The organism is Streptomyces sp. NPDC016469 (assembly GCF_040632905.1).
In the GTDB taxonomy this organism is placed as follows: domain Bacteria; phylum Actinomycetota; class Actinomycetes; order Streptomycetales; family Streptomycetaceae; genus Streptomyces.
Window position 1 is genome coordinate 1 of record NZ_JBEYCQ010000036.1, and the last position, 40,936, is coordinate 40,936.

Annotated in this window: 47 protein-coding genes and 1 pseudogene; 23 read left to right on the forward strand and 25 right to left on the reverse strand. The window is 71.2% G+C overall.

What is annotated here, in order from left to right:
* Together ABZ565_RS30295 and ABZ565_RS30300 are read right to left on the reverse strand one after the other, a co-directional pair.
* A pseudogene (locus ABZ565_RS30295) lies at nucleotides 1-253 on the reverse strand (aminofutalosine synthase MqnE); the annotation flags it as partial.
* A gap of 46 nt (nucleotides 254-299) precedes the next feature.
* Entirely contained in the window at nucleotides 300-755 is a 456-nt protein-coding gene (locus ABZ565_RS30300; protein ID WP_361033830.1) for an Lrp/AsnC family transcriptional regulator, read from the reverse strand.
* A 132-nt stretch (nucleotides 756-887) separates the two neighbouring features.
* Between ABZ565_RS30300 and ABZ565_RS30305 the strand changes: the two genes are divergently transcribed.
* Complete coding sequence (locus ABZ565_RS30305) at nucleotides 888-1,025, forward strand: hypothetical protein (RefSeq protein ID WP_361033833.1); 138 nt, start codon at nucleotides 888-890, stop codon at nucleotides 1,023-1,025.
* Between the two features lie 22 nt (nucleotides 1,026-1,047).
* Here ABZ565_RS30305 and ABZ565_RS30310 read toward each other — a convergent pair whose 3' ends face one another.
* The 6 genes from ABZ565_RS30310 to ABZ565_RS30335 are packed head-to-tail and all read right to left on the reverse strand — an operon-like array spanning nucleotide 1,048 to nucleotide 6,524.
* Nucleotides 1,048-1,713, reverse strand: coding sequence for a UbiX family flavin prenyltransferase (locus ABZ565_RS30310; protein WP_361033836.1), 666 nt, complete (start codon nucleotides 1,711-1,713; stop codon nucleotides 1,048-1,050).
* Nucleotides 1,714-1,755: 42 nt separating this feature from the next.
* Nucleotides 1,756-2,673 (reverse strand): menaquinone biosynthesis prenyltransferase MqnP, encoded by a 918-nt coding sequence (mqnP, locus tag ABZ565_RS30315; RefSeq protein ID WP_361033839.1) that lies wholly within the window; start codon nucleotides 2,671-2,673, stop codon nucleotides 1,756-1,758.
* A complete protein-coding gene (locus ABZ565_RS30320) occupies nucleotides 2,670-4,127 on the reverse strand; it encodes a menaquinone biosynthesis decarboxylase (RefSeq protein ID WP_361033842.1) in 1,458 nt (485 codons plus the stop codon). The genes mqnP and ABZ565_RS30320 overlap by 4 nt, the downstream gene beginning before the upstream one ends.
* A 50-nt stretch (nucleotides 4,128-4,177) precedes the next feature.
* Nucleotides 4,178-5,425, reverse strand: coding sequence for a transposase (locus ABZ565_RS30325; protein WP_361033845.1), 1,248 nt, complete (start codon nucleotides 5,423-5,425; stop codon nucleotides 4,178-4,180).
* Entirely contained in the window at nucleotides 5,409-5,753 is a 345-nt protein-coding gene (locus ABZ565_RS30330; RefSeq protein ID WP_361033848.1) for a hypothetical protein, read from the reverse strand. The genes ABZ565_RS30325 and ABZ565_RS30330 overlap by 17 nt, the downstream gene beginning before the upstream one ends.
* Before the next feature lie 36 nt (nucleotides 5,754-5,789).
* Nucleotides 5,790-6,524, reverse strand: a complete 735-nt coding sequence (locus tag ABZ565_RS30335) for a GntR family transcriptional regulator (RefSeq protein ID WP_361033851.1) — start codon at nucleotides 6,522-6,524, stop codon at nucleotides 5,790-5,792.
* An 89-nt stretch (nucleotides 6,525-6,613) separates the two neighbouring features.
* On the opposite strand from ABZ565_RS30335, the gene ABZ565_RS30340 reads away from it, so the two are divergent.
* A complete protein-coding gene (locus ABZ565_RS30340; RefSeq protein WP_361033854.1) occupies nucleotides 6,614-7,423 on the forward strand; it encodes a methyltransferase domain-containing protein in 810 nt (269 codons plus the stop codon).
* Nucleotides 7,424-7,496: 73 nt separating this feature from the next.
* Nucleotides 7,497-7,883, forward strand: a complete 387-nt coding sequence (locus ABZ565_RS30345) for a PLD nuclease N-terminal domain-containing protein (protein WP_361033857.1) — start codon at nucleotides 7,497-7,499, stop codon at nucleotides 7,881-7,883.
* On the opposite strand, the gene ABZ565_RS30350 is transcribed toward ABZ565_RS30345, so the two are convergent.
* From ABZ565_RS30350 to hemL, 8 genes are all read right to left on the reverse strand, one after another.
* Nucleotides 7,880-8,782, reverse strand: coding sequence for an aminoglycoside phosphotransferase family protein (locus tag ABZ565_RS30350; protein ID WP_361033859.1), 903 nt, complete (start codon nucleotides 8,780-8,782; stop codon nucleotides 7,880-7,882). The two genes, ABZ565_RS30345 and ABZ565_RS30350, sit on opposite strands and share 4 nt — an antisense overlap.
* A gap of 74 nt (nucleotides 8,783-8,856) precedes the next feature.
* Entirely contained in the window at nucleotides 8,857-9,945 is a 1,089-nt protein-coding gene (gene ccsB, locus ABZ565_RS30355; RefSeq protein WP_361033862.1) for a c-type cytochrome biogenesis protein CcsB, read from the reverse strand.
* On the reverse strand, nucleotides 9,942-11,663 hold the full coding sequence (locus ABZ565_RS30360; protein WP_361033865.1) for a cytochrome c biogenesis protein ResB: 1,722 nt from the start codon (nucleotides 11,661-11,663) through the stop codon (nucleotides 9,942-9,944). Before ABZ565_RS30360 ends, ccsB begins: the two co-directional genes overlap by 4 nt.
* A gap of 6 nt (nucleotides 11,664-11,669) precedes the next feature.
* The gene (locus tag ABZ565_RS30365) at nucleotides 11,670-12,431 is read right to left on the reverse strand and encodes a cytochrome c biogenesis protein CcdA (protein ID WP_361033868.1); all 762 of its coding nucleotides are present in this window, start codon (nucleotides 12,429-12,431) and stop codon (nucleotides 11,670-11,672) included.
* A gap of 4 nt (nucleotides 12,432-12,435) precedes the next feature.
* Complete coding sequence (locus ABZ565_RS30370) at nucleotides 12,436-13,044, reverse strand: TlpA disulfide reductase family protein (RefSeq protein ID WP_361033871.1); 609 nt, start codon at nucleotides 13,042-13,044, stop codon at nucleotides 12,436-12,438.
* A gap of 67 nt (nucleotides 13,045-13,111) precedes the next feature.
* Entirely contained in the window at nucleotides 13,112-14,383 is a 1,272-nt protein-coding gene (locus ABZ565_RS30375; protein ID WP_361033874.1) for a hypothetical protein, read from the reverse strand.
* Between the two features lie 163 nt (nucleotides 14,384-14,546).
* The gene (locus tag ABZ565_RS30380) at nucleotides 14,547-15,236 is read right to left on the reverse strand and encodes a histidine phosphatase family protein (RefSeq protein WP_361033878.1); all 690 of its coding nucleotides are present in this window, start codon (nucleotides 15,234-15,236) and stop codon (nucleotides 14,547-14,549) included.
* Nucleotides 15,233-16,549: a glutamate-1-semialdehyde 2,1-aminomutase gene (hemL, locus tag ABZ565_RS30385; protein ID WP_361033881.1), complete on the reverse strand. Its 1,317-nt coding sequence runs from the start codon at nucleotides 16,547-16,549 to the stop codon at nucleotides 15,233-15,235. Before hemL ends, ABZ565_RS30380 begins: the two co-directional genes overlap by 4 nt.
* Nucleotides 16,550-16,679: 130 nt before the next feature.
* Between hemL and ABZ565_RS30390 the strand changes: the two genes are divergently transcribed.
* Nucleotides 16,680-17,276, forward strand: a complete 597-nt coding sequence (locus tag ABZ565_RS30390) for a hypothetical protein (protein WP_073865012.1) — start codon at nucleotides 16,680-16,682, stop codon at nucleotides 17,274-17,276.
* 25 nt (nucleotides 17,277-17,301) lie between these two features.
* Here the strand turns inward: ABZ565_RS30390 and ABZ565_RS30395 are convergent, their stop codons facing one another.
* The gene (locus tag ABZ565_RS30395; RefSeq protein WP_361033884.1) at nucleotides 17,302-17,901 is read right to left on the reverse strand and encodes a short chain dehydrogenase; all 600 of its coding nucleotides are present in this window, start codon (nucleotides 17,899-17,901) and stop codon (nucleotides 17,302-17,304) included.
* Nucleotides 17,902-18,020: 119 nt separating this feature from the next.
* Between ABZ565_RS30395 and ABZ565_RS30400 the strand changes: the two genes are divergently transcribed.
* From ABZ565_RS30400 to ABZ565_RS30425, 6 genes are all read left to right on the forward strand, one after another.
* A complete protein-coding gene (locus ABZ565_RS30400) occupies nucleotides 18,021-18,890 on the forward strand; it encodes a LysR family transcriptional regulator (protein WP_361033886.1) in 870 nt (289 codons plus the stop codon).
* Nucleotides 18,891-19,037: 147 nt separating this feature from the next.
* On the forward strand, nucleotides 19,038-19,196 hold the full coding sequence (locus ABZ565_RS30405; protein WP_361033888.1) for a hypothetical protein: 159 nt from the start codon (nucleotides 19,038-19,040) through the stop codon (nucleotides 19,194-19,196).
* Nucleotides 19,197-19,207: 11 nt separating this feature from the next.
* Nucleotides 19,208-20,029, forward strand: a complete 822-nt coding sequence (locus ABZ565_RS30410) for a helix-turn-helix domain-containing protein (RefSeq protein ID WP_361033891.1) — start codon at nucleotides 19,208-19,210, stop codon at nucleotides 20,027-20,029.
* Nucleotides 20,030-20,145: 116 nt separating this feature from the next.
* Entirely contained in the window at nucleotides 20,146-20,685 is a 540-nt protein-coding gene (locus ABZ565_RS30415; protein WP_361033894.1) for a GNAT family N-acetyltransferase, read from the forward strand.
* 107 nt (nucleotides 20,686-20,792) lie between these two features.
* Nucleotides 20,793-21,632 (forward strand): NAD(P)H-binding protein, encoded by an 840-nt coding sequence (locus tag ABZ565_RS30420; RefSeq protein WP_361033897.1) that lies wholly within the window; start codon nucleotides 20,793-20,795, stop codon nucleotides 21,630-21,632.
* Between the two features lie 42 nt (nucleotides 21,633-21,674).
* Nucleotides 21,675-22,409 carry a Mut7-C RNAse domain-containing protein gene (locus ABZ565_RS30425; protein WP_361033900.1) on the forward strand — a complete coding sequence of 245 codons (735 nt, stop codon included), beginning with the start codon at nucleotides 21,675-21,677 and terminating at the stop codon, nucleotides 22,407-22,409.
* 13 nt (nucleotides 22,410-22,422) lie between these two features.
* Here ABZ565_RS30425 and ABZ565_RS30430 read toward each other — a convergent pair whose 3' ends face one another.
* A complete protein-coding gene (locus tag ABZ565_RS30430; RefSeq protein ID WP_361033903.1) occupies nucleotides 22,423-22,905 on the reverse strand; it encodes a MarR family transcriptional regulator in 483 nt (160 codons plus the stop codon).
* 113 nt (nucleotides 22,906-23,018) lie between these two features.
* Between ABZ565_RS30430 and ABZ565_RS30435 the strand changes: the two genes are divergently transcribed.
* From ABZ565_RS30435 to ABZ565_RS30445, 3 genes are all read left to right on the forward strand, one after another.
* The gene (locus ABZ565_RS30435) at nucleotides 23,019-23,354 is read left to right on the forward strand and encodes a YnfA family protein (RefSeq protein ID WP_361033906.1); all 336 of its coding nucleotides are present in this window, start codon (nucleotides 23,019-23,021) and stop codon (nucleotides 23,352-23,354) included.
* A 69-nt stretch (nucleotides 23,355-23,423) separates the two neighbouring features.
* Entirely contained in the window at nucleotides 23,424-24,182 is a 759-nt protein-coding gene (locus ABZ565_RS30440) for an SDR family NAD(P)-dependent oxidoreductase (RefSeq protein ID WP_361033909.1), read from the forward strand.
* Between the two features lie 159 nt (nucleotides 24,183-24,341).
* Nucleotides 24,342-25,202 carry a hypothetical protein gene (locus ABZ565_RS30445; RefSeq protein WP_361033912.1) on the forward strand — a complete coding sequence of 287 codons (861 nt, stop codon included), beginning with the start codon at nucleotides 24,342-24,344 and terminating at the stop codon, nucleotides 25,200-25,202.
* Nucleotides 25,203-25,243: 41 nt separating this feature from the next.
* On the opposite strand, the gene ABZ565_RS30450 is transcribed toward ABZ565_RS30445, so the two are convergent.
* A complete protein-coding gene (locus tag ABZ565_RS30450) occupies nucleotides 25,244-26,437 on the reverse strand; it encodes an RtcB family protein (protein ID WP_361033915.1) in 1,194 nt (397 codons plus the stop codon).
* 171 nt (nucleotides 26,438-26,608) lie between these two features.
* Between ABZ565_RS30450 and ABZ565_RS30455 the strand changes: the two genes are divergently transcribed.
* The 3 genes from ABZ565_RS30455 to ABZ565_RS30465 all read left to right on the forward strand — a co-directional run bounded on the left by ABZ565_RS30455 (nucleotide 26,609) and on the right by ABZ565_RS30465 (nucleotide 29,881).
* Entirely contained in the window at nucleotides 26,609-27,436 is an 828-nt protein-coding gene (locus tag ABZ565_RS30455; protein WP_361033918.1) for a DUF3558 domain-containing protein, read from the forward strand.
* Between the two features lie 179 nt (nucleotides 27,437-27,615).
* The gene (locus ABZ565_RS30460) at nucleotides 27,616-28,467 is read left to right on the forward strand and encodes a DUF3558 domain-containing protein (protein ID WP_361033921.1); all 852 of its coding nucleotides are present in this window, start codon (nucleotides 27,616-27,618) and stop codon (nucleotides 28,465-28,467) included.
* A gap of 127 nt (nucleotides 28,468-28,594) precedes the next feature.
* Nucleotides 28,595-29,881 carry a DUF2637 domain-containing protein gene (locus tag ABZ565_RS30465; protein WP_361034014.1) on the forward strand — a complete coding sequence of 429 codons (1,287 nt, stop codon included), beginning with the start codon at nucleotides 28,595-28,597 and terminating at the stop codon, nucleotides 29,879-29,881.
* 65 nt (nucleotides 29,882-29,946) lie between these two features.
* On the opposite strand, the gene lysS is transcribed toward ABZ565_RS30465, so the two are convergent.
* Complete coding sequence (gene lysS / locus ABZ565_RS30470) at nucleotides 29,947-31,707, reverse strand: lysine--tRNA ligase (RefSeq protein WP_361033924.1); 1,761 nt, start codon at nucleotides 31,705-31,707, stop codon at nucleotides 29,947-29,949.
* Nucleotides 31,708-31,979: 272 nt separating this feature from the next.
* Nucleotides 31,980-32,408, reverse strand: coding sequence for a hypothetical protein (locus ABZ565_RS30475; RefSeq protein ID WP_361033927.1), 429 nt, complete (start codon nucleotides 32,406-32,408; stop codon nucleotides 31,980-31,982).
* A 233-nt stretch (nucleotides 32,409-32,641) separates the two neighbouring features.
* Here ABZ565_RS30475 and ABZ565_RS30480 point away from each other — a divergent pair, with 233 nt between their 5' ends.
* Nucleotides 32,642-33,013 (forward strand): ATP-binding protein, encoded by a 372-nt coding sequence (locus ABZ565_RS30480; RefSeq protein WP_361034017.1) that lies wholly within the window; start codon nucleotides 32,642-32,644, stop codon nucleotides 33,011-33,013.
* 10 nt (nucleotides 33,014-33,023) lie between these two features.
* Here ABZ565_RS30480 and ABZ565_RS30485 read toward each other — a convergent pair whose 3' ends face one another.
* On the reverse strand, nucleotides 33,024-34,250 hold the full coding sequence (locus ABZ565_RS30485) for a phospholipase D-like domain-containing protein (RefSeq protein WP_361033930.1): 1,227 nt from the start codon (nucleotides 34,248-34,250) through the stop codon (nucleotides 33,024-33,026).
* On the opposite strand from ABZ565_RS30485, the gene ABZ565_RS30490 reads away from it, so the two are divergent.
* Both ABZ565_RS30490 and ABZ565_RS30495 read left to right on the forward strand, forming a co-directional pair.
* Entirely contained in the window at nucleotides 34,249-34,470 is a 222-nt protein-coding gene (locus ABZ565_RS30490; RefSeq protein ID WP_361033933.1) for a DUF397 domain-containing protein, read from the forward strand. The two genes, ABZ565_RS30485 and ABZ565_RS30490, sit on opposite strands and share 2 nt — an antisense overlap.
* A 149-nt stretch (nucleotides 34,471-34,619) precedes the next feature.
* A complete protein-coding gene (locus tag ABZ565_RS30495) occupies nucleotides 34,620-35,876 on the forward strand; it encodes a choice-of-anchor A family protein (RefSeq protein ID WP_361033936.1) in 1,257 nt (418 codons plus the stop codon).
* Between the two features lie 42 nt (nucleotides 35,877-35,918).
* Here the strand turns inward: ABZ565_RS30495 and ABZ565_RS30500 are convergent, their stop codons facing one another.
* Nucleotides 35,919-37,247, reverse strand: a complete 1,329-nt coding sequence (locus ABZ565_RS30500) for a helix-turn-helix transcriptional regulator (protein WP_361033939.1) — start codon at nucleotides 37,245-37,247, stop codon at nucleotides 35,919-35,921.
* Between the two features lie 347 nt (nucleotides 37,248-37,594).
* Between ABZ565_RS30500 and ABZ565_RS30505 the strand changes: the two genes are divergently transcribed.
* Nucleotides 37,595-38,305 (forward strand): DUF4232 domain-containing protein, encoded by a 711-nt coding sequence (locus tag ABZ565_RS30505; RefSeq protein ID WP_361033942.1) that lies wholly within the window; start codon nucleotides 37,595-37,597, stop codon nucleotides 38,303-38,305.
* On the opposite strand, the gene ABZ565_RS30510 is transcribed toward ABZ565_RS30505, so the two are convergent.
* On the reverse strand, nucleotides 38,299-38,712 hold the full coding sequence (locus tag ABZ565_RS30510) for a DUF3224 domain-containing protein (RefSeq protein WP_361033945.1): 414 nt from the start codon (nucleotides 38,710-38,712) through the stop codon (nucleotides 38,299-38,301). The two genes, ABZ565_RS30505 and ABZ565_RS30510, sit on opposite strands and share 7 nt — an antisense overlap.
* Nucleotides 38,713-38,781: 69 nt before the next feature.
* Between ABZ565_RS30510 and ABZ565_RS30515 the strand changes: the two genes are divergently transcribed.
* Complete coding sequence (locus tag ABZ565_RS30515) at nucleotides 38,782-39,591, forward strand: HEAT repeat domain-containing protein (protein WP_361033948.1); 810 nt, start codon at nucleotides 38,782-38,784, stop codon at nucleotides 39,589-39,591.
* A 48-nt stretch (nucleotides 39,592-39,639) separates the two neighbouring features.
* Complete coding sequence (locus tag ABZ565_RS30520; RefSeq protein ID WP_361033951.1) at nucleotides 39,640-39,987, forward strand: hypothetical protein; 348 nt, start codon at nucleotides 39,640-39,642, stop codon at nucleotides 39,985-39,987.
* Here ABZ565_RS30520 and ABZ565_RS30525 read toward each other — a convergent pair.
* Nucleotides 39,962-40,390: an ATP-binding protein gene (locus tag ABZ565_RS30525; protein WP_361033954.1), complete on the reverse strand. Its 429-nt coding sequence runs from the start codon at nucleotides 40,388-40,390 to the stop codon at nucleotides 39,962-39,964. The genes ABZ565_RS30520 and ABZ565_RS30525 overlap by 26 nt on opposite strands.
* 152 nt (nucleotides 40,391-40,542) lie before the next feature.
* On the opposite strand from ABZ565_RS30525, the gene ABZ565_RS30530 reads away from it, so the two are divergent.
* Nucleotides 40,543-40,936, forward strand: a 394-nt coding sequence (locus tag ABZ565_RS30530; protein WP_361033957.1) for a Scr1 family TA system antitoxin-like transcriptional regulator, incomplete at its 3' end; no start/stop codon positions are given.

Here is a 40,936-nt window from a genome sequence, read left to right on the forward strand (position 1 = left end):
ACGCGTCCTTCTCCCCCGGCTTGCGCTGGAAGGAGCAGTACGCGCACGAGGCGGTGCACACGTTGGTCATGTTGAGGTGGCGGTTGACGTTGAAGTGGACGACGTCACCGTTCTTGCGCGTCCGCACCTGGTGGGCCAGCCCGCCGAGCCACGCCAGGTCGTCGGACTCGTAGAGCGAGATCCCGTCCTCGCGGGTCAGCCGCTCACCGGCTTCGACCTTCTGCTCCAGTTCGCGCTTGAGTCCCGCGTCCACCAGTGCTCCTCAATTCCTCGCCGTACCGAACTCCGCCACCGTACGCCTAGCGCTCCTCGGGGAGGTCTCCGACCCGGTTCTCCCACTTGGTGGAGAGCACGATGGTGGTACGGGTGCGCGAGACGCCCTTGGTGGAGCTGAGGCGGCTGATCGTCTTCTCCAGGCCGTCCACGTCGCCCACGCGGACCTTGAGCATGTACGAGTCGTCGCCCGCGATGAACCAGGCGTCCTCGATCTCCGCGAGGTCCTTCAGCCGGTGCGCCACGTCCTCGTGGTCGGCGGCGTCGGAGAGCGAGATGCCGATGAGGGCCGTGACCCCGAGGCCGAGCGAGGCCGCGTCGACGGTGGCGCGGTAGCCCGTGATGACACCGGCGGATTCCAGCCGGTTGATGCGGTCCGTGACGCTGGGCCCGGAGAGCCCGACGAGCCGCCCGAGCTCGGCGTACGAGGCCCTGCCGTTCTCCCGGAGGGCCTGGATGAGCTGCCTGTCCACCGCGTCCATATGACTGAAACCTTCCATTGTTCAGCAGTACCGCAAGTCTACGTGTAGAATCTAAGGCGCGCAGGCATTGGAGCCTGCAAATCTTCTCGCACAACCAAAAATCGCTTACGAATCTTCAGGAGTGACGTCACCGTGTACACGATCGAGATGGCCTACGCCCGGATGCGCGAGCTTCAGGACCTGGCCAACCGCTCGCGTGCCCACCACCCCGCCGCCGCCCTCCGGGCCGACCGCGCCCGCGGTCCCCGGCGCGCGCCCAAGAAGCGCTGACCCCCGCCGGATCACCCGGCGGTCAGCCCGGGGAGCCGCCACCCAGCTCCCCCTCCCAACGGCGGTACAGCCCGTGCGGCACACCCGCCGCGTCCAGCACCCGCCCCGCGACGAAGTCCACCAGATCCTGGATGTGCGTCGCCCCCGCGTAGAAGCCCGGCGAGGCGGGCAGCACGACCGCGCCCGCCTCGTCCAGGGCCACCAGCTGCTTCAGCGTCTGCCCGCTCAACGGCGTCTCCCGGACCGCGACGACCAGCTTCCGCCGCTCCTTGAGCGTCACGCTCGCCGCCCGCTGCAACAGGTCCTTCGACAGCCCGAGCGCGACCCCCGCCACGCACGCCGTCGAGGCCGGGACGATCAGCATCCCCTTCGCCGGGTACGACCCCGAGGACGGCCCCGCGGCCAGGTCACCGGCCGCCCAGTGGCGTACGCCCGACAGGTCCACGTCGAAGGTCTCCGGCTTCCCGTCCGCGCCGCGCGCCAGCCAGGCCGCCAGGTCCTCGCGCCAGTGCGCGTCCCGGTAGGCGATCCCGGTCTCGTCCAGGAGCGTCAGCCGCGAGGCCCGGCTCACGACCAGGTCCACGCTCTCCCCCGCCGCCAGCAGCCCACGCAGCACCGCGGCGGCGAAAGGGGTGCCCGAAGCGCCGGAAACCCCGACAATCCAAGGCATTCGCTGCTGCTGGCTCACTGAAGACCGGGAATCCACACCCCCGAGCCTATCCGGCACCGCTCACACCGTGAGCCCGCGCACCACCAGATCCAGCAGCGCGCACACGAAGAGCGCGATCCCGATGAAGCCGTTGACCGAGAAGAACGCCCGGTTCAGCCGCGACAGGTCGTGCGGGCGCACCACCCGGTGCTCGTACACGAAGGCCACCGCGACGATCACCATGCCGATCCAATAGAACGCCTGCGCGTCCGTGGCCAGGCCGAACCAGACCAGCAGGCCCGTCGTCACCACGTGGCACACCCGCGCGCCCCAGAGCGCGGCCGGGATGCCGAAGCGCGCCGGGAAGGACAGCACCCCGTGCGCCCGGTCGGCCTGCACGTCCTGGCAGGCGAAGATCAGGTCGAAGCCGCCGATCCAGATGCCGACGGCGAGCCCCAGGATGACCGCGTCCCCCGACCAGCTGCCGGTCACCGCGAGCCAGGCCCCGACCGGGCCCATCGCCTGGGCGAACCCCAGGATGGCGTGCGGGAAGTTCGTGAACCGCTTGCCGTACGGGTAGACCACCATCGGGATCACCGCGACCGGCGCCAGCGCCAGGCAGAGCGGGTTCAGCAGGGCGGCGGCCCCGAGGAACACGACGACGGCGACGAGCGCCCCCGTCCACGCCGACTTCACCGACACCGCACCGGTCACCAGCTCACGGCCCGCCGTGCGCGGATTGCGGGCGTCGATCTCGCGGTCGATGATCCGGTTCGCGGCCATCGCGAACGTCCGCAGCCCGACCATCGCGACCGTGACCAGCAGCAGCGTGCCCCACTGGATCTCCCCGCCGTCGAGGAACATCGCGGTCAGGGCGGCGATGTACGCGAAGGGCAGCGCGAAGACGGAGTGCTCGATCATCACGAGCCGCAGGAAGGCCTTCACCCTGCTGTTCGGTTGTGCGGGCCCCGATCCCAGGGTCGCTTCGGCTGCGCTCACAGTCCGTATTCCTTCCATCGGCGGTCCACCAGGGCCGCCGTCTCCGGGTCCGGCTCGACCATGTCCGGCCAGCCCCCGTCCCGCGTGTACCCCTCCTCGGGCCACTTCCGCGTCGCGTCGATGCCCGCCTTGCCGCCCCAGAACTGCTGGTACGAGGCGTGGTCGAGGTGGTCGACGGGGCCCTCGGTGACCACCAGGTCGCGGGCGTAGTCGGTGTTGCCGAGCGCCCGCCAGGACACCTCGTGCAGGTCGTGGACGTCGCAGTCGGAGTCCACGACGACGATCAGCTTCGTCAGCGACATCATGTGCGCGCCCCAGATCGCGCTCATCACCTTCTGCGCGTGCTTCGGGTACTTCTTGTCGATCGAGACGATCGCGCAGTTGTGGAAGCCGCCGGACTCCGGCAGGTGGTAGTCCACGATGTCCGGAACGATGATCTTGAGCAGCGGCAGGAAGAAGCGTTCGGTGGCCCGCCCCAGCGGCCCGTCCTCGGTCGGCGGCCGGCCCACCACGATGGACTGGAGCAGCGGCCGCTTGCGCATGGTCACGCAGTCGATCGTCAGTGCGGGGAACGGTTCCTGCGGGGTGTAGAACCCGGTGTGGTCGCCGAACGGCCCCTCGGGGAGCGTCTTGCCGGGCTCCAGCCACCCTTCGATGACGACCTCGGCGTTGGCCGGGACCTGGAGCGGCACGGTCTTGCAGTCGACCATCTCGATCCGCTTGCCCTGGAGGAACCCGGCGAACAGGTACTCGTCGATGTCCTCGGGCAGCGGCGCGGTGGAGGCGTACGTGACGGCGGGCGGGGCGCCGAACGCGATGGCGACCGGCAGCCGCTCCCCGCGCCGGGCGGCGACCTGGTAGTGGTTGCGGCTGTCCTTGTGGATCTGCCAGTGCATCCCGATGGTGCGCCGGTCGTGGCGCTGGAGCCGGTAGAGCCCGAGGTTGCGGATGCCGGTCTCGGGGTGCTTGGTGTGGGTGAGCCCCAGGTTGAAGAAGGAGCCGCCGTCCTTGGGCCAGGTGAACAGCGCGGGCAGCCGGTCCAGGTCCACGTCGTCGCCGGTGAGGACGACCTCCTGGACGGGCGCGTTCTCGCCCTTCACCTTCTTCGGCGGCACGTGCACCATCGACCCGAGCTTCCCGAAGGCTTCCCGCACCCCGACGAACCCGTGCGGCAGCTCGGGCCTGAGCAGCCCGCCGATCTTGTCGCTGATCTCGCCGTAGGACTTCAGCCCGAGCGCCTTGAGCAGCCGCTTGTCGGTGCCGAAGACGTTCATGGCCAGGGGCATCGAGGACCCCTTGACGTTCTCGAAGAGCAGCGCGGGCCCGCCGGCCTTGTTCACCCGGTCGACGATCTCACCGACCTCCAGAAACGGGTCGACCTCGGCCTTGATGCGCTTGAGCTCGCCCTCGCGCTCCAGAGCCCGGAGGAGGGATCGAAGATCGTCGTAAGCCATGAGGACAAGTTTGACATCCTCCCCGGCGGCGGCCGCCAGGGCTCCCCGCATCAGCCATCGACCGACGCGACGGCACGCCGGAAGACCGACGGCCCGGTTGACGCTTCACGGCCCGGGCCGACGCCTGGAGGGCTCCACGTCCTGTAACCGCCATGCCCGGCGGCCAGAGTGTTCTTCGCCCCGACCACATCCGCGTGCTCGGCGTGGGAGCAAGCTGTGCACACGAACTCCGCTTGGCTCTTGCGGGAGGCCGCGTCGACACGCTTGCACACCGGGCACGTCTGGGACGTGTAGGCGGGGTTGATCTTTCTGATGCGGGTGCCGGTGGTCCGGGCGGCGCTACGGAGCGCCGTTTCCAGTCCGTACCAGCCCTTGTCGAGAATGACCCGGTTAAGGCCGCTCTTCTGCGCGACCATTCTTCCTGGCTTCTCCACGCTTCCCTTGGCGGAGGCGGTCATGCCGCGTGTGTTCAGGTCCTCGATCACAACGAGGGCGTTTCCGTTCACCAGCGCACGTGCCGTCTGCGCGTGGAAGTCCCGACGGCGACGGGCAACCCGCCCCTTGATCGCGGCCATGGCCGCCTTGACCCGCTCTCGACGCCGAGACCCCTTGCGTGCCCGTGCGAGCCGCCGCTGAAGGCGTACGTATCGCTGGGCCTCGCCGGGTGACGTGAAGCGACGGGCGAAGAATCCGCGTCCCGACACCGGATCGGCGTCCGAGGTGACAGCGGCCGTCTTCACACCTCGGTCGACGCCGACGCGGCCACGCTCCAGGGAGACGGTCCGTTCCTCCTCCGGAGTATCGACGAGGAACGATACGTACCAGTGCCGCCCTTCGCGACGCAGTGTCAGCGAGCGGACGACGCCACCCAGCGCCCGTGACAGGCGGAACCGGACCCAACCGAGTTTGGGGAGCTTCACACGCGCCCACTTCCGCGAAAGCTGCTGCACTCGCAAGTTCCGGCCTTCAGGAAACCGCATCGACGGCTGCCAGCTCGCCTTCGACTTCCACCGCACGGCCCACGTGCCGTGCACGCGGCACGCCTTGTCCAAGTCCATCAGCAGTTGCTGAAGTACGTGTCCGGGCGGCTCGCGAAGCCACGCGAACTGCTCGTCGCGCTTCGCCTCGACCAGTTGTCGGGCCTGCTCCTGGTACGAGATCCAGGCGCCTCGCCGCCTGTATGCCTGGCGCTGCTCCAGCGCCGTGTTCCAGACGGCCCGGCAGACTCCGCCGTAGCCTTCAGCGGCGGCGATCTGCTCCGCCGTCAGTTCCGCCCGGTATTTACGCCCCGCAAACACGGTCGGGCTCCGCTTCCTGTCCCACTCCCCCGCCACACCGCAGCCGCATCCCCCTGCTTTCCGAAACGCGCAGCGCGTCCGTCAGGCACTCGGCCAGCCTCGCGGCAGCGAAACGCAGCTCTGCGACTGTGGACCCGGCGGCGGTGATGATCGGCTTGGCGCAGTCGAGGACTTCCGCGCCCATGCTGAGCTGCACGGCCTCCATCTCGTCCGCGACGCGCGACACGTAGCCGTGGCCGTCGGTCTGCAGGTAGCAGGGCCCACCGTCGGGCCGGGTCCACGGGAGTAACCGGGCGTGGAGGAAATCGGTGTGATCCGAAGTGCTCATGAGCCGAGATTGGACCGGTTGACCGGTCCAATCAAGCTAATCGCCGTCACTTCCACCCATCGGGTAGCTCTCCACCTGCTCCCAGAGGTGAGCCGGTGTCACGCCCTCCTCGCACACGAGGACACGGCCGTCGCCGTCGCTCGCCACGTGCAGGACGACCGCAAGCGCGGCCGGTACGTCGAGCCCGAGGCTTGCGGCCTCCGTCTCGGAAGCGAGCCGCACCGAGGTCACGTCCATTCCACGAGCCGGGGACCTGCCAGTCGTCCGCGCCACATAGTGCGTGGTCCCTTCCGGGATCGGCCCCCTCTGTGCCAGCTTCGGGCAGACGTCCGCCACCTCCTCCGGGAACCAGGCCGTGACCAGCGACAGCGGCGAGCCGTCGTCGAGGAGCATGAGCCGATCCCGGCGGAGGGCGAGTTGTCCGGGTCCGAGCCCCATCGCGTCCGCGATCCTCGTGGGCGGCTTCTCCTTCTCCGGCACTCCCAGACGCCTGAACGGCCGCCCGCCGGACACCCGCGTCGATCCGGCGGAACGGCGCCCGGCGGGCCGGGCCACCGGAGTCTCCACCACCGTGAAGCCCGAACCCTGCCGGGCAACCACAAGCCCGTCACCACGCAGTACGTCCATCGCCTTGATGACGGTGGCGCGCGAGACCGACCACTGCTCGCACAGGTCGCGCCCGGAAGGCAGCAGGTCACCCGGCCCGAACTCGCCGTCCGAGATCCTGGCGCGCAGGGACTCCGCGATCTGCTCGTACTTCAATTGCGGCACTGTGATCTCCTGGTAGCTGGACAGGTCAACCGGTTAGGTTAGCCGAGAGATACACCCGCCTCGGCTTCGGCCCGGAACAGGACGGTCTCATGACGGCTTACCAAGTCCCGGCAGGAATCATCGAGTTCTACTCAGCCACCATCAACGAGTCCGACCGGCTCTCCGGCCCCGCCGACGGCGTCCTGGAGATGGTCCGCACCCAGGAGCTGCTGCGCCGGCACCTGCCACCCGCACCCGCTTCCGTACTGGATGTCGGCGGCGGCCCCGGCGCCCACGCCCGCTGGCTCTCCGCCGACGGCTACCGCGTGCACCTCGTGGACCCCGTACAACGGCACCTCTCCGAGGCCGAGGGCTCCGGGTGCAGCGTCGAGCTGGGGGATGCCCGGGCGCTGAGCGCGGCCGACGACTCGTACGACGTGGTTCTGGTCCTCGGCCCGCTCTACCACCTCGTGGAAGCCGCCGACCGGAAGACCGCCCTGGCGGAGGCGTACCGCGTGGCCCGGCCCGGCGGACTCGTCGCCGCCGCCGGCATCAACCGCTACGCCTCGCTCTTCGAGCACACCGCACTCGCCCACCTCGACCGCGACTCGCTCCAGCAGGGCATCGCCAAGATCCTGGACACCGGATCGCACGACGGGAAGAAGGGCTTCACGGAGGCCCACTTCCACACGGGCGCCGAACTGGATGCCGAATTGCGCGACGCGAGACTGACCGGCACCCGGGTGTACGGCGTCGAGGGACCCACCTGGGCCCTCCTGAAAGCGGCCGAGCGCCACACGGGGGAATCCCTGGTCGGATCGCGCCTGTTCGCCTCCGCGCTGGCGGCCGCCCGCATGGCAGAACCGTACCCAGAGCTGCTCGCCGCCAGTTCCCACCTGCTCGCCGTGGGGCGTAAATGACACCCGCTACCCTGGGCCCGTCACCGGGGCGGGGCAATGCCCCGCCAACTCTTCTCGGGGGGACTTCTCCACCATGTTCCGGGCCCTGATCTACCTTCTGCCGCTGGCGCTGACGATCTTCGCGTTCATCGACTGCCTGAACACCCCGGAGGACGAGGCCAAGCACCTGCCGAAGATCGCCTGGGTCTTCATCATCCTGCTGTTCTGGATCGTCGGCCCGATCGTGTGGCTGGCCGCGGGCAAGGTCCGCCAGGTGCCCGCCGGAGGCCGTACGCCCTCCGAGTGGCACCGCAACCACCGCCAGCAGTGGGTCGCGCCGGACGACAACCCGGACTTCCTGAAGACGCTGAAGGAGGAGAACAAGAAGGACGAGGCGGTGCTCAAGGACTGGGAGGCGGACCTGCGCCGCCGCGAGGAGGAGCTGAAGCGCCGCGAGAACGGCACCGAGGAAGCTTCCTAGGCGGCACCCGCCGGGTCCAGGAGGCGGGCGAGGGTACGGCGGCCCAGCGCGCTCATCGGCGGATTGCTCTCCGCGTAGTACTGGACCAGGCCCATCGCCTGCTCGAACGCCCACGCCCTGCCGCGCTCCCACTCCGGCTCGTCGCAGCCCAGGGCCCGCCGGAACACCTCGCGCGGCCCCGGCCCCAGCAGGTGCCAGGCGCCGACCAGGTCCAGCGCCGGGTCCGCCGGGCCGAAGCCCCCGGTGTCGAGCACGCCGCCGAGCCGGCCGCCCAGGACCAGGACGTTGCCGGGGATCAGGTCGCCGTGGCTCATCACGTCGGGGCTCGTACGCGGCAGCTCCCGGAAGCCGGTCCACAGCGCGCGCAGCGGGGCCACGTCGAGCAGGCCCTCGCTCCGCTCGAAGCACGTGGCCATCCAGCCGTCGTGGTCGGCGATCACCCCGCCGCGTCCCCCGCCACTGAAGGTCCGCCCGTGCGTCTCCGCGCCCCGGAGGCCGGCGACGAAGTCCGCGAGGTCCTGGGCGAAGGCGTCGGACCCGGCCGGATCGGCGTCGAAGGCGTTGGTCCCGGGCAGCCAGGTCTGGACGGCCCAGGGCATGGGGTAGCCGGCCCCGGGCGCGCCCAGGGCGACGGGCTCCGGGGCGGGGAGGCGGGAGACCCGCGCGAACTCCGCGGCCGCCCGCGCCTCCTGTTCCAGGGCCGCCAGCGTTTCGGCGGGGTCGGCCCGGTGCAGCGGGAAGCGCGCGGAGAGGCGGTCGCCGATGCGGAAGATGGTGTTCATCGTGCCGGTGGAGGCCAGGGGGCGGACGGCCTCGCCGGCCCACTGCGGGAACTGGTCGCGGATCAGGGCCGCCACGGTCTCCGTGGTCACGTCCACCTGGTCGTCGTGCATGGTCATGCGGTGCCCCTCCCCCGGGGAAAGACCGCTGCCCGCCCCGGCGGACCGGTGGCGGGCAGGAGTCGTGGTGTGCGTCAGACGCCGGCGTACGAGTGCTTGCCGGTGACGAAGATGTTGACGCCGTAGTAGTTGAAGATCCAGCAGCCGAAGGCGATCAGGGCCAGGTAGGCGGCCTTGCGGCCCTTCCAGCCGGCGGTGGCGCGGGCGTGCAGGTAGGCGGCGTAGGCGACCCAGGTGATGAAGGACCAGACCTCCTTGGGGTCCCAGCCCCAGTAGCGGCCCCAGGCGTCCCCGGCCCAGATCGCGCCCGCGATGATCGTGAACGTCCACAGCGGGAAGACGGCCGCGTTGATCCGGTACGAGAACTTGTCGAGGCTCGACGCCGACGGCATCCGGGAGAGCACGGAGTGGGCGAAGGTGCCCGGCTCCCCGCCGTTCGCGAGCTTGTTCTCGTAGCTGTCGCGGAAGAGGTAGATGAGGGTGCCGATGCCGCCGATGAAGAACACGGCGCCGCAGATGATGGCGGTGGAGACGTGGATCCACAGCCAGTACGAGTGGAGCGCGGGCACCAGCTGGTCACTGGAGGTGTAGAGCACCGTGGTCGCGAGGCCGAGGTCGAGCAGGATGGCCGTGACCAGGATCAGGCCCATCCAGCGGACGTTCTTCTTCAGCGCGAGCAGGATCAGGTACGCGCCGACCGCCACCGTGGAGAAGGTGATGGAGAACTCGTACATGTTGCCCCAGGGCGCGCGCTGCACGGACAGCGCGCGGGCGACGACGCCGGCGGCCTCGACCAGGAACGCGAGGACCGTCAGCGAGACCGCCATCCGCCCGTAGAGGTCGCCCTTGAACGTGCCGCCGGCGGCGCCGGGCCCGTCCGGGACGTCCCGCGAGCCGGTGGCGGACCGGGTGATGACCTTGGGCTTCTCCAGGACGGCGGTGCCCCCGCCCTGGGTGGCGACCTGGACCTTCACCGTGCCGGCCGTCGCGGCGGCCTCCTCGGTGGTGAGCGCGGCGGCGGTGCGGCCGACCTTGCTGCGGCTGCCGAACACCCACTCCGCGATGTGCGCGAAGAAGGCCAGGGTGTAGACGGCCATCGACGAGTAGATCAGCACATTGCTGGTGTGTGCCAGGTTCTCGTTGGTTGCGGCGGCGAGATTCACTTCTCAGCCCCTTCGGCGGGTTCTACGGAGGACGCCTCGGCGACGTCGCTGTCGGTGCCGGGCGCGGTGGGCGCCTCGGCGTTGAGCGTGACCGCGAGGTCGGCCAGCTCCTCGGGAAGCTTCGCGGACTCGCTGCGGCCGAGCCCGGCCATCTCGACCACGGTGACGCCGTCGGCGCCGCGCGCGGCCCGGATCCAGACGCGTCGGCGCTGGATGAACAGGGAGCCGGCGAGGCCGGCGATGGCGGCTACGGCGCCGGTGAGCGCCCAGCCGCTGGCGGGCTGCTCGGAGATCTGGAAGCTCGCCCACTCCTGAAGGCCCTCGAAGGTGATGGAGCCGGCCCCATGGGGCAGCTTCATCGTCTCGCCGACGAGGAGGCGCTGCTTGAGCTGGTCGCCGTTGGAGTCCTTGAACTCCTTCATCTTGGCCGTGTCCAGCTGGTACACGTTCTGCGCGATGCCGGAGTCGACGCCGACCGAGCCGTGGTAGCCGTTGAGGGCGAGTACGGGGAAGTCGGCGGCCGGGAACTGGGACCACATGGTGCCCTTGCCCTTGCCCGCGAAGGTCGGCACGAAGAACGCCTGGAAGCCCAGCTGCTCGGTCTTGCCGTTCTTGTCGCGGTAGCCGTCGAGCACCTTGATGGCGCCGCTCGACGTGACGTTGTTGTCGATCGGCAGCAGCGGGACGGCGGCCTTGTAGACCTCCTTGCCCCGGCCGTCCTTGACGGAGACGACGGGAGCGTAGCCGTGGGCGTTGAGGTAGACCTTCGTGCCGTGGACGACGAGGGGTTCGTTGACCTTGATGACCTTCTTCTGCGGCTTGCCGTACGCGCCGTCGGAGAAGGTCACGTGCGCCTCGTACGTACGCGGGGTGCCGATCTGCGGCCCCTTGCGCTCGTACGTGCCGATGAAGTCGTCCAGCGTGAAGCTGAACGGGGTCAGCGACTCGTCGTCGTACAGCGAGCCGGACTTGAAGTTGTCGTACTGGGTGATCGTGTTGGAGAACCCGTCGCCCTCGACGACCAGCTTGGCGCCCTCGTACTTGAAGAGCTGGCCCCAGGCGAAGGCGACGAGCATCACGATGAGCGCGATGTGGAAGACCAGGTTGCCGGCCTCGCGCAGGTAGCCCTTCTCGGCGGCGACGGCGTCACCGGCGAGGTGGGCCCGGTAGCGGCGCTTGCGGACGATCGCGAGCGCGGCCTCGTGGACCTTCTCCGGCTCGGCCTCGGTGCGCCAGGTGGTGTACGCGGGCAGCCGGGTGAGGCGCTTGGGGGCGCCCGGCGGGCGGCTGCGGAGCTGGCCGACGAAGGTGGCGGTGCGCGGGACGATGCAGCCGATGAGCGAGACGAACAGCAGGATGTAGATCGCGGAGAACCACACCGAGCTGTAGACGTCGAAGAACTGGAGCTTCTCGTAGATCGGCGTGACGACGGTGTGCGCGTCCTTGAACGTCTGCACCTTCAGCTCGTCCACGCTGTTCTGCGGGATCAGCGAGCCGGGGATGGCGCCGAGGGAGAGCAGGAAGAGCAGGATCAGCGCGACCCGCATGGAGGTGAGCTGGCGCCAGAACCAGCGGATCCAGCCGATGACGCCCATGGCGGGGAGGTTCGCCAGGGACTCCTCGCGGGGGGCGGTGGAGAGCTGGGAGCCGGCGGCGCCGAGCTCAGTGGCGTTCTCCTGGTCCCGCTCCTGGGAGGGGTTGGACGTGGTGTTGCTCATTGGTACTCAGATCCCCACCTGGAAGCCGGCCGACCAGCCCTGTAGTTCCTGCATCATGCTGCCCCACGCGCCGGTGAGCAGGAGCAGCCCGGTCACGATCATCATGCCGCCGCCGATGCGCATGACCCAGGCGTAGTGGCGCTTGACCCATCCGAACGCGCCGAGTGCCTTGCGGAAGGCGACGGCGGCGAGCACGAAGGGGATGCCCAGGCCCAGGCAGTAGGCGACGGTCAGTATGGCGCCGCGTCCGGCGGTGCCCTGGTCCATGGCGAGGATGGACACCGAGCTGAGCGTGGGCCCGAGGCAGGGGGTCCAGCCGATGCCGAAGAGGGCGCCGAGCAGCGGGGCGCCGACCAGGCCGGTCACGGGCTTCTTGTGGATACGGAATTCGCGCTGTGTCATCCACGGCATGAGGCCCATGAAGAAGACGCCCATGAGGACCATCAGCACGCCGAGCACCTTGGTGAGGGGCCCGCTGTTGGCCTGGAGGGTGTCGCCGAAGTAGCCGAAGAGGGCGCCGCCGGAGACGAAGACGGCGGTGAAGCCGACGACGAACAGCGAGGCTCCTGCGACCATGCGGCCGCGCCGGGCCTCGGCGAGGTCGGCGCCGCTGACCCCGGTGACGTAGCTGAGGTAGCCGGGGACGAGCGGCAGGACACAGGGCGAGAAGAACGAGACGAGCCCGCCGAGCAGGGCGATGGGCAGGGCGACCAGGAGGGCCCCGTTCATGACCGTGTCGTTCTGCAGGGCGGCGGCGAGGGTGCTCACCTGATCACTTCTCCGCGATCAGCGGGTCGAGCATCTTGTGCAGATCGGTGTCGTCCATGGGGCCCACGAAGCGGGCGGCGAGCTTGCCGTCCCGGTCGATGACGACGGTGGACGGGATGGACTGGAGCCGGAAGGTGCCCTTGGGGAAGCGCAGCAGGAGCTTCCCGGTCCGGTCGTAGAAGCTGGGGTAGGGGGTCTCGTGGCTCTCTTCGAACTGCACGGCGTTGCTCTTGGAGTTGTCGCGGGTGTTGATGCCCACGAACTGCACGCCCTTGTCCTTCGTGGCCTCGGCGACCTGCTTGAAGTACTTCGCTTCGAGCCGGCAGGGGGCGCACCACGAGCCCCAGGCGTTCAGGACGATGATCTTGCCCTTGTAGTCGGCGAGGTCGAGCTGCTTGCCGTCCACGGTCTCGCCGGCGAGGTCCGGTGCGTCGACGCGCTCGTCCTTGGGCGCGGTGGCGATTCCGCCGGTGCCCGTGACGAAGTTGGTGTCGCCGCCGCCGCTGGTCTTGTTGCCGGAGTCGCACGCGGTCAGCGTCAGTGCGAGCGCGGCGGCCGCCATGGGGGCGGCGAGCAGCGTGAAGCGGCGTCGGGGTGCGCGGCCATGGCTCATGTGAAAAGTTTCGCATGGCCGTTCCGGAGATCTTGGGCACCCCCCTCGGTGCCCGTAAAGCCCGTTGTCAGGCTCGTTTAAAGAAGGTGTTCCAGCCGCCGGCGGGTGCTTCGCCGACCTGGAGTGTACGGAGCTTGGCGAGGACCGCCGGGTCCTGGACGTCGAGCCAGTCGACGAACTGCCGGAAGGAGACGAGGCGCACATCCGGTTTCCCGGCGATGTGCTTGAGCGCTTCTTCGACGGCGTCCATATAGATACCGCCGTTCCACTCCTCGAAGTGGTTTCCGATGTAGAAGGGCGCGCGGTTCGTCTCGTAGGCGCGCTTGAATCCGCTGAGGTAGGACTGCGTGGCCTGTTCGCGCCAGCCGGGATAGCGGGAGGGCATTCCCTTGGTCGAGTTCTGCGACTGGTTGGCGAGGATGTTGTAGTCCATGGAGAGGACTTCGAAGGTGTGCCCGGGGAACGGGATGCCCTGGAGCGGCAGGTCCCAGACGCCCTGGCGTTTGACGGGCCAGACCTGGGTGCCGCCGGGCGAGCTGGCGTCGTAGCGCCAGCCGAGCTTCTTGGCGGTGGGCAGCAGGTTGTCCTGGCCGAGGAGGCAGGGGGTGCGGCCGCCGACGAGTTCCTTGCGGTAATCGAAGGGGAGCGATTCCTCGTCGTTCCAGCCGGTGTTGGTGCGCCATTGGGTGACGAAGGAGATCGCCTGGTCGATTTCGCTCTGCCACTGGGCGGGGGTCCAGTTGGCGACCGATCCGGATCCGGCGCAGAAATGCCCGTTGAAGTGGGTGCCGATCTCGTGGCCGTCGAGCCATGCCTGCCGGACGTTCTTCAGCGTCTCCTTGACGTGGCCGTCGGTGAGATAGCCGATGTCGGAGGCGCCGACGGGGTTGTTCGGCGGGCGGTAGAGCGTTTTCTTCGATTCCGGCAGGAGATAGATGCCGGAGAGGAAGAAGGTCATCGACGCGTCGTGTTCCCGGGCGAGTTCCAGAAAGCGCGGGAAGAGCCCGTTGCCGACCTCGCCGGCCCCGTCCCAGGAGAAGATCACGAACTGCGGCGGCTTCTGCCCGGGTTCCAGGGGCACGGGAGCCTGCGGCTGCTTCGGCTGCTTCCCGGTATAGGCGGTGGAACCGTCGCCGATCGCGCGGACATCCTTCTTGTGCCCGGTGCCCTTCGAGGTACCGCCGGCCGCCTTCTCGCCGGTGGCGCCCTTGTCGGGGCTCGGGCTTCCGTCTCCGGCGCCGGGGCCGGCGGAGCCGGTGGCGCCGCACCCCGCCATTCCGGCGGCGGCCGCGGCGCCGAGACCGGCTCCGAGCAATCCCCTTCGGCTGATCTCACGCATGCGGCTTCCCATCTGCGGTCGTTTTGCCTTAATCCATACAAACTGGCAATCGCTTAGATGGGAGGAGCCACACGGAGGTTCCCCCGGATAGCACAAAATTCTTTACGAAACCAGACCCGGACGCCGACCGAACAGAGGTACGTAACTTCAGCCCGCGGGGCCGCTACGCGCCGAACCCCTTCGAGGCGCCCTTCACCGGCTTGGCCCCGGCCCGCAGGTGCGCGGGGACCAGGTCGCGGGCCGGCTCCGAGTAGCCGACGGAGACGATCTTGTCGCCCCGGTACGTGAAGGTGGTCAGCGAGGCGAGGGTGCACTGCCGCTTGCGCGGGTCGTGCCAGAGCCGCCGCCGCTCCACGAAGCTGCGGACGATCCAGATCGGCAGCTGGTGGCTGACGCAGACCGCCTCGTGCCCTCGGGCCGCGTCCCGCGCCGCGTCGAGCGCGCCCATCATGCGGACCACCTGCTCGATGTACGGCTCGCCCCAGGACGGCCGGAACGGGTTCGTGAGGTGCTTCCAGTTGTCCGGCTTGCGCAGCGCGCCGTCGCCCACGCCGAAGGTCTTGCCCTCGAAGACGTTGGCGGCCTCGATGAGCCGGTCGTCCGTGGCGAGGTCCAGGCCGTGCGCCTTGGCGATCGGGGTCGCGGTCTCCTGGGCGCGCTCCAGCGGGGAGGCGACGGCGTACGTGATGTCGCGCTTCTCCAGGTGCTCGGCGACCCGGTCGGCCATCTGCCGGCCCAGCTCGGAGAGGTGGTACCCGGGGCGGCGCCCGTACAGCACGCCCTCCGGGTTGTGCACCTCGCCGTGGCGCATCAGGTGGACCACGGTGATGTCGTCGGGGTTCTTCTCGCTCATGCGGTGGCCTCCGAGGCGGCGCGGGCGGCGGCGGGCAGGGCGGCGGCGATGCGCTCGACGGCCTGCGCGTCGTGGGCGGTGGACACGAACCACGACTCGAACGCGGACGGCGGGAGGTAGACCCCCTGCGCCAGCATCGAGTGGAAGAACGGGGTGAAGCGGAAGGCGTCCTGCCGCTTGGCGTCCTCGTAGTCACGGACGGGCCCGTCCGTGAAGAACACGGAGAACATGTTGCTCGCCGCCTGGACGGTGTGCGCGACGCCCTCCTTGTCCAGGGCGGCGCTCACCAGACCCCGGATCTCGGCGGAGACCGCGTTCACCTTCGCGTACGCGGCGTCGTCCAGCAGCCGCAGCTGCGCGAGCCCGGCGGCGGTGGCGACCGGGTTCCCGGACAGCGTGCCCGCCTGGTAGACCGGGCCGGCCGGGGCCAGGTGCGCCATCACGTCGGCGCGCCCGCCGAACGCCGCGGCCGGGAAGCCGCCGCCCATGACCTTGCCGAAGGTCATCAGGTCCGGGCGGACCCCGTCGACGCCGTACCAGCCGGCCTTCGACGTACGGAATCCGGTCATCACCTCGTCGGAGATGTACAGCGCCCCGTTGGCGGCGCACAGCTCCTTGAGCCCCGCGTTGAACCCGTCCAGCGGCGGGACGACGCCCATGTTGCCCGGCGACGCCTCGGTGATCACGCACGCGATCTCGCCCGGCCGCGCGGCGAACGCGGCGCGCACGGCGTCCAGGTCGTTGTACGGCAGCACGATCGTGTCGCCCGCCTGCGCACCGGTGACCCCGGGGGTGTCCGGCAGCCCGAACGTCGCGACGCCGGACCCGGCCGAGGCGAGCAGGGCGTCCACGTGGCCGTGGTAGCAGCCGGCGAACTTCACGATCTTGGCCCGGCCGGTGAACCCGCGGGCGAGGCGGATCGCGGACATCGTCGCCTCGGTCCCCGACGACACAAGCCGCACCTGCTCGACCGGCTCGACGCGCGCGACGATCTCCTCGGCGAGCGCCACCTCGCCCTCGCCGGGCGTACCGAACGAGGTGCCGCGGGCGACGGCCTCCTGGACTGCGGCGATCACCTCGGGGTGGGAGTGGCCGAGGATCATCGGCCCCCACGAGCACACGAGGTCGACGTACTCCCGCCCGTCGGCGTCGGTCAGGTACGGACCGGAACCGGACACCATGAACCGGGGCGTACCGCCCACGGCACGGAAGGCTCGGACAGGAGAGTTCACGCCGCCGGGCGTCACGAGGGACGCGCGGTCGAAAAGCGTCTGCGAAACTGGGGCGTCATAGGGAAAGCTCACACATGCCATGGTGTCAGAGCCACGGACGGTCTTTGCGGACAGGTGTTTCACCGCACGCCCGTGGGGGAGGTCACTGACACGATGATCGGGTTGCACGGCGGGGGCTGTGCCTCCTAGTGAGTAGTCGGGTGGATGAGATATGCATCGCGGTGGCGGAGTGGGCGAAGGGACCGACGGCCCGGGGCCCGAGCCTGCCCGGCGTGGCCGGCACCGGCGGCGCGAGGCCGAGCACACGCAGGGCATACAGGCCGGTGAGGCGCGGACAGGCGGCGGAGCCGGGAGCGGGAGTGGTGGCCGGGTGGGGGTGACCTACAAATATTTCGGTGCTCCCGACGGGGCCACCGCGGCACGCGTGCCCATCTCCATGCGCCCCGAGGAGCTCGGCGGCGACGAGCTCGGTATGGGCGGCATGTTCACCAAGATCAAGCCGGAGACGGTGGCCGCGATGGTCCTCACCGGTATCCAGGGCATACCCCTGCACAAGGTCCCCCCGCTGGAACTGGTCGTCCTGCACCCCGACTACGCGGTGGTCAAGCTCCCCATGACCGTGGTCGACCCGCTGCGCGGCGTCGGCGAGGAGTCGGTCGGCGCCGCCGCCTTCATCTGGTCCACGGTGCCGGACCGGGGCGGCCCGCGCGACGCGTTCAACGTCTACCAGCTGCTCCACGAGTGGCAGGACTTCAGCCACCGGCTGCACGACGCGGGGCACCAGGCGTACTGCCTGGTGTGGCCCTGACGGAGGGGGTTCGGGCCGCCCCCGGCTACCACACCCGGTACACCCGCCCCGTCTGCGCGCCCTCGATCGAGCGGACGTACGCCGTGGCCACGCGGGCCGCCGGGACCGGTTCGATGCCGGCGAAGAAGGGGCCGTAGGCGGGCAGGGACTCCTCGGCCACCGTGGGGCTGACCGCGTTGACGCGCTGGGGCGGGAGCTCGATCGCGGCGGCCCGGACGAACGCCTCCACCGCCCCGTTCGCCGCGGAGGCGGCTGCGCCGGCCGCGATGGGCTCCTCGGTCAGGATGCCGCTGACCAGGGTGAACGAGCCGTGCGGGGGCAGGTGGGCCGCGCCCTGGCGGACCAGGTCGAGCTGGCTCAGGGCCTTGCCGCGGAACGTGGCCGCGAAGTCGTCGGCGGTCAGATCGGCGAGCGGGCGGAACACCGCGTCGCCCGCGGTGACCGCGACCGCGTCCAGCGGGCCGGCCTCCGCGTACAGCCGGGCGACCTCGTCCGGCCGGGTCACATCGGCCACCAGATCACCGCCCGAGCGGCCGGCCCCGATCACCGTGTGACCGCGTGCCGTCAGCGCCTTCCGTACCGCACCGCCCAGCGTGCCCGCCGCGCCGACCAGGAGAATCCGCATCTCGCACCGTCCGTCCATCGTGTGTTCAGGGAGGCCGGGAGGGCCCCGGCACCTCCGACGCTACGGACCCCGAAAGCGGGGCGGAAATGCCGTCTGCGCAGGGGCTATGCTCCTCAGGCATGGATGATGTGGAGCTGCGCCACCTCAGGGCGCTGGACGCGGTGGCCGAGGCGGGCACCATCACCGCGGCCGCGGTCCGGCTGCACATGACGCAGCCCGCCCTCTCGCGCACGCTGGCCCAGCTGGAGTCCCGGGTCGGCGTCCGGCTGGTCGACCGCTCGCCCCGGCACCTGACGCTGACCTCGGCCGGGAAGACCCTGCTCGGGCACGGGCGGGCGATCCTCGCCCATCTCGACGCGGCCCTCGCCGACGCCCGTACCGTCTCCCGGCCCCTGCGCATCGGCTACACCTGCGCGGTGCTCGGGCGGCAGACCGTGCCGCTGCTGCGCTCGTGGCGCCGGGCGCACCCGCACATCCCGCTGGACGTGGTCCGGCAGGACAACAGCACGGCGGGGCTGGCCACCGGGGACACCGATGTCGCCGTGCTCCGTACCGTCCCCGCCGACCCCCGCATCCGCACCGAGGCGCTGTACACCGAGGACCGGGTCGCCGCCCTGCCCGACGACCACCCGCTCGCCGGCCGGGACCGGGTCCTGATGGCCGAACTGACCGCCCGCCAGGCCCTCCCCCTCGCCCTGTGGCCGGACACCGGCACCGCCTCGCCCGGCCTGTGGCCGCCGGAGCACCGCCCGGACCGCACGGTCGAGGTCGGCAATGTGGACGAGTGGCTGAACCTCATCGCCGCCGGGGGCGCGTTCGGTCTGGGCGCGGCGGGGACGGCCGAGAGCCACGGCCACCCGGGCGTCCGGTTCGTCCCAGTGGCCGACGCGCCCGCCGCGACCGTCTACCTCGCGCGTCCCGTTCATCCCACGCATCCGCGTACGGAGGACTTCCTGGCGGCGGTCCGGGACGTGGTGAGCGGCGGCTGAGCCGGACCGCGCGCCCGCCTGCGCTCAGGTGCTCGAAGGACACCTGTAGGCCGGCCGTATCCGGCCATTCAATGGCCGAAGAATGATCTTCAGCCGGCCCGCCCGCCCTGCCGATGCAGGAGGCACCGCCCTCCGAAGGAGGCTGCCATGGGCGACACACTCCTGACCCTGTCCATCCCCGCGCTGCTCCTCGCCAGCGGCCTCTACACGGTGGCGAGCACCTGGTGGCGGCGCAGACATCCCGCGCCGCCCTCCCCGTACACCCAGCAGGCCGCGCGACTGGCCGAGGGCCGGGAGCGCTCGTAGGATCTGCCGTCGTGGCCGGTCACGGAGGTCCCCGGCGCGACACCCGGGGCATCGTCGACGCGCCCGAGCTGTTCGCGCACGTACAGTTCCGGCGCCGCGAGCCCGCGCCCGCGCTGCGGCGGTATCTGGAGCACTACTGGCTGATCGACTGGGACCTCGCGCAGCCGTACGCCTCGCATCTCGTCCCGCACCCGAGCGTCAACCTCGTCTTCGAGCGGTACGCGGGCTGCGGCGACGAGGAGGCGGGGTACGCCGAGGTCGCGGGGATCGGCCTGGAGCTGTTCACGCAGAAGCTGGAGGGGCGCGGGCGGGTCTGCGGGGTGCAGTTCCGGCCGGGCGGGTTCCGGCCGTTCGCGCCCGGGGCGCCCGTCTCGCGGTGGACGGGCCGGCGGCTCCCGGCGGCCGACGTGTTCGTACCGCCCGCACCGCCCGCCGCCGTCCTGGACCCGGCGGACGAGGACGCCCGGGTCGCCGCGCTCGACGCGTACCTGCTGGCACTCGGCCCCGAGCCCGACCCGCGCGCCGATCTCGCGATGGACCTGGTGGACCTGGTGCGCACCGACCGCACGGTCCTGCGCGTGGACGGACTCGCCCGCGCCGAGGGCGTGTCGGCGCGCTCCCTGCAACGGCTGTTCGCCGCGTACGTGGGGGTCGGCCCGAAGTGGGTCATCCTGCGCTACCGCATCCACGAGGCGCTGGAGCGCGCCGGGGCGGACCCCGGCGTGGACTGGGCGGCCCTCGCCGCCGACCTCGGCTACAGCGACCAGGCGCACCTGGTCAGGGACTTCACGGCGACGCTGGGCGTTCCGCCCACGGCGCTGGGCGCCCGCTGACGGCCCCGCTGAACAGCGGGAGGACAGCCCAGCAGGACGTCAGTCAGTGCCCGAGCCACGGCCACCGGAACCTGAGTATCAGCCTCAATGTCAGTGCCGCGTCCTACAGTGCGGACATGACCTCTGTGCAGCGCGCCGCGGCGTCGTCCGTACGCATCGAGCCCTGGTCCGACGGCGATCTGGACCTGCTCCGCCGGGCCAACGCGCCGGAGCTGATGGACCATCTGGGCGGGCCCGAGACAGAGGAGCAGCTGATGGCGCGCCACGCGCGTTACGTCGCGCTCAGCGCCGACCGGACGGGCCGGGGCCGGATGTTCCGCGTCGCCCTGGCCGGTGGGGCGGAGGCCGTGGGCTCCATCGGCTTCTGGGAGCGGCCCTGGCGGGACCAGGAGGTGTACGAGACGGGCTGGACGGTCCTGCCGGAGTTCCAGGGCCGGGGCATCGCCTCGGCCGCGACGCGCGCGGTGGCCGACGCGGCGCGCGCCGCGGGCAAGCACCGCTATCTGCACGCCTATCCGTCCGTGGAGAACGGCCCGTCGAACGGCGTGTGCCGCACGACCGGCTTCACGCTGCTCGGCGCGTGCGAGATCGAGTACCCGCCGGGCCACCCGCTCCTCGCCAACGACTGGCGGCTGGACCTGCGCGCGGGCGCGTGAAGCCGGAGGCGGAGTTACTCGTTTGACGGAGACTGCCGCCTCCTGGATATTCATCTGCGTCGCGCAACCTATGCGCAACGCATTCGAACTCGACCCGAGGAGCCCCCATGCTCACGCTCGTCACCGGAGGCCGCGGCCGCGTCGGCGCCGCGCTCACCGCCCTCCTGCACCAGGGCGGCCGCCCCGTCCGCGCCGCCTCGCGCAACGCCGCCGAGCTGGCCCCGCCGCCCGGCGTCCCCGCCGTGACCTGCGACCTCGGCGACCCCGGCACGTTCCCCGCCGCCCTGGAGGGCGTCGACTCCGTCTTCCTCTACGCGGAACCCGCGCACATCGACGCCTTCCTCACCGCCGCCCGGGCCGCCGGAGTACGCCACATCGTGCTGCTGTCCTCCAGCTCGGTCCTGGCCCCCGACCCGACGGCCAACCCGATCGCCGCCTCGCACCACGCGGTGGAGCAGGCGCTGCTCGCCTCACCGCTCACCACGACCCTGCTGCGCCCCGGCGCCTTCTCCACCAACGCCTACGGGTGGGCGGCGGCCTTCCGCTCCGGGCGCCCCGTCGACCTGCCCTACCCCCGCAGCGAGGGCAGCCCCGTCCACGAGACCGACCTCGCCGAGGCCGCCCTCGCCGCACTCACCGACCCGGCCCTCCAGGGCGCCGCCCACCACCTCACCGGACCCGAATCCCTCAGCGCCGCCGAGCAGGTCCGCATCCTGGCCGACGCCACCGGCACCCCGGCCGCCGTCAACGAGGTCAGCCCGGCCGCCTGGAAGGAGGCCACGGCGTCCTTCATGCCGGCCGAGGTCGCCGACGGGCTGCTCGCCTACTGGGCGGCCACCGACGGCACGCCCGCCGAGGTGGCCGACGGGGTGGAGAAGCTGACCGGTCACCCGGCCCGCACCTTCGCCACCTGGGCCGCCGAGCACGCCGCCGCCTTCCGGCCCTGAAATCCGTGGGCGTCGCGGGACCCCCGATGGCATCCTGACCGGGTGAACGGACCGGAGATCCACCTCGAAGTCGCCCCCGAGCTCAGGCTCTTCGTGGCCCACGGGCGCCGGCAGGGACGGACCGCGGTGACCACCGACGGCTCGTCCACGCTCGGCCATGTCGTGGAGTCCCTGGGCATCCCGCTCACCGAGGCCGGCGCACTCCTCGTCGACGGCCGCCCGGTCCCCGCCTCGCACATCCCGGCCGCCGGGGAGCTGGTCGAGGTCCACCCGGTCCCCCGCCCGCAGCCGGTGCCGGGGGCGCCCCTGCGCTTCCTGCTCGACGTCCACCTCGGGACCCTCGCCCGGCGGCTGCGGCTGCTCGGCGTCGACGCCGCGTACGAGAGCGAGGACATCGGCGACCCGGGCCTGGCCGCGCTCTCCGCGAAGGAGCGGCGCGTCCTGCTCTCCCGGGACCGGGGGCTGCTGCACCGCCGCGAGCTCTGGGCCGGGGCGTACGTCTACAGCGACCGGCCGGACGAGCAGCTGCGGGACGTCCTGGAGCGGTTCGCCCCGGCGCTCGCCCCGTGGACCCGGTGCACCGCCTGCAACGGCCCTCTGACGGCGGCCGACAAGGACACGGTGGGCCCGCACCTGGAACACGGGACGCGCCGTACGTACGACGTGTTCGCGCAGTGCGTGGTCTGCGGGCGGGTCTACTGGCGGGGCGCGCACCACGCCCGCCTGGAGGCGATCGTCGCGGAAGCCGTCCGCGACTTCGGCCCGGTGGCGGGCTGAGAGCGGCGCCCGCTCAGGCGTCGCCCTCCCGCAGCCGCGCGATCTGCGTCGTGCTCAGCTCCACCGTCCGCCGCATATGGCCGAGGAGCAGGGCGACCTCGTCGTCGTCGTACGCGTCGAACAGCGCGTCCCAGCCGCCGTTCAGCCGCTTCCACACCGCACCGAACTCCGCCATGCGCTCGGGCACGGCCGCGACGAGCACCCGCCGCCGGTCCGCGGTGTCCCGCGCCCGGGTCACGTAACCCGCCCGCACGAGCCGGTCCACCAGCCGGGTCGCCGAGCCGGTGGTGAGCCCGGTCAGCTCGGCGACGCGGCCCGTGGTGACGGGTGCCGCCTCCAGGCCGAGCAGGTTCAGGCACTGGAGGTCGGTCGGGTGCAGCCCCAGCCGGTCGGCGACGGCCTGGTTGAACAGCGCGTACGCGGCCATGTAGCGCCGCGACACGACGGACATCTCGGCCAGCAGGGTGCTGCGGCGGGGGGACTGCTTCGGCGGCATGCGGAGAGTGTACGGAGCGGAAGGCGGCAGTCCGGACCGGACATTGCGGTCACCACCGCGCGGCGGTGACCGGCACTCGGAACACGTACGGGTCCCCGTGGCACCCTGCTCCCATGTCCGTGCTCCGCTCCATCGCCCTGTTCGTCCTCGCCGCGCTCTTCGAGATCGGCGGCGCCTGGCTCGTCTGGCAGGGCGTGCGCGAACACCGGGGATGGGCCTGGATCGGCGCGGGGATCATCGCGCTGGGCACGTACGGCTTCGTGGCGACCCTCCAGCCGGACGGCGAGTTCGGGCGGGTGCTCGCGGCGTACGGCGGGGTCTTCGTGGCGGGCTCGATCGCCTGGGGCATGGCCGCCGACGGCTACCGGCCGGACCGCTGGGACGTGACCGGCGCGCTGGTCTGCCTGGCCGGGATGGCCGTGATCATGTACGCCCCCCGCAACCACTGACCCCGGTCCGACCGGCCTATCCTGGCCCCGTTCGACCGTACCGTTCAGCCGTCCGAGGAGAGCCCGACCATGGCCGCAACCCCCATCGCCGTCATCACCGGAGCGAGCAGCGGCATCGGCGCCGCGACCGCCCGGCAGTTGGCGGCCTCCGGCTACCGCGTCGTGCTCACCGCCCGCCGCAAGGACCGCATCGAGGCCCTGGCCGCCGAGATCACCGAGGCCGGGCACCAGGCGACGGCCTACGCGCTGGACGTCACCGACCGCGCGGCGGTGGACGAGTTCGCCACCGCCTTCCGCTCCCTGGCGGTCCTGGTGAACAACGCGGGCGGCGCGCTGGGCGCCGATCCGGTCGCCACGGGCGACCCGCAGGACTGGCGCCAGATGTACGAGACGAACGTCATCGGCACGCTCAACGTGACCCAGGCCCTCCTGCCGGCCCTCACCGCGAGCGGCGACGGCACGGTGGTCATCCTCTCGTCGACGGCCGGCCTCTCCACCTACGAGGGCGGCGGCGGCTACGTGGCCGCCAAGCACGGCGAACACGTCCTGGCCGAGACCCTGCGCCTGGAGATCGTCGGCACCCCGGTCCGCGTCATCGAGATCGCCCCGGGCATGGTCAAGACCGAGGAGTTCGCGACCACCCGCTTCCGCGGCGACACGGACAAGGCCGCCAAGGTCTACGCGGGCGTCGAGGCCCCCCTCACCGCCGACGACGTGGCCGACACGATCAACTGGGCGGTCACCCGCCCCAGCCACGTCAACATCGACCTCCTGGTGGTCCGCCCCCGGGCCCAGGCATCCAACTCGAAGGTGCACCGCACCGACTGACCTGTCCGAGGCCCATCACCCGTCCGAGGGAAAGCTCCCCGATCGCCGGAAACAGCGCAGGTCACCCGCATACGGTCGGCACAACTTCATACAGAGCGGCTCTCGGCCCGGGATTGCGGCCCGGCCGAGAGCCTGACCACCAAGGAAGTGGAGCTTCCCGTGGCCGAGCACGACCCTAACGCCCTCACGCTTTTCGACACCGGCCTTCCTGCGCCCCGCACGGGCGGATTCATGGATCTCACCGATCCCGAGTACAGCTACATGTTCGGCTTCGTCCAAGCCGATGGTCACCTGGCTGCCGGGGCAGGCAGAAAAGGCCGCCTCACCGTCGAAATCAACGTGCGGGACATCGCCATCCTGCGTGAGTTCCAGCGGCTCACCCCGTACAACTCCAGCATCAGGGAGCGCGTCCGGGCCACCAACTTCTCCAGCAGCCACCACTCGGCGACCTGGACCCTCTGTTCACTCGAAGCCCGGACTGTGATGAACGAACTGGGCCTTCCGTACGGCAGCAAGTCGCGGCGCATCAAGCCGCCTCGCGTGGATTTCTCCCCACGCGACTACCTCCGGGGTGTGATCGACGCCGACGGATCGGTGGGCTACACCGGCCAGGGCTTCCCGTTCCTGTCGCTCACCACGGCCAGCACGGCCGTGGGCGCGTACCTCTGCTTCTACGCGAAGAAGGTCACCGGCACCCGGCGCTCGATCGCGCGGAACGGCCGGGACGACGTCTACAACATCCTGTACACGATGGAGGCCGCGGTATCGCTGGCCGAGCACTTCTACTATCCGGGATGCCTCGCGCTGCCTCGCAAACAGGCGTCCGCCACGTCTCTCGCCACCTGGCAGCGCCCGCCGGGACTCAAGCCCCGGGCGAAGAACCGGCGCTGGAAGCCCTGGGAGGACGAACTGCTCCTGCGATCGGGCGACGCAGCGGCCGCAGCCGTGGAACTCGACCGCACCACTGCCAGCTGTTCGGTCCGGCTGTGGCGGCTGAGATCGGGGCAGATCCAAGGCTGACCCGGTGGGCGAAGGCGGGCCGGCTCCGGGCCCGCCCGCCTTCAGCCCTTCACGCAGATGACCTGCTTGACCTTGGCGACGACCTCCACCAGATCCCTCTGCTGCTCCATGACCTGCTCGATCGGCTTGTACGCGGCGGGGATCTCGTCCACGACACCCGAGTCCTTGCGGCACTCCACGCCCTGCGTCTGCGCCGCCAGGTCGCGCGCCGAGAAACGCTTCTTCGCCGCGTTCCGGCTCATTCGGCGGCCGGCGCCGTGCGAGGCCGAGTTGAACGCCTTCGCGTTGCCGAGCCCCTTCACGATGTACGTGGCCGTGCCCATGGACCCCGGGATGATTCCCAGCTCCCCCGCACCGGCCCGGATGGCGCCCTTGCGGGTCACCAGCAGGTCCATGCCCTCGTAGCGCTCTTCCGCGACGTAGTTGTGGTGGCAGCTGACCTCCTGCTCGAAGGTCACCTTCGCCTTCTTGAACTCCCTGCGGATCACGTTCTTCAGGAGCGCCATCATGGTCGCGCGGTTGTACTTCGCGTACTCCTGCGCCCAGAAGAGGTCGTTGCGGTAGTCCCGCATCGGATCGGTGTCCGCGAGGAAGACGGCCAGGTCGCGGTCGACCAGGCCCTGGTTGTGTGCCAGCTGCTGCGCCCGGCCGATGTGGAAGTCGGCCAGCTCCTTGCCGATGGCACGCGAGCCGGAGTGCAGCGTGAGCCACACCGCGCCGGACTCGTCCAGCGAGACCTCGATGTGGTGATTGCCCCCGCCGAGCGTTCCCATCTGCTTCGTAGCCCGTTCCTGACGGAATTTGACCGCTTCGGCCACCCCGTCGAACCGCGCCCAGAAGTCGTCCCAGCCCCCGGCCGCGAGGCCGTACAGGCCGGACGGGTCGACCGGGTCGTCGTGCATCCCGCGGCCGACCGGGATGGCCTGCTCGATCTTCGAGCGCAGGCCGGACAGGTCACCGGGGAGGTCGTTCGCGGTCAGCGAGGTCTTCACCGCGGACATGCCGCAGCCGATGTCCACGCCGACCGCCGCCGGGCAGACCGCGCCGTGCATCGCGATCACCGAGCCGACCGTGGCGCCCTTGCCGAAGTGGACGTCGGGCATGACGGCCAGGCCCTTGATCCAGGGCAGCGTGGCGACGTTGCGCAGCTGCTGCATCGCCACGTCCTCGACCGACGCCGGGTCGGTCCACATCCGGATGGGAACCTTCGCACCCGGTACCTCTACATACGACATAACCCCTCGATTCCCCCGGAAAAGTCTGAAAGCGCAAAACCGGCGCCAAGATCGGCAAATAAGTCGGCCGACCGGCGTTCACAGCGGCGCGTGCGATACACATTGTGTCCACCGGCCGCCATGGGGCGGCAACCGTTTTTCGCACGAAGGGAGCCCAGGACCGTGCGACGAATGGCGTACGCGACCGGCGCCGTGCTCATCGCAGCGCTCGCCGCCGGCTGCACCAGTGACAGCGGAGCCAGTGATTCCGCCCCCGACGACAAGCCGGGCATCGTGGCCCCCTCCTCCGCACCCCCGGGCAAGTACCGCACCCTCCCCGACGCCTGCCGCGCCATCCCGCGCGCCACCCTCAAGGACCTCCTGCCGGGCACCGCCGACATGCCGGAGGCCCAGCAGGACAAGGTGTTCGAGGGCGCCGCCACGGTCACGTACGACACCGACCGGCGGATCGGCTGCCGCTGGAAGTCCGACGTCCCCGAGGGCACCCGCAGCATCCACCTGGACTTCGAGCGCGTCGTCTCCTACGACACCGCCGTGAGCGACGACGACCGGGCCCGCGAGGTGTACGCGAAGAAGGAGACCGCCGCCGACCTGCCCGACACCGGCCTGCCGCCGGAGAGCCCCGACGCCTCCCCGTCCGGCTCCGGCGACCCGGACGGCACGGACGAAGCGGACACCGGTACGGAGGACGCCGGCGCGGACGACAAGGGCGCGACCGGCGACACCGACGGCACCACCTCCGGCAGCCCCGCCGACAGCCTCCAGCCCCGGCTGCTGGACAAATTGGGCGACAGCGCGTTCCTGGACGACGCGCTCAGCCGGGCCGGCTCCCCCGCCCGCCACCGCACCGTGAGCGTGGTGTTCCGCACATCCAACGTCATCGTGACCGTCGAGTACACCGCCCAGCCGGCCATGCCCACCGAGGTCCCCGACAGCAAGGAACTCCAGGAGAAGGCGCAGGCACTGGCCCGTCAGCTGGTCGATTCGTTCAACGAGTGACGCCGCCCGGGCCGCCCGGGCACCGCTCCCCGCGCCCACCGGCGAAGGCGGCATCCGGTCGCCGTCCGTCGTACCGTGGCCCTCCGGAGCCACCGGCGGCCGATCGCCGCAGCCTGTCTCCGCACCGCTACCGCCGCACCACCGTCCCCCGACCGCCGCGCCATCCGAGTGAAGGAACCATGCACCGATCAGCCCCGCGACTCACCCGCATACTCGCCTGCGCCGCCGTCCCGGTGATGCTCGTCGTCGCCGGCTGCTCGTCGGACTCCGGCGACAAGAAGGAGGCGGACTCCTCCGCTTCCGCCTCGCCGGAGGCGACGAAGTCGGAACCGGCCGTCGAGGCGGCGAAGTTCGCCGAGCTGCCCGACGCCTGCTCTTCCGTCGAGGCGAAGACCGTGAAGTCCCTGGTCCCCTCGGCCAAGAGCAAGAACGGCACCCGCGGCAAGTCCAGTGACGCGTCCGTCCGCGGCAGCTGCTCCTGGAACGGGCTGGCCGACAAGGGCGTCAAGGGCTCCCAGTACCGCTGGCTGGACGTCGGCTTCACCCGCTTCGCCTCCGACCAGACGCTGGGCAGCGGGGCCGCCCGCGCGGGCGAGGAGTTCGACAAGCAGGTCAAGAAGACCGAGGCGACCGACGGCGCGAAGAACATCGCGACCGGGTCCGTCAGCGGCGTCGGCGACCAGGCGACGAAGATCACGTACGACCAGTCCAAGACGGACGAGGACTTCCGGTTCACCACGATCGTCGCCCGTACGGGCAACGTCGTCGTGGTCGTCAACTACAACGGCGCGGGTTACGCCGGTGCGAAGACGCCGTCCGCCGAGTCCGTCCTGAAGGGCGCCACGATGGCCGTCAAGGACGCGGTCGCGGCCGTCGCCGACGCGAACGCGAAGACCGACGCGTCCCCGAAGGCGAGCGACAAGGCGACCGGCAAGGCGACGGACGAGGGGGCTGACAAGGCGTCCGACACGTCCTCCAAGAAGCCGTCCAAGAAGCCCAGTTCGTCGGCCAAGTCGAAGTCCTCGGACTGACGCCCGCGGCCGCCCCGCCCCCTCCCCCCGCGACACCTCTCGCACACATGTGCCAGGCTGTGCCCGCCGGAAACACGCCACCGGCGACGAGGACAAGGGAAAAGGGAGGGGATGGGGGGTGGCTGCGATGCAGCTGACGCGCACGCATCGGGTGCTGATCGGTCTGGTCGTGGCCGGCGCGGTGCTGATCGCCGCGATCGGCTTCGCCGGTTCGTACGCGGCGGTGCGCGAGCTGGCCCTGAGCAAGGGGTTCGGCGACTTCTCGCTGGTCTTCCCGATCGGCATCGACGCGGGCATCTGCGTCCTGCTGGCCCTGGACCTGCTGCTCACCTGGCTGCGCATCCCGTTCCCGCTGCTGCGCCAGACGGCCTGGCTGCTGACGGCCGCGACGATCGCGTTCAACGGCGCCGCCGCCTGGCCCGACCCGCTCGGTGTCGGCATGCACGCGGTCATCCCCGTCCTCTTCGTCGTCGCCGTCGAGGCCGCCCGCCACGCGGTGGGCCGGATCGCGGACATCACGGCCGACAAGCACATGGAGGGCGTCCGCCTCACCCGGTGGCTGCTCTCGCCGGTCCCCACCTTCCGGCTCTGGCGCCGGATGAAGCTGTGGGAGCTCCGCAGCTACGAGCAGGTCATCAAGCTGGAGCAGGACCGGCTCATCTACCAGGCCCGCCTCCAGGCCCGCTACGGGCGCGCCTGGCGGCGCAAGGCACCCGTCGAGTCCCTGATGCCCCTGCGCCTCGCGAAGTACGGCGTCCCGCTCGCCGAGACCGGCCCGGCCGGCCTGGCCGCCGCCGGCATCGAACCGGCCCTCCTGCCCCCGGCCCCGGGCCCGACGCCGGAACCGGTGCCCGCGGCCGCCCCCGCGGTGGAGACGGCCCAGCAGCACCCGGAACTGCCGGGAACGGCGTCCCCGGACGAGTGGCAGCAGCAGCCCGAGGTCCCCGCGCAGCCCGCCGCCGACGACAACCCGTGGTTCCCGGCTCAGGCGACCGCCAAGGTCTACGAGGGCACGTACGACCCGGACTTCGAGGTCGAGGTCCCCGTCCCGCACCAGGTCCCCTCGGGCCCGGGGGGCCGCACCCGCCCGCTGGGCAACGTGGGCACGGTCGGCAGCACCGCCCCCGGCGGGCAGCCGGAGCAGCTGTCCGTACCGGAACCGGTGCCCGAACCCGTACAGGAGCCCGCGCAGCAGTGGGCGCAGGCGGACGAGGAGTTCGCCGAGATCGCGTACGAGGTGTTCTCGGCGTTCGTCGCGGAGCACAACGACTACCCGAGCATCGCGGTGCTCGACATACACCTGTCGGACGGGCACAACGTCCGCCACCCGCGCAGCGAGGCGCTGATCCGGCAGCTGATGCCGGCCTTCAAGCAGCGCTACCACGCGGAGCTGGAAGCCGACCACATCGCGTAGGCGCGTACGCGTCACGCACGAGGGGCCGCCTCCCACCCGGGAGACGGCCCCTCGACGCATCCGTACTACGCGCCCAGGAGCCTGCGCACCCGGTCCGCCCCCACCGCGAGCAGCAGCGTGGGCAGACGCGGCCCCGTGTCGCGGCTGACGAGCAGCCGGTAGAGCAGGGCGAAGAAGGACCGCTGGGCGGTCTTCAGCTCGGGCGTCGGCTTGGCGTCGGGCTCAAGGCCGGCGAGGACCTTCGGCACGCCGTAGACGAGCGTGGTCAGGCCGTCCAGGGACCAGTGCGTGTCCAGGCCCTCCAGGAGCAGGCGCAGCGACTCGCGGCCCTCGTCGTCGAGCGAGCCGAGGAGGTTCTTGTCGGGCTCGTCGCGGACGATGGTGCGGGCCTCGGCCGGGACCTGGGTGGTGATCCAGCTCTCGGCGCGGTCGAGGCGCGGGCGGGCCTCGTCGAGCGAGGTGAGCGGGTTCGCCGGGTCCAGCTCGCTGAGGATGCGCAGCGTCTGGTCCTCGGCGCCGGCGGTGATGTCGGCGACCGAGGCGAGCGTGCGGTACGGCAGCGGGCGCGGCGTGCTCGGCAGCTCTCCGGCGGCCGTGCCGATCGCGCGGCTGTACGCGGCGGCGTCGGCCGGGAGGACCGTGCCCTCGGCGACCTTGCGGGCCAGCGAGTCCCACTCGTCGTAGAGCCGCTGGATCTCCTGGTCGAAGGCGATCTTGAAGGACTGGTTGGGCCTGCGGCGGGCGTAGAGCCAGCGCAGCAGCGGGGCCTCCATGATCTTCAGGGCGTCGGCCGGGGTGGGCACGCCGCCCTTGCTGGAGGACATCTTGGCCATGCCGGAGATCCCGACGAAGGCGTACATGGGCCCGATGGGCTGGACGCCGTCGAAGATCTCGCGGACGATCTGGCCGCCGACGACGAACGAGGAGCCGGGTGAGGAGTGGTCGACGCCGCTGGGCTCGAAGATCACGCCCTCGTAGGCCCAGCGCATGGGCCAGTCGACCTTCCAGACCAGCTTGCCCCGGTTGAACTCGCTGAGCCGGACGGTCTCGGCGAAGCCGCAGGCGGTGCAGGTGTAGTTCAGCTCGGTGGTGTCGTCGTCGTACGAGGTGACGGTGGTGAGGTCCTTCTCGCAGTTGCCGCAGTAGGGCTTGTACGGGAAGTAGCCGGCGGAGCCGCCGCTGCCGTCGTCCTCACTGGCCGCGCCGGACCCGGCCTCGGCCTCCAGCTCGGCTTCGTCCACCTTCTTCTGCTGCGGCTTCTTGCCGCCCTTGCCGCCGGCCGCGGGGTCCTTCTTGGTGCGGTAGCGGTCGAGGATGGCGTCGATGTCCGCGCGGTGGCGCATGGCGTGCAGGATCTGCTCGCGGTACGTGCCCGCGAGGTACTGCTCCGTCTGGCTGATGGGGTCGTACTCGACGCCCAGCTCGTCCAGGGCCGCGGTCATGGCCGCCTTGAAGTGCTCGGCCCAGTTCGGGTACGCGGACCCGGCCGGGGCGGGCACCGAGGTCAGCGGCTTGCCGATGTGCTCGGCCCAGGACGCGTCGATGCCGGGGACGCCGTTCGGCACCTTGCGGTAGCGGTCGTAGTCGTCCCAGGAGATCAGGTGGCGCACGGTGTACCCGCGGCGGCGGATCTCGTCGGCGACCAGGTGCGGGGTCATGACCTCGCGGAGGTTGCCCAGGTGGATCGGGCCCGACGGGGAGAGGCCGGAGGCGACGACGACCGGTTTGCCAGGCGCACGACGCTCCGATTCGGCGATGACCTCGTCCGCGAAGCGGGAGACCCAGTCGGTCTCGGTGCTGCTCTGACTCTGAGCCACGGTCGGCACGTCCTTCTCTCGTGTAGGACTCGTAGGGGCACCGACCATTCTCCCAGGTGCGGGCCGCAGTACGAAAACGGCTTTACGCCCCGTGGAGGACGGGACCGGTCCTTTGTCCTCCACCGGAACGGCAGCCGGCTCATGGCCTCGGTCGATCCCCTCCTTTCCACGCTCCGGCCGCGGACCTGGTCGAGGACGCCGAGGTCCCGGAACCCGGCAGGACAGTCCGGCCGAGGTGGTCGAGAACGGCTGGTCCTCTGCGGCGTCACCGCCCGCACCGCCTACTCGGGCCGTCCCAGCGTCCACCCCGAGATGTCGGACAGCCGGCCGCGCCACAGCGGGAGCCGCAGCGGAGCCGCGCCGCCGCAGATGAGGGTCGCGTCCCGCAGGTGGATCCACCGGGGCAGGAAGGGGACGTCCTCGTCCGCCTGCGCCTCCTTGACCCCCTGGTCCACCGTCTCGGGGAACTCCGCCAGGAGGTTCGCTCCTTCGCCCTCCACCTGGCGCAGGCTCCGCGCCCATTCCGCCTTCCACGACTCGTGGCCGATCACCTCGCCGTGCAGCACCCCGGCGGGTACGGCCAGCGTCAGCGGCAGGCCGGACCGGGGCTCGCGGTCGAGCAGCCGCAGCAGCATCTGGAGCTGTAGGTCGGGCACCGGCTGGGTGACGAACGCGAGTGCGTCCCGGACGGGGTCGGCGGAGTCGGTCATCTGCTGTTCCCTTCGGCCACGGCCTCTTCCCGGCGCCCTGCCGGGCCGGAATGTCCATGCCCCGTCTGCCCGCGAATGGCGGTGTTCAGTCCCCGGCCGCGCGTACTGAAGAAAAGCCGGATACGCCTGGGTCCTGAGGGAAGGAGAAGGGTCCAGACCGTTCGACGATCATTTCTCCGGGGGAGAAAATGACTGACCTCGACTCAAGGGCGGTGTCTCCCTCACCGCACCCGATGGCGGTGACCGAGCCCCCGCCGTCCAAGGCGGCCGACGCGCGGGCGGCGGCCAAGGCGTTCCTGGAGACACTCGACCCACGGCCGGCGGTGACGACCCTCCAGGACCTGCTGCTCCTGGTGTCCGAACTGGTGACGAACGCGCTCCGGCACGCCGGCGCGGTGACCGCGCTGGCCTTCGGAGCGGACAAGGACACGCTGTACGTGCAGGTCGGCGACCCCAGTCCCGACCTGCCACAGCAACGGACACCCGATCTTCGCGGGGGTACGGGCGGCTTCGGCTGGCCCCTGGTCCTGCGGCTGGCCAAGAGGGTCGACGTCCGCCGCCACCCACCCCGGGGAAAGCTCATCGTCGTGGCGATGGCGCGCTGACGCGCCACGCTCACAGGAAGCGGCGCAGCGGCCGCACCGACGCCTCGCGGAGCCGTTGCACGACAGGCCTGCGCCGCCACCTCCGGCCCTCGATGCGCTCGCTCACCTCCAGGTCCTCCGAGAAGTGGGCGTCGAGCGTCGCGGTGAGGTCCCGGTCCATCACGGCGAGCATGACCTCCTCGTCGTGGTCCAGGGAGCGGCGGTTGATGTTCGTGGACCCGATCAGCGCGGCGACCCGGTCGACGGTGAGGACCTTGGCGTGCATCATCGTCGGCTGGTAGTGGTAAATCTTCACGCCGCACGCCGTCAGCCGCTCGTAGTACAGCTGCCCGGCGAGCTGGCAGACCCGCTTGTCCGTGTGCGGGCCCGGCAGCAGGATCTCGACCTCGACCCCGCGCCGCGCCGCCGCGCACATCAGCTCCACGAAGAAGGCGTCCGGGGCGAAGTAGGCGGTGGCGATCCTGACGCGTTCCTCGGCGGTCTCCAGGACGACCCGGAGCAGGGTCTGCATGTCCTGCCAGCCCACGCTGGCCGAGCCCCGCACCACCTGCACCACGGCGTCGCCCTGCGGCGGGATGTTCCGGAACCGGTCGCGCGCGTCGAAGAGTTCGTCGTGGCACTCGGCCCAGTTCTGCGCGAAGGCCGCGGCGAGCCCGTCGACGGCCGGGCCGCGTACGCGGACGTGCGTGTCCCGCCACTCGTTCTCGTTCCGCGCGTCGCCGCACCACTCCTCGGCTATCCCGACGCCGCCGGTGAACGCGGTCTCCTCGTCCACCACGAGGACCTTGCGGTGGCAGCGGTGGTTCTGCTTCAGGGGCGAGAGGTAGAGCGGCTTGCGGAACCACGCGACCTGGACGCCCGCGTCCTCCATGGCCCGCAGCTGGTCCTTCTCTATGAGCCTGCTGCCGAACCCGTCGAGCAGCAGCCGCACCCGCACCCCGGCCCGCGCCCGCTCGGCCAGTGTGGCCGCGAACTCCCGCGCGATGTCGCCGCGCCAGTAGACGAACGTCATCATGTCCACGGTGTGCTCGGCGGCCCGGATGCCGGCCAGCATCGCGGCGAAGATCGCGTCCCCGTTACGAAACGGGACGAGCTCGTTCCCCTCGGTGGCGGCGATCCCGATGAGCCGTTCCAGCCGCCGCCTGAGCCGGTGGGCGCGCTCCACGAGGACCGCGTCCTCGTGCGTGACGGGCTCCTCCGGCCGCAGTTCGGGTCTGTCGTCGGTGCCGCTGGTCATGTCGTCGCTCCTCGAAGGTGTCGGTGGCTCCCGGGCCAGAGACCATCTTCCCCGCGACGCGCCCCACACGCCGTACGCCCGTTCGCCCACCGGTCACCCGTACGGGGCGATGCGGCGAGGCGGCGAGTGCGTCGAGGTCGCGGCGCACACCGCCGCCGTGCACGTGCGCGACCCCAAGAACCCGGACGGCCCCATGCTCACCGTCGCGCCCACCAACTGAGCGGCTTTCACCGGGCACGTGGGGCGCCGAGCTCCGTAACCAAGGGGGCCGGTTCCCTCATTGGTCTTGACCAATTTCCCCAAGTATGAGAATCATGGCCGGAGTCGCCACAGAACCTTCATAACTGCTCCGCAGGAGACCACCGCACCATGCGCATACCGACCTCCGCCGCCCTCGCGGCGCTCGGCGGTGCCCTCGTTCTCGGGCTCACCGTCGCTCCGGCCGTCCAGGCCGCCCCCGCCTCGGCGGACTGCACCACCGACGCCTTCGGGATCGCCGGTAAGTACGGCGAGTTCGTCCTCGGGGACGACGTCCACTCCCCCGACGCGGAAGGCGCCGTGGCGGTTGGGGGGAACGCCGACTTCAAGGGCGGGTTCAGCGTCGGCAACGAGCTGACGGCCGCTCAGGTGGACGCGTTGCCGGGCCGGGCCTCGCTCGTCGTGCGCGGCGACCTGCTCAACGGCGGTTCGGCCACCGTGGTGATGAAGGGCAACGCCGTCGTCGGCGGCACGGTCGAGGGCCGGGCCGTCGACCTGCACAACGGCACCTTCAGCAAGAAGGCCGGTCTGATCGACTTCGACGGCGAGTTCGCGAAGCTCCGGTCGTACTCGGACGCGCTGGCCAAGGAGTCGGCGGCCTCCGGCGCCACCGTGAGTCTCGACGGCAACCGGCTGACGCTGACCGGCACGGACACCGGCCGGAACGTGTTCTCGGTCGAGGCGTCGCAGCTGGAGAAGGCGAAGGAGGTCTTCGTCAAGGTCCCGACCGGGGCGACGACGATCATCAACGTCACCGGCCAGACGTACGACATGGCGACGGCCGGCACGACGGGCTTCTTCCTGTCGGGCGGTCAGGACTTCGTCCTGGACGACAAGTCGCAGAGCGCGCAGGACGGCGCGATCCGCGCCAAGCTGCTGTGGAACTTCCCGAACGCCACGAAGGTCGTCAAGAACAGCCAGGCGGCCTGGCCGGGCAGCGTGCTCGCCCCGTACGCGCACCTGGAGCTGGGCAACGCCGCCCCGGTCAACGGCTCGGTCTGGGTGGCCTCGCTGCACGGCTCGGGCGGCGCGGAGACGCACCACTTCCCGTTCACCGGCTGCCTGCCCGAGGTGCCCGGCACCCCGAAGCCCAGCACGACGCCGAGCGGCACGCCCTCCACGACGTCCCCGGCGACCACCACCCCGTCGCCCTCGGCCACCCCGTCCGGCACCGCGACGCCGTCCGGCACCCCGTCGGGCACGACGACCCCGGGCGCCCCGGCCCCGTCCGCCGGCCCCTCGCAGCCCGAGGGCGACCTGGCGACGACCGGGAGCAGCAACATGGTCCCGCTCACCGTCGGAGGCGCCGTGGTCGTCGCCGCCGGTGCGGGCCTCGTGGTCATGGCCCGCCGCCGCAAGCGCGCCTGATCCGTCTGAGCGGCACGCGACCCGGGAAGGGCCGCGTGCCGCTCAGCGCTTTTCCCAGACCGACGTGTCGTAGCGGTAGTAGTACTCCGGGCGCCCCGCGATGCTGCTCGTACGGAACGGCTTGCCGCCGTCGTCCACGCGCAGGGTGCCCGTGCGGCCGCCGCTGGACCACTCCAGCTCCAGGTACCAGCTGACGTCGTGGCCCTCCACGTGCGCGTCGAGGTCGAAGACCTCCACATCGCTGGACGACACCCGGAACGGGAAGTCCTTGGCGGGCACGGTCTCGTCGCCCTGCTTCCCGGCGACCGGCTGGAGCGCCGGGCGGCTGTCGTCCAGGTCCACCTTGAAGGACTGGGGCTCGATGCCGCTGCCGCAGCCGTCGCCCATCGAGAACGCCGGCTGCTGCACGGGCGCCCGCTGGCTCAGCACCTTCACCCGGAGCCCGGTCAGGACGACGGCCTGCGCGGAGGTGCCCTGCACGGTCAGCTCCAGCTTCATGGAGCCGCCGTCCACCCCGCCGAGTGCCCGCGCCCAGCCCCGGGTGCTGTTGGGCGGCGGCGGGGGCGGCACGGTCGCCGGGTCCTGGCCCACCAGGTAGAACTGCCCGCAGGGCTCCTCCCAGTTGTACGAGCTGATGGTCACCGTGGGCGGCCGCCCGGTCCGGCCCCCCGGCGCGCCGGTGGTGCGCGAGGCGGACGGCGACGTGCGTGCGGAGGGGCTGGCCGAGCCCGCGCTCGCGGAGGGACTGGGCCGTTTCGACGCGCTGACCGAGGGCGAGGGGCTGTACGGGGACGCGGAGACGGCGTCGGCGCCCTTCCCCGCCGTCGTGCCGCCCGCACTCGGGGCGCCTGCGGCCGCGTCCGAACCGGTCTGCTTGAGCTGACCGATGACCACGGCGGTGGGCACGGTGAGCGCGACGACGGCTGCGGCGGCGAGGAGCACGCGCGTACGGGCGGAGGCCCGGCGCCAACGGGAGGCGGCGGGGTCTTCGCGTACGGGCTCGGGGCCCACGGGCTCGGGCATCGGTGCGGGCTTCACGGCCTCCGGCTCCGGCACGACCTCCGGCTCCACGGGCACGGGCTTCACGGCCTCCGCCGGAACCGCCGCTTCCGCCTTCCCCCGCCCCCGCGCCGCGTCCGCGAGGATCCACCGGCGGTGGACCTCCACCAGCTCGTCGGCGGTCGCCCCGCAGAGGCGGGCGAACCGCTCCACGGGCGCGAACTCGCCCGGGACGGCGTCCCCGTTGCAGTACCGGTGGAGCGTCGACGTGCTGACGTGCAACCGGCCCGCCAGCACCCCGTAACTGCGCCCCGAACGGTCCTTCAGTTTCTTCAGCAGGCCCGCTAGTTCCTCGGCCTCCGGCGTCGCCATCGCGGCGTTCCCCCTCCTGGTCCGTCCCGGATCACCGTTCCAGGGACGTGGAATCTGCCCAGGTCACAGTACGCGCAGGCATTCCAGCATCCCCAATGGTGTGTCGGGCGTTGCGGCCGGAATCCGTCGTGCCACAAGCTCGGACCACACCGCAACGACCACGGGGGCCGACCAGTGCGAACCCTCTTCCGCGTCGAGCTTGCCGATGCGCTGGCGATCGGGGTGGTGATCGTGACGACCGCGATCGTCCTGCTCCTGATCTGCCGGAACTGACCACGCCGGCACGACCGAAACACCTCACGACCGAACACACTTCACGACCGAACACACATACGGGGAGTACCACCATGCGCAGCAACCGCATCCGCACCACCGTCCTCGCGGCGACCGCCGTGCTCGCCGCACTCTCGCTCACGGCGTGCGGCGGGGACGACGGCACCGACGCGAAGAAGCCGGCGGCGTCCGTCCAGGCCACGGGCGACTCGCCGTCGGCCACGCCGGAGAAGGACTCGACGGCCGCCACGGACACCGAACCGGCCGCCGACACCGCCGAGCCGGCCGACAAGCCCGCCGACAAGCCCGCGGAGTCCGCCGCGAAGCCCGCGTCCAAGCCGCAGCCCAAGCCGAAGCCCAAGTCCCCGGTCACCTGCACCGGCGCGAACACGAAGGTCACCGTCACCAAGGTGAGCCGCCCGATCAACCACCTGCTGCTCACGGTCACCAATACGGGCGACCGCCCCTGCTACGCGTACCACGCGCCGATGCTCCGCTTCGACGGCGCGCAGGCGGTGTTCCGGGTGCTGGACGACAGCAAGCCGCAGGCGGTCGTGGCGCTGGGCCCGGGCCAGTCCGCGTACGCCGCGATCGGCCTGACGGGCGAGCCGAACGGCCAGAAGCCGTACCCGAGCAAGCACCTCGGCGTCACCTTCGCCGACCGCGCCGACGCGCCGCTCAACGGCTCCCCGGTCGAACTGACCCTGCCCGCCGGCACCTACTGGGACGACAACGGCTTCGTCACCTACTGGCAGAGCGAGATGGACCAGGCGCTCGTCTACTGACCGCCCAGCTCGACGTCGAACCAGATCCGATGCGTGCCGTCCTCGTCGACGGCGATACCGCCGCCCCCGCTGATCCCGGCGAGGGCGGCGGTCCCGCTCCCCGGCACGACCGAGAAGAACTCGACGGCCCGGTCACTGCCGTTGGCGGCGGCCGAGTGCACGAAGTTGAACGTGCCCTCGTGCCCGCCGAGCGCCCCCTCGAACGACTCCATGGCGACGTACGTACCGACCCCCGACGCCTGGTCGAAGGCAGCGGTGAACAAGGTCGTGGACCGCCCCGCCACCTCCCCCTCGAAGGTCTTCACGATGGTCGCCACCCCGACGGGCAGCGCGGTGACGACCTCGGGCTCGGGCTTCAGCTCGGAGGGGATGAACGAGTTGACGATGAAGGTTCCGGAAGCTCTCATACGCCCGATCGTAGGGGCGGGGTACGACAGTTGAGGGCCCTACGCGGTGGGGGCCCTACCATCGGCGCCATGGCCCTGTTCGTCCACCTGACGCCCGCCGCGAACGCGGCCCGCATCCGCAGGTCCGGCATACGGGCCGTCAGCCGGGGACCGGACGGCTCCAAGGGCGTGTTCTGCTTCCCGGTCCTGCCCTCGTACACCCTCACCCACCAGTGGCTGCGCGAACTCGCCCGGCACGGCGGCCCGCGCGGACTCGTCGCCGTCCATCTGCGGCTGCCGGACACCGCATCCGTCACGGTCGGCCACTACAGCAACCGCCCGGGCCGCGCCCACACCGACGTGACCGCGAGCGAGGCGGTGCGCAGGACGGCCGCGCTGGACGATCCGCGCGGCTGGGAGGTGTTCGTGCCCAGGTCCGTCACCCGCGCCGAGATCCACCGCGTCCGCGCCGTCCGCCAGGTGACCGGCTGGCGCTACTTCCCGGACTCGAACGGCAGGGAGCCCTGCACCTGTTACGGCTGCCGGGTGCGCGGCGAGTACGGCTCGCGACGGCTGCGCCGCAGACGGCCCCACCCGTTCGACGGCCCGGCGCCCGCGACCCCCGTCCTGCTCCGGCGGATCGAGGAGGCGGGCGACCCGGGCGACCCCGCCGAGCTGCGCGCGGCCCTGCGCTGGCTCGGCACGCGCCGCCGGGGCCCGCTGGACCGGGTCGCCCGCCTCGCGGACCACCCCGACCCCACGGTCCGCGCGGCCCTGGCCGAGGCGGTGGGCCCCTGGCGGACCCCCGGCGCCGAGGCGCTGCTGCGCCGCCTGGCGGAGGACTCGGACGAGGACGTGCGGGAGGCCGTCGACCTCACGGACCGGCTGGGCGGCGACTGAGTACGACGACTCATGTGCGAGGACGCCGCGCCTGGTGGAATCGCACGCATGTCGCATCCCGTCGTCACGGACGACCGCCCCCGGCACGCCTGGATCGCCTCGCTGATCTCGACGGTGGTCACCCTCCCGCTCGCGTTCCTCGCACTCGCCTACAGCATGTTGGCGCCGATGGCCTGCGACTCGTGCACGGACGAGGCCGCCGACCGCTTCGACGCGAGCTTCGACACCGCCTGGACGGTCTCCTGCTGTGGCCTGGTCCTCAGCCTGGCCGTGCTGCTCGCGAGCTGGGTCTGCACGCGCACCAGGCCGGCCGCCGCGATCCTCCTCTCCGTGGCCGCCCCCGTCACCGTGTTCCTGACCTGGGGATTCTTCATGGGCCTGGTGGACTGGCCGTAGGCGCCCGGACGCCGAACTCGCACCACACGACCTTGCCGGGCACCCGCTCCCCCACGCCCCACCGGTCCGCCAGCGCGTCGACGATCACCAGCCCCCGCCCCGACTCCCCGTCGGGCACCCGCACCCCCGGCTCGCCGTCCCCGCTGTCGTGCACCTCGACCCGGACCTGACCCTCGTCCCGCAGCCACAGCATCAGGCGGTACCCGCGCCCCGGCGGCACCCCGTGCACCAGCGCGTTGGTCGCCAGCTCGCTCACGCACACCACCACGTCGTCCGCCCGCGCCCCACCGAACCCCCAGTCGGCCAGTGCGCTCCGTACGTACTCCCTGGCCTCCCGGACCGACCGGCGCTCCCGCCGGAAGAACCGCTCGCGCAGCTGGGGGAGTTGCATCGTCTCGTTCATGCAACGAGCGTCACACTCGGTGACTAGGCTGTCGCAGTGCGCAGACCCGTACACCTTTCTTGTACGGGTCGGGCGCGTGTGACGTACGAACGCGGGTGGGAAGTGGGGACCGTATGCAGCCCAGGAAGCGGCAGCGCAGGAACGCGTCGGCAATGAAACTCGTGGGCGCGCTGGTCGCCCGGTTCCGCATCGCGGCAGAACTGACCCAGCGCCAATTGGCGGAACAGACGTGCACCCAGCCGGAGACCATCGCCTCCGTCGAACAGGGCAGACGCGCCCTGCAACTGCCTTTGGCCCGCCGCATGGACACCCTGCTGGACACCAAGGGGGCACTGGCGACGGCGGTGGAGAACCTGCCGGAGGTGGACCTGATCCCGGCTTGGGCGGAGGAGTACCTCGACCTGGAACGGGAGGCGCTCACCCTGTCCTGGTTCGAGAACCAGGTACTGCCAGGGCTGCTCCAGACGGAGAGCTACGCGCGTGCGGTGTTCCGCACCGATGTGCCCGCTCTGACCGAGGAGGAAATCGAGCAACGCATCGCGACAT

Excerpts from the sequence above, each read along its gene's own strand:
- ABZ565_RS30300 (WP_361033830.1), bottom strand. The coding sequence starts at position 755 with ATGGACGCGGTGGACAGGCAGCTCATCCAGGCCCTCCGGGAGAACGGC.
- ABZ565_RS30320 (WP_361033842.1), bottom strand. The coding sequence starts at position 4,127 with ATGGCTTACGACGATCTTCGATCCCTCCTCCGGGCTCTGGAGCGCGAG.
- ABZ565_RS30330 (WP_361033848.1), bottom strand. The coding sequence starts at position 5,753 with ATGAGCACTTCGGATCACACCGATTTCCTCCACGCCCGGTTACTCCCG.
- ABZ565_RS30340 (WP_361033854.1), top strand. The coding sequence starts at position 6,614 with ATGACGGCTTACCAAGTCCCGGCAGGAATCATCGAGTTCTACTCAGCC.
- ABZ565_RS30345 (WP_361033857.1), top strand. The coding sequence starts at position 7,497 with ATGTTCCGGGCCCTGATCTACCTTCTGCCGCTGGCGCTGACGATCTTC.
- ABZ565_RS30350 (WP_361033859.1), bottom strand. The coding sequence starts at position 8,782 with ATGACCATGCACGACGACCAGGTGGACGTGACCACGGAGACCGTGGCG.
- ABZ565_RS30360 (WP_361033865.1), bottom strand. The coding sequence starts at position 11,663 with ATGAGCAACACCACGTCCAACCCCTCCCAGGAGCGGGACCAGGAGAAC.
- ABZ565_RS30370 (WP_361033871.1), bottom strand. The coding sequence starts at position 13,044 with ATGAGCCATGGCCGCGCACCCCGACGCCGCTTCACGCTGCTCGCCGCC.
- ABZ565_RS30375 (WP_361033874.1), bottom strand. The coding sequence starts at position 14,383 with ATGCGTGAGATCAGCCGAAGGGGATTGCTCGGAGCCGGTCTCGGCGCC.
- ABZ565_RS30380 (WP_361033878.1), bottom strand. The coding sequence starts at position 15,236 with ATGAGCGAGAAGAACCCCGACGACATCACCGTGGTCCACCTGATGCGC.
- hemL (WP_361033881.1), bottom strand. The coding sequence starts at position 16,549 with ATGGCATGTGTGAGCTTTCCCTATGACGCCCCAGTTTCGCAGACGCTT.
- ABZ565_RS30390 (WP_073865012.1), top strand. The coding sequence starts at position 16,680 with ATGCATCGCGGTGGCGGAGTGGGCGAAGGGACCGACGGCCCGGGGCCC.
- ABZ565_RS30395 (WP_361033884.1), bottom strand. The coding sequence starts at position 17,901 with ATGCGGATTCTCCTGGTCGGCGCGGCGGGCACGCTGGGCGGTGCGGTA.
- ABZ565_RS30400 (WP_361033886.1), top strand. The coding sequence starts at position 18,021 with ATGGATGATGTGGAGCTGCGCCACCTCAGGGCGCTGGACGCGGTGGCC.
- ABZ565_RS30405 (WP_361033888.1), top strand. The coding sequence starts at position 19,038 with ATGGGCGACACACTCCTGACCCTGTCCATCCCCGCGCTGCTCCTCGCC.
- ABZ565_RS30415 (WP_361033894.1), top strand. The coding sequence starts at position 20,146 with ATGACCTCTGTGCAGCGCGCCGCGGCGTCGTCCGTACGCATCGAGCCC.
- ABZ565_RS30420 (WP_361033897.1), top strand. The coding sequence starts at position 20,793 with ATGCTCACGCTCGTCACCGGAGGCCGCGGCCGCGTCGGCGCCGCGCTC.
- ABZ565_RS30430 (WP_361033903.1), bottom strand. The coding sequence starts at position 22,905 with ATGCCGCCGAAGCAGTCCCCCCGCCGCAGCACCCTGCTGGCCGAGATG.
- ABZ565_RS30435 (WP_361033906.1), top strand. The coding sequence starts at position 23,019 with ATGTCCGTGCTCCGCTCCATCGCCCTGTTCGTCCTCGCCGCGCTCTTC.
- ABZ565_RS30440 (WP_361033909.1), top strand. The coding sequence starts at position 23,424 with ATGGCCGCAACCCCCATCGCCGTCATCACCGGAGCGAGCAGCGGCATC.
- ABZ565_RS30450 (WP_361033915.1), bottom strand. The coding sequence starts at position 26,437 with ATGTCGTATGTAGAGGTACCGGGTGCGAAGGTTCCCATCCGGATGTGG.
- ABZ565_RS30455 (WP_361033918.1), top strand. The coding sequence starts at position 26,609 with ATGGCGTACGCGACCGGCGCCGTGCTCATCGCAGCGCTCGCCGCCGGC.
- ABZ565_RS30460 (WP_361033921.1), top strand. The coding sequence starts at position 27,616 with ATGCACCGATCAGCCCCGCGACTCACCCGCATACTCGCCTGCGCCGCC.
- ABZ565_RS30465 (WP_361034014.1), top strand. The coding sequence starts at position 28,595 with ATGCAGCTGACGCGCACGCATCGGGTGCTGATCGGTCTGGTCGTGGCC.
- ABZ565_RS30475 (WP_361033927.1), bottom strand. The coding sequence starts at position 32,408 with ATGACCGACTCCGCCGACCCCGTCCGGGACGCACTCGCGTTCGTCACC.
- ABZ565_RS30480 (WP_361034017.1), top strand. The coding sequence starts at position 32,642 with ATGGCGGTGACCGAGCCCCCGCCGTCCAAGGCGGCCGACGCGCGGGCG.
- ABZ565_RS30490 (WP_361033933.1), top strand. The coding sequence starts at position 34,249 with ATGTCGTCGCTCCTCGAAGGTGTCGGTGGCTCCCGGGCCAGAGACCAT.
- ABZ565_RS30485 (WP_361033930.1), bottom strand. The coding sequence starts at position 34,250 with ATGACCAGCGGCACCGACGACAGACCCGAACTGCGGCCGGAGGAGCCC.
- ABZ565_RS30495 (WP_361033936.1), top strand. The coding sequence starts at position 34,620 with ATGCGCATACCGACCTCCGCCGCCCTCGCGGCGCTCGGCGGTGCCCTC.
- ABZ565_RS30500 (WP_361033939.1), bottom strand. The coding sequence starts at position 37,247 with ATGGCGACGCCGGAGGCCGAGGAACTAGCGGGCCTGCTGAAGAAACTG.
- ABZ565_RS30505 (WP_361033942.1), top strand. The coding sequence starts at position 37,595 with ATGCGCAGCAACCGCATCCGCACCACCGTCCTCGCGGCGACCGCCGTG.
- ABZ565_RS30510 (WP_361033945.1), bottom strand. The coding sequence starts at position 38,712 with ATGAGAGCTTCCGGAACCTTCATCGTCAACTCGTTCATCCCCTCCGAG.
- ABZ565_RS30515 (WP_361033948.1), top strand. The coding sequence starts at position 38,782 with ATGGCCCTGTTCGTCCACCTGACGCCCGCCGCGAACGCGGCCCGCATC.
- ABZ565_RS30520 (WP_361033951.1), top strand. The coding sequence starts at position 39,640 with ATGTCGCATCCCGTCGTCACGGACGACCGCCCCCGGCACGCCTGGATC.
- ABZ565_RS30525 (WP_361033954.1), bottom strand. The coding sequence starts at position 40,390 with ATGAACGAGACGATGCAACTCCCCCAGCTGCGCGAGCGGTTCTTCCGG.